52 protein-coding genes and 1 riboswitch (2 of these 53 cut by a window edge) are annotated in these 56,392 nt (G+C 62.1%); of the genes, 16 read left to right on the plus strand and 36 right to left on the minus strand.

Going from position 1 to position 56,392, the window contains the following annotated elements; translation table 11 throughout:
- Together mdtN and CRO23_RS05630 are read right to left on the minus strand one after the other, a co-directional pair.
- On the minus strand, positions 1-52 hold the start of the coding sequence (mdtN, locus tag CRO23_RS05625; protein ID WP_097101545.1) for a multidrug transporter subunit MdtN. The gene continues 986 nt to the left of window position 1, outside the view; only the first 52 of its 1,038 coding nucleotides appear in the window; it begins with the start codon at positions 50-52; its stop codon lies beyond the left edge, outside the window.
- 10 nt (positions 53-62) lie between these two features.
- Complete coding sequence (locus tag CRO23_RS05630) at positions 63-326, minus strand: YtcA family lipoprotein (protein ID WP_004941494.1); 264 nt, start codon at positions 324-326, stop codon at positions 63-65.
- Positions 327-543: 217 nt separating this feature from the next.
- On the opposite strand from CRO23_RS05630, the gene CRO23_RS05635 reads away from it, so the two are divergent.
- The 4 genes from CRO23_RS05635 (at position 544) to CRO23_RS05650 (ending at position 3,516) form a co-directional block, all read left to right on the plus strand.
- Positions 544-1,158: a TetR/AcrR family transcriptional regulator gene (locus CRO23_RS05635; RefSeq protein ID WP_033639635.1), complete on the plus strand. Its 615-nt coding sequence runs from the start codon at positions 544-546 to the stop codon at positions 1,156-1,158.
- A 91-nt stretch (positions 1,159-1,249) separates the two neighbouring features.
- Positions 1,250-1,346, plus strand: a riboswitch (TPP riboswitch).
- A gap of 35 nt (positions 1,347-1,381) precedes the next feature.
- Positions 1,382-2,173, plus strand: coding sequence for a hydroxyethylthiazole kinase (thiM, locus tag CRO23_RS05640; protein WP_028128367.1), 792 nt, complete (start codon positions 1,382-1,384; stop codon positions 2,171-2,173).
- Entirely contained in the window at positions 2,173-2,973 is an 801-nt protein-coding gene (thiD, locus tag CRO23_RS05645) for a bifunctional hydroxymethylpyrimidine kinase/phosphomethylpyrimidine kinase (RefSeq protein ID WP_016926689.1), read from the plus strand. Before thiM ends, thiD begins: the two co-directional genes overlap by 1 nt.
- Before the next feature lie 84 nt (positions 2,974-3,057).
- The gene (locus CRO23_RS05650) at positions 3,058-3,516 is read left to right on the plus strand and encodes an inhibitor of vertebrate lysozyme family protein (RefSeq protein ID WP_016926690.1); all 459 of its coding nucleotides are present in this window, start codon (positions 3,058-3,060) and stop codon (positions 3,514-3,516) included.
- Positions 3,517-3,555: 39 nt separating this feature from the next.
- On the opposite strand, the gene gutQ is transcribed toward CRO23_RS05650, so the two are convergent.
- The 17 genes from gutQ to CRO23_RS05735 all read right to left on the minus strand — a co-directional run bounded on the left by gutQ (position 3,556) and on the right by CRO23_RS05735 (position 20,674).
- Positions 3,556-4,527 (minus strand): arabinose-5-phosphate isomerase GutQ, encoded by a 972-nt coding sequence (gene gutQ / locus CRO23_RS05655; RefSeq protein WP_016926691.1) that lies wholly within the window; start codon positions 4,525-4,527, stop codon positions 3,556-3,558.
- Positions 4,520-5,293: a glucitol operon DNA-binding transcriptional repressor SrlR gene (gene srlR, locus CRO23_RS05660; protein WP_016926692.1), complete on the minus strand. Its 774-nt coding sequence runs from the start codon at positions 5,291-5,293 to the stop codon at positions 4,520-4,522. Before srlR ends, gutQ begins: the two co-directional genes overlap by 8 nt.
- Before the next feature lie 83 nt (positions 5,294-5,376).
- Complete coding sequence (gutM, locus tag CRO23_RS05665) at positions 5,377-5,733, minus strand: transcriptional regulator GutM (RefSeq protein ID WP_016926693.1); 357 nt, start codon at positions 5,731-5,733, stop codon at positions 5,377-5,379.
- A 46-nt stretch (positions 5,734-5,779) separates the two neighbouring features.
- Positions 5,780-6,559, minus strand: a complete 780-nt coding sequence (gene srlD, locus CRO23_RS05670) for a sorbitol-6-phosphate dehydrogenase (protein ID WP_028127783.1) — start codon at positions 6,557-6,559, stop codon at positions 5,780-5,782.
- Between the two features lie 10 nt (positions 6,560-6,569).
- Positions 6,570-6,932 carry a PTS glucitol/sorbitol transporter subunit IIA gene (srlB, locus tag CRO23_RS05675; protein WP_004941520.1) on the minus strand — a complete coding sequence of 121 codons (363 nt, stop codon included), beginning with the start codon at positions 6,930-6,932 and terminating at the stop codon, positions 6,570-6,572.
- A 22-nt stretch (positions 6,933-6,954) separates the two neighbouring features.
- Positions 6,955-7,935: a PTS glucitol/sorbitol transporter subunit IIB gene (gene srlE / locus CRO23_RS05680; RefSeq protein WP_016926695.1), complete on the minus strand. Its 981-nt coding sequence runs from the start codon at positions 7,933-7,935 to the stop codon at positions 6,955-6,957.
- Between the two features lie 15 nt (positions 7,936-7,950).
- Positions 7,951-8,499: a PTS glucitol/sorbitol transporter subunit IIC gene (gene srlA / locus CRO23_RS05685; RefSeq protein ID WP_004941528.1), complete on the minus strand. Its 549-nt coding sequence runs from the start codon at positions 8,497-8,499 to the stop codon at positions 7,951-7,953.
- A 236-nt stretch (positions 8,500-8,735) separates the two neighbouring features.
- Complete coding sequence (gene fbaB, locus CRO23_RS05690) at positions 8,736-9,785, minus strand: class I fructose-bisphosphate aldolase (RefSeq protein ID WP_015378749.1); 1,050 nt, start codon at positions 9,783-9,785, stop codon at positions 8,736-8,738.
- Between the two features lie 205 nt (positions 9,786-9,990).
- Complete coding sequence (locus tag CRO23_RS05695) at positions 9,991-10,677, minus strand: GntR family transcriptional regulator (RefSeq protein ID WP_016926696.1); 687 nt, start codon at positions 10,675-10,677, stop codon at positions 9,991-9,993.
- Positions 10,678-10,775: 98 nt separating this feature from the next.
- Positions 10,776-12,107 carry an MFS transporter gene (locus CRO23_RS05700; protein ID WP_016926697.1) on the minus strand — a complete coding sequence of 444 codons (1,332 nt, stop codon included), beginning with the start codon at positions 12,105-12,107 and terminating at the stop codon, positions 10,776-10,778.
- Positions 12,088-13,593: a mannitol dehydrogenase family protein gene (locus tag CRO23_RS05705; RefSeq protein WP_097101547.1), complete on the minus strand. Its 1,506-nt coding sequence runs from the start codon at positions 13,591-13,593 to the stop codon at positions 12,088-12,090. The genes CRO23_RS05700 and CRO23_RS05705 overlap by 20 nt, the downstream gene beginning before the upstream one ends.
- A 52-nt stretch (positions 13,594-13,645) precedes the next feature.
- Positions 13,646-14,935: an MFS transporter gene (locus CRO23_RS05710; RefSeq protein WP_015378745.1), complete on the minus strand. Its 1,290-nt coding sequence runs from the start codon at positions 14,933-14,935 to the stop codon at positions 13,646-13,648.
- 91 nt (positions 14,936-15,026) lie between these two features.
- Entirely contained in the window at positions 15,027-16,043 is a 1,017-nt protein-coding gene (locus CRO23_RS05715) for a Zn-dependent oxidoreductase (RefSeq protein WP_079452383.1), read from the minus strand.
- 5 nt (positions 16,044-16,048) lie between these two features.
- Entirely contained in the window at positions 16,049-17,263 is a 1,215-nt protein-coding gene (gene manD / locus CRO23_RS05720; protein WP_016926700.1) for a D-mannonate dehydratase ManD, read from the minus strand.
- A gap of 168 nt (positions 17,264-17,431) precedes the next feature.
- Positions 17,432-18,337 carry a lipid kinase YegS gene (gene yegS / locus CRO23_RS05725; RefSeq protein ID WP_016926701.1) on the minus strand — a complete coding sequence of 302 codons (906 nt, stop codon included), beginning with the start codon at positions 18,335-18,337 and terminating at the stop codon, positions 17,432-17,434.
- Positions 18,338-18,804: 467 nt separating this feature from the next.
- Positions 18,805-20,157 carry a prephenate-dependent tRNA uridine(34) hydroxylase TrhP gene (trhP, locus tag CRO23_RS05730; RefSeq protein WP_028127781.1) on the minus strand — a complete coding sequence of 451 codons (1,353 nt, stop codon included), beginning with the start codon at positions 20,155-20,157 and terminating at the stop codon, positions 18,805-18,807.
- 178 nt (positions 20,158-20,335) lie between these two features.
- The gene (locus CRO23_RS05735; RefSeq protein ID WP_016926703.1) at positions 20,336-20,674 is read right to left on the minus strand and encodes a YegP family protein; all 339 of its coding nucleotides are present in this window, start codon (positions 20,672-20,674) and stop codon (positions 20,336-20,338) included.
- Positions 20,675-21,012: 338 nt separating this feature from the next.
- On the opposite strand from CRO23_RS05735, the gene CRO23_RS05740 reads away from it, so the two are divergent.
- A complete protein-coding gene (locus tag CRO23_RS05740) occupies positions 21,013-21,276 on the plus strand; it encodes an antitoxin (RefSeq protein WP_004941563.1) in 264 nt (87 codons plus the stop codon).
- A 3-nt stretch (positions 21,277-21,279) separates the two neighbouring features.
- On the plus strand, positions 21,280-21,669 hold the full coding sequence (locus CRO23_RS05745) for a type II toxin-antitoxin system VapC family toxin (protein WP_097101549.1): 390 nt from the start codon (positions 21,280-21,282) through the stop codon (positions 21,667-21,669).
- A 6-nt stretch (positions 21,670-21,675) separates the two neighbouring features.
- Here CRO23_RS05745 and baeR read toward each other — a convergent pair whose 3' ends face one another.
- Genes baeR through CRO23_RS05775 form a run of 6 tightly spaced genes read right to left on the minus strand, consistent with a single transcriptional unit; the run spans position 21,676 to position 32,661 of the window.
- Entirely contained in the window at positions 21,676-22,392 is a 717-nt protein-coding gene (gene baeR, locus CRO23_RS05750) for a two-component system response regulator BaeR (protein WP_004941568.1), read from the minus strand.
- Positions 22,392-23,774 (minus strand): two-component system sensor histidine kinase BaeS, encoded by a 1,383-nt coding sequence (gene baeS, locus CRO23_RS05755; protein WP_016926705.1) that lies wholly within the window; start codon positions 23,772-23,774, stop codon positions 22,392-22,394. Before baeS ends, baeR begins: the two co-directional genes overlap by 1 nt.
- Positions 23,771-25,201 (minus strand): multidrug transporter subunit MdtD, encoded by a 1,431-nt coding sequence (gene mdtD, locus CRO23_RS05760; RefSeq protein ID WP_016926706.1) that lies wholly within the window; start codon positions 25,199-25,201, stop codon positions 23,771-23,773. The genes baeS and mdtD overlap by 4 nt, the downstream gene beginning before the upstream one ends.
- A 10-nt stretch (positions 25,202-25,211) precedes the next feature.
- Entirely contained in the window at positions 25,212-28,292 is a 3,081-nt protein-coding gene (gene mdtC / locus CRO23_RS05765) for a multidrug efflux RND transporter permease subunit MdtC (RefSeq protein WP_016926707.1), read from the minus strand.
- On the minus strand, positions 28,289-31,408 hold the full coding sequence (locus CRO23_RS05770; protein ID WP_097101551.1) for an MdtB/MuxB family multidrug efflux RND transporter permease subunit: 3,120 nt from the start codon (positions 31,406-31,408) through the stop codon (positions 28,289-28,291). The genes mdtC and CRO23_RS05770 overlap by 4 nt, the downstream gene beginning before the upstream one ends.
- Positions 31,408-32,661, minus strand: a complete 1,254-nt coding sequence (locus CRO23_RS05775; protein ID WP_097101553.1) for an MdtA/MuxA family multidrug efflux RND transporter periplasmic adaptor subunit — start codon at positions 32,659-32,661, stop codon at positions 31,408-31,410. The genes CRO23_RS05770 and CRO23_RS05775 overlap by 1 nt, the downstream gene beginning before the upstream one ends.
- A gap of 272 nt (positions 32,662-32,933) precedes the next feature.
- On the opposite strand from CRO23_RS05775, the gene CRO23_RS05780 reads away from it, so the two are divergent.
- Complete coding sequence (locus tag CRO23_RS05780; RefSeq protein ID WP_033632388.1) at positions 32,934-33,887, plus strand: aldo/keto reductase; 954 nt, start codon at positions 32,934-32,936, stop codon at positions 33,885-33,887.
- 61 nt (positions 33,888-33,948) lie between these two features.
- Positions 33,949-34,566: a pyridoxamine 5'-phosphate oxidase family protein gene (locus CRO23_RS05785; protein WP_016926711.1), complete on the plus strand. Its 618-nt coding sequence runs from the start codon at positions 33,949-33,951 to the stop codon at positions 34,564-34,566.
- On the opposite strand, the gene CRO23_RS05790 is transcribed toward CRO23_RS05785, so the two are convergent.
- Positions 34,563-35,129 carry a GNAT family N-acetyltransferase gene (locus CRO23_RS05790; RefSeq protein WP_097101554.1) on the minus strand — a complete coding sequence of 189 codons (567 nt, stop codon included), beginning with the start codon at positions 35,127-35,129 and terminating at the stop codon, positions 34,563-34,565. The genes CRO23_RS05785 and CRO23_RS05790 overlap by 4 nt on opposite strands.
- Positions 35,130-35,180: 51 nt before the next feature.
- The gene (gene yegD, locus CRO23_RS05795) at positions 35,181-36,533 is read right to left on the minus strand and encodes a molecular chaperone (RefSeq protein ID WP_033639655.1); all 1,353 of its coding nucleotides are present in this window, start codon (positions 36,531-36,533) and stop codon (positions 35,181-35,183) included.
- A gap of 259 nt (positions 36,534-36,792) precedes the next feature.
- Between yegD and CRO23_RS05800 the strand changes: the two genes are divergently transcribed.
- The 3 genes from CRO23_RS05800 (at position 36,793) to alkA (ending at position 40,442) form a co-directional block, all read left to right on the plus strand.
- The gene (locus CRO23_RS05800) at positions 36,793-37,803 is read left to right on the plus strand and encodes an AraC family transcriptional regulator (protein WP_033639656.1); all 1,011 of its coding nucleotides are present in this window, start codon (positions 36,793-36,795) and stop codon (positions 37,801-37,803) included.
- A 147-nt stretch (positions 37,804-37,950) separates the two neighbouring features.
- Positions 37,951-38,790 (plus strand): oxidoreductase, encoded by an 840-nt coding sequence (locus tag CRO23_RS05805; RefSeq protein WP_016926715.1) that lies wholly within the window; start codon positions 37,951-37,953, stop codon positions 38,788-38,790.
- Positions 38,791-38,951: 161 nt separating this feature from the next.
- Entirely contained in the window at positions 38,952-40,442 is a 1,491-nt protein-coding gene (alkA, locus tag CRO23_RS05810) for a DNA-3-methyladenine glycosylase 2 (RefSeq protein ID WP_097101557.1), read from the plus strand.
- An 8-nt stretch (positions 40,443-40,450) separates the two neighbouring features.
- Here the strand turns inward: alkA and CRO23_RS05815 are convergent, their stop codons facing one another.
- From CRO23_RS05815 to ppk1, 5 genes are all read right to left on the minus strand, one after another.
- Positions 40,451-40,804: a DNA-binding protein gene (locus CRO23_RS05815; protein ID WP_028127779.1), complete on the minus strand. Its 354-nt coding sequence runs from the start codon at positions 40,802-40,804 to the stop codon at positions 40,451-40,453.
- A gap of 276 nt (positions 40,805-41,080) precedes the next feature.
- Positions 41,081-42,514, minus strand: a complete 1,434-nt coding sequence (mgtE, locus tag CRO23_RS05820; protein ID WP_016926718.1) for a magnesium transporter — start codon at positions 42,512-42,514, stop codon at positions 41,081-41,083.
- Between the two features lie 103 nt (positions 42,515-42,617).
- Positions 42,618-42,800: a YfgG family protein gene (locus CRO23_RS05825; RefSeq protein ID WP_004941600.1), complete on the minus strand. Its 183-nt coding sequence runs from the start codon at positions 42,798-42,800 to the stop codon at positions 42,618-42,620.
- Positions 42,801-42,981: 181 nt separating this feature from the next.
- The gene (ppx, locus tag CRO23_RS05830) at positions 42,982-44,532 is read right to left on the minus strand and encodes an exopolyphosphatase (protein WP_016926719.1); all 1,551 of its coding nucleotides are present in this window, start codon (positions 44,530-44,532) and stop codon (positions 42,982-42,984) included.
- 10 nt (positions 44,533-44,542) lie between these two features.
- Entirely contained in the window at positions 44,543-46,606 is a 2,064-nt protein-coding gene (gene ppk1 / locus CRO23_RS05835; RefSeq protein WP_016926720.1) for a polyphosphate kinase 1, read from the minus strand.
- A gap of 396 nt (positions 46,607-47,002) precedes the next feature.
- On the opposite strand from ppk1, the gene CRO23_RS05840 reads away from it, so the two are divergent.
- Genes CRO23_RS05840 through pstB form a run of 3 tightly spaced genes read left to right on the plus strand, consistent with a single transcriptional unit; the run spans position 47,003 to position 51,661 of the window.
- Positions 47,003-49,174, plus strand: coding sequence for an ABC transporter permease subunit (locus CRO23_RS05840; protein ID WP_079452373.1), 2,172 nt, complete (start codon positions 47,003-47,005; stop codon positions 49,172-49,174).
- Positions 49,171-50,820 carry a phosphate ABC transporter permease PstA gene (gene pstA / locus CRO23_RS05845; protein ID WP_016926722.1) on the plus strand — a complete coding sequence of 550 codons (1,650 nt, stop codon included), beginning with the start codon at positions 49,171-49,173 and terminating at the stop codon, positions 50,818-50,820. The genes CRO23_RS05840 and pstA overlap by 4 nt, the downstream gene beginning before the upstream one ends.
- 28 nt (positions 50,821-50,848) lie before the next feature.
- A complete protein-coding gene (gene pstB / locus CRO23_RS05850; RefSeq protein ID WP_019452422.1) occupies positions 50,849-51,661 on the plus strand; it encodes a phosphate ABC transporter ATP-binding protein PstB in 813 nt (270 codons plus the stop codon).
- 280 nt (positions 51,662-51,941) lie between these two features.
- On the opposite strand, the gene CRO23_RS05855 is transcribed toward pstB, so the two are convergent.
- From CRO23_RS05855 to purM, 4 genes are all read right to left on the minus strand, one after another.
- Entirely contained in the window at positions 51,942-52,163 is a 222-nt protein-coding gene (locus CRO23_RS05855; protein WP_079450418.1) for a hypothetical protein, read from the minus strand.
- Between the two features lie 187 nt (positions 52,164-52,350).
- Entirely contained in the window at positions 52,351-52,902 is a 552-nt protein-coding gene (gene speG / locus CRO23_RS05860; RefSeq protein ID WP_028127778.1) for a spermidine N1-acetyltransferase, read from the minus strand.
- Positions 52,903-53,015: 113 nt separating this feature from the next.
- The gene (gene purN, locus CRO23_RS05865) at positions 53,016-53,654 is read right to left on the minus strand and encodes a phosphoribosylglycinamide formyltransferase (RefSeq protein ID WP_079452374.1); all 639 of its coding nucleotides are present in this window, start codon (positions 53,652-53,654) and stop codon (positions 53,016-53,018) included.
- Positions 53,654-54,691: a phosphoribosylformylglycinamidine cyclo-ligase gene (gene purM / locus CRO23_RS05870; RefSeq protein WP_016926726.1), complete on the minus strand. Its 1,038-nt coding sequence runs from the start codon at positions 54,689-54,691 to the stop codon at positions 53,654-53,656. The genes purN and purM overlap by 1 nt, the downstream gene beginning before the upstream one ends.
- Positions 54,692-54,946: 255 nt before the next feature.
- Here purM and upp point away from each other — a divergent pair, with 255 nt between their 5' ends.
- Together upp and uraA are read left to right on the plus strand one after the other, a co-directional pair.
- Positions 54,947-55,573 carry a uracil phosphoribosyltransferase gene (gene upp, locus CRO23_RS05875; RefSeq protein ID WP_004941642.1) on the plus strand — a complete coding sequence of 209 codons (627 nt, stop codon included), beginning with the start codon at positions 54,947-54,949 and terminating at the stop codon, positions 55,571-55,573.
- Positions 55,574-55,780: 207 nt separating this feature from the next.
- A protein-coding gene (uraA, locus tag CRO23_RS05880; RefSeq protein WP_004941645.1) for a uracil permease crosses the window boundary here: on the plus strand, positions 55,781-56,392 show its beginning. 678 nt of this gene lie beyond the right edge of the window; 612 of the gene's 1,290 nt are visible here — the first part of the coding sequence; its start codon is at positions 55,781-55,783; its stop codon lies off the right edge, out of view.

Genomic DNA, 56,392 nt, shown 5'->3' on the forward strand with positions numbered 1-56,392 from the left:
GGATGGTAAGCACCAGCAGTCTGCGCTTGTTGGAGGTTTGTGGTTGGGTCATGGCGTCAGTCTCAGTGGGGGAAAACCAGTAACCAGGTCAGCATGGCGATCAGCGCGGTCAGCGCCGGATACGTCAGCAGCTGCGGCGCCAGCCAGGCGCGTTTTTCCGGGGTGCGCAGCAGCAGGTGGATCGCCACCATGCCCGCCACGCCGCCGCACAGGCAAAACAGCCAGTCGGGGAACGAAGCGCCGAACACCACCATGGACGGTGCCGGCGAGCACCCGGTGAGCAACAGCGCGGTCAGGCAGGTGATAAGCAGTTTTTTGTCGGGCATAGGGCGTTCTCTGGCGATTGGCTTGGTCGACGGGCCGAATGAAATGACTCTTTTTCAGTGAGTGAGGTCACTGTTTGTCACCCTCATGCTTGCGCAAGGGTAAACTAGAATAAATACTCTACTCTAAACTAGAGGGATTAATCTAGTTTTTTGTGTCACCCTGCCTTCGCGGCGGCAAATGGGTATAATGCGTTGATGACAGCGGGTAGAAACGAATATGCAAATCGACGAACACATCACCGGGCGAGAGCCGCAGCAGGAAAGAGGGCGGCAACGCGTACAAACCATTCTGGATTCAGCGGCGGCGATCGTGGCGCAGGATGGCCTGGCGGCGCTCAGCATGCAGCGGCTGGCCAAACACGCCAAAACCTCCATCGGCTCGATGTATCACTTTTTCCCCGATCGCCACGCGGTGATCAAGGCGCTGGCGGATCGGCACACTGAATCGATCGAGGCGCTGGTGCGCGACATGGCGTTGGCCAGCGACGACGAGTGGCGGCGCCTCTCCGCTGAAGCGGTGATCCAGCGGCTGTTTTCACCCTATGCGCAGTACCTGCGCGAGCACGCCGACTACCTGCCGGTGATGCGGGAAATGAACCTGCCGGACGAAAAGTCCAGCTTCCTGGCGCTGATCGCCCGAGTGCTGCAGCTGCGCCGCCCCGAGACCGCCGAAGCGGAGATCCTGCAGCAAACCCGGCTGTTGCAAAGCCTGGTGGCCGGCACCTTGCATCACATCTTCAAAACGGCGCCGCAGAGCGTGGCGTTTACGTTGGCGGAGCTGCCCGGCGTGCTGAGCCTGTATCTGGCGGGAAAAGAGGGCAACATCGCTTAGGCGCGAGCGAATTTATTCGCTTGTTTGTCCGCGCCGCCGCTGGCATGATCCCGCTCAGGGATTAACGCAACGTTGATCACAACCTATTGATTTTCATGACTCGGGGTGCCCTTCTGCGTGAAGGCTGAGAAATACCCGTATTACCTGATCTGGATAATGCCAGCGTAGGGAAGTCACGGCCGCCCAGCCGGCGCCGCCTTCTTGAACGCCGGTTGGGAGGAATATGATCGCTCGACCTGATGCACTACCCGGCGCTCGCGCCGCGGCCTGCCTGACTCAATTCCAACAGCGGCCTCCGCTGATCCACTGCCTGACCAACGAAGTGGTGCAATCGCTGACCGCCAACGTGCTGCTGGCGCTCGGCGCCTCCCCGGCGATGGTGGTGGAGCCGCAAGAGGCGGCGCAGTTCAGCGCGCTGGCCGACGGCCTGCTGATCAACGTCGGCACCCTCAACGCGCTGCGCGCCGAATCGATGCGCGCGGCGGTGGCCGCCGCCAATCGGGCCGGCAAGCCCTGGACGCTGGATCCGGTGGCGGTCGGCGCGCTCTCCTACCGCACCGCCTTCGCCAAACAGCTGCTGGACGAGAAACCGGCGGCGATACGCGGCAACGCCTCGGAAATCATGGCGCTCAGCGGGTTGCTGGCCAGCGGCCGCGGCGTGGACAGCGGCGACGATTCCTTGGCGGCATTGCCCGCCGCGCGTGAGCTGGCGCAGCGCAGCGGCGCGGTAGTCGCGGTCACCGGCGCGGTGGATTACGTCACCGACGGCCAACGCGATTGGGCGATCGAAGGCGGCTCCCCGCTGATGACGCGGGTGGTGGGCACCGGCTGCGCGCTGTCGGCGGTGGCGGCGGCGTTTTGCGCCCTGCCGGGCGATCGCCTGGACAACGTGGCGGCCGCCTGCCGGGTGATGTCCCACTGCGGCGGCCTCGCGGCCAGGCAGGCCGCCGGGCCGGGCAGCTTTACGCCGGCGTTCCTCGACGCCCTGTATCAGCTGCGCGGGGAGGATCTGTGATGAAACGCATTAACGCGCTGACCATCGCCGGCACCGATCCCAGCGGGGGCGCCGGCATTCAGGCCGATCTGAAGGCCTTCTCGGCGCTTGGCGCCTACGGCACCTCGGTGATCACCGCGCTGGTGGCGCAGAATACCCGCGGCGTGCAGTCGGTGTATTACATCGATCCGGCGTTTGTCGCCGCGCAGCTGGACTCGGTGTTCAGCGACGTGCGCATCGACAGCGTCAAGATCGGCATGCTGGCCAACGCCGATATCGTGCAGGCGGTGGCCGAACGGCTGCGCCATTACCGGCCGGAATTCGTGGTGCTGGACACCGTGATGCTGGCGAAAAGCGGCGATCCGTTGCTGGCCCCGGAGGCGGTAGAGTCTATCCGGCGCGAGCTGTTGCCGCTGGTGTCGATCATTACGCCAAACCTGCCGGAAGCGGCGGCGCTGCTGGCGTGCGCGCCGGCGGAAGATGAAGCGCAGATGCGCGAGCAGGGGCGGGCGCTGCTGGCGATGGGCTGCCGGGCGGTGCTGATGAAGGGCGGCCACCTGAGCGAAAGCGAGAGCCCGGACTGGCTGTTTACCGCCGAAGGCGAGCAGCGTTTTACCGCGCCGCGCGTCGCCACCCGCCATACCCACGGCACCGGTTGCACGCTCTCGGCCGCGCTGGCGGCGCTGCGTCCGCGCCATGCCGACTGGGCGGCCACGGTGGCCGCCGCCAAGGGTTACCTGCAACAAGCGCTGCAACAGGCGGATACGCTGGAAGTGGGGCACGGCATCGGGCCGGTGCATCATTTTCACGCCTGGTGGTGAGTCAACTTTTTGCCGCAATCGTGGTCTGACTAGTTCAGGCCCGGTTTTATGGGCGAAACCTGATTTAACCTAGGGAGAAGGACTATGACGGGACACCAGGCGCTGCGTTGCGCCCTCTTTGGCGCACTGCTCAGCTTCAGCGCGGGCAGCTTTGCCCAACAAATCGTCACCACATCGGATTTGATTCAGCTGCCGGGGTATCAGGCCAGCTGGCAAAACATGGTGAAAGGCCAGGCGCGGATGCCGGGCTGGGCGCGCAAGGGCGTCGGCACCTCTACGCCGGCGCAGAATCTGAACTGGAAGGGCAAAGAGTATCTGGTCGGCAACCTGTGCAAGCCCCACGACTGCGGCAATAACTTTTTGATCGTGGCGTTCAGCGCGGACAAATCCCAGGCCTGGGGCGTGCGGGTGGAAGTGGAAGATCGGCCGGAAGCCGTCGATCATCCGAAGAAGTATGCCAAGTACCAGTGGCTCGGCAAGCCGAATGACGACATGAAAGCGCTGCTGAAGCAGCAGTTCGAGAACAATCCCGATTGGAAATGATCTGACCGGGGGCGCCGGTGATGGCGCCCCCGGCGTTGATCAGCCGATGCCGGCCTGATGCAGATCGTGCAGGTTGAGCGCCCCCACCAGCACGCCGTCCATATCGACCACCGGAGCCGCGCTGATGTGTTGTTCGTGCAGCGCTTCCAGCGCCTCCCCGGCGCGCCACTGCTCTGGCAGCCGATAGCCGGGGCGGGTGATCGCCGGGCTGAGCGGATCCTGCAGGCTGTTGCCCTTCACCAGCCAGCGGCGCAGGTCGCCGTCGGTAAATACGCCCACCACCCGCTGCTGCGCGTCGCAGACCGCCACCAACCCCAGCCCGGTGCGGCTCAGTTCCAGCATCGCCTCCATCACGTTGGCGCTTTCGCTCACGCGCGGCAGGCGATCGCCGGTGCGCATCAGGTGATGCACGCGGTTCAGCAGACGCGCGCCCAGGCTGCCGCCCGGGTGCGATCGGGCGAAGTCTTCCGCGTTGAAGCCGCGCTGGCGCATCAGCGCCATCGCCAGGGCGTCGCCCATCATCAGGGTGTTGACCGCGCTGGAGGTGGGCGCCAGCCCCATAGGGCAGGCTTCGCGCTCGACGCCGATATCCAGCACGCAGGCCGCGGCCTGCGCCAGCGGCGACTCTTTGCCGCCGGTAACGGCGATCACCGGAATGCCGTTCTCCGCCAGCAGCGGCAGGATCAGATCCAGCTCTTTGGCGCGGCCGGAGTAGGAGATGAACACCACCACGTCGTCGGCGCCGATCATGCCGAGATCGCCGTGCAGCGCCTCCGCCGGATGCACGAAGAATGACGGCGTGCCGGTGCTGGCCAGCGACGCGGCGATTTTTTTGCCGATATGGCCGGACTTGCCGATGCCGGAAATCACCGCTTTGCCGCGGCAGTTCAGCAGCAGCTCGCAGGCGCAGACGAAGTTGTCATCCAGGCGCGCCAGCAGGCGCTGCGCTTCGGTCAACTCGATCTCCAGCGTTTCGCGGGCGAAGGCGAGCAGGGCGTTGGCGTTACTCATCGGGGTCTCCTACCAGAATGATATTGATGCCTTTCGCCTGCAGGGCGGCGAGGTAATCGGGGTTGATGTCTCGGTCGGTGATCAGCGTGTCGACGGCGCTGAGTTCGCACACCACGTTCGGGCTCTTGCGGCCGAATTTCGAGGAGTCAACCAACAGAATAATGCGGCCGGCGGCTTCGCACATCGCTTTGCTGACGTTGTGCACTTCGTTGAAGGTGGTGACGCCGGCGTTGAGATCGACGCCGTCCGCGCCGATAAACAGCTTGTCGAAGCTGAATTGCTGGAACGCCGATTCCGCCAGGCTGCCGTGGAACGAGGCCGATTTTTTGCGGTAGGTGCCGCCGGGCATCAGGATGGTCTGATCGTTGTCCAGTTCCACCAGCGCGTTGACGATGGTCAGGCTGTTGGTCATCACCGTGATGTTATTGAACTGCGCCAGGTGCGGCACCATCTGCAGCACCGTGCTGCCGGCGTCGAAGATCAGCGAGTCGCCGTCGGCGATCAGCGCCACGGCGGCGCTGGCGATGCGGCGCTTTTTCTCGGTGTTGATATGGGTTTTACGGTCGATTGGCTGATCGCCGTCGTCGCGGCTGAGCACCACGCCGCCGTAGGTGCGGATCACCTCGCCTTCTTCTTCCAGCAGGGTGAGATCCTTGCGGATGGTGGTGCCGGTGGTGGAGAAATGCTCGGCCAGGGCGTCCACCGCCGTTTTGCCATGCCGCTGCAGATATTCAAGGATAGCGGCCTGCCGCTGCTTTGGTTTCATCGCGATTCCCGTTCACAAGAGTTGGGCATTTCCCCTCGCTGAATAATTCACTATGAAAGGTAATGTCTTTTAATGTGAAAATATCACGATTTGGGGTCAATCGCTAACGATAGTGCAGACTGGCATGCGCGATCCTCGGGGAAGATCACATCCGGGCGCAAATCCCGCTGATGCAAACCGTGCAAATGAGGCAGCGGGCGGGGCCGGGCGAAAACGGTCAGGCCGCGCAGCAACAGGCTGCCGCACACCCGCCGATCGGCGTCGAAGGCCAGCGCCAGCACCACCCGCGGGCGAAAACGGCCGCCGGAGCGGCCGACGCCGACGGCGCCCAGTCGGCATAAGCCGTCGAAGGCGCGGTTGAAACGTTGCAGTTGCCACCAGCCGAAGGCGATTTGCAGCAGCCAGGCCAGCAGCGCGAAGGCGATCAAAGCTTGTGTCATGGGGTTCTCCTTAGGCCCCCTTCCGTGGAAGGGGGCGTCGATGGCGTCAGAACATCACCTGGCCGCCGGTGATGTTGATCGATTGGCCGGTGCAGTAAGAGGCCTTATCGCTGGCGTAGAACAGCAGGGTGTTCAGTACGTCCTGATAGTCGCAACCGCGCTTCAGCGGCACCTTGTCGATGTAGTACTGCTCCACCTGGTCCGGCGCGATGCCCAGTTTTTGCGCGTACTGCGGCAGCAGCGACTGGAACATCGGCGACTTCAGCAGGTTGCCGAGCATCAGCGAATGCACGGTAATGCCGTATTCCGCCAGATCGAGCGCCAGCGACTGCGTCAGCCCCACGCCGCCGAACTTGGCGGCGCTGTAGCCGGAGTTGTGCTTGCTGCCGACCTTGCCGGACTTGGAGTTGATCTGGATGATGCGCCCGGCGATGCCGTCGCGGATCATCAGGCGCGAGAACTCGCGGGCGCAGAGGAAATAGCCCACCAGGTTCACCTGCAGCGAGCGGTCGAAGTCGCCCAGCGGGAAATCGGTGATTGGCGCCGCCTTGGCGATGCCGGCGCTGTACACCAGCAGGTTGGCCTGGCCGAACGCCCGGTCAACCGCCGTCGCCAGCGCGATCACGCTCTGCTCGTCGGTGGCGTCGGCTTGAAAACCGCAGGCGCTGCCTGTGCCGTACTCTTCGTTGATCTGCTGTGCCACCCGATTGGCGTTGTCGGCGTTCAGATCGGCCACCGCCACCCGATAACCGGCCTGCGCCAGCCCGTGGGACAAAAAGGCGCCTAACGTTTGGCCGCCGCCAATCACTACAGCTACTTCAGACATGGTCTACTCCTTATGCGATAAATGACAGCGTGCTGCCCAACGGGATATCAGTCGGCGTCGGGCCGGAAACGTGGATCGAGCCGGGGAATTCGGCTTCGGCTTCGCCGTCGAAGCGCACGGTGATGTGGCCCAGCTCGCGCAGATTCTGCGTGGCGACGCTGCCGACGGCGGTGATGGCGTAGCGCTGCTGCGCCAGTTCCATCACGCCGCCGACCTGCAGCTCGCCGGCGGTTGCGCCGTGGCGGTGGATGAAGCAGAACTCTTCGATATCCGCCGGGGCGCCTTCACGGAAGGTGATCAGCATGTTGTCCAGCAACGCGTCGCGGGCGCAGCCGCCGATCTGCGTGATGGTGGTGTGAAAAATGGTGTGCATAAACGTCTCCCTGGGGATCACATTATTGATAAATGAAGGCCGAGGCGGCCCAGGCGATTAACACCGTCGGCGCGCCGGTCAGGAAGCGGCCGACCAGCACTGAAGGCACGCCGACCCGCACGGTGTCCTGTTTGGCTTCCGCCAGCGACAGGCCGACCGGAATGAAGTCGCAGGCGGCCTGCGCGTTGATGGCGAACAGCGCGGGCAGCGCCAGCTGCGGCGGAATATGGCCGAGGCCGATCTGTACCCCGACCAGCACGCCGATCACTTGGGCGATGACCGCGCCGGGGCCGAGGAATGGCGACAGCAGCGGGAATGAGCAGATCAGCGCCAGCGTCACCAGGCCGATCGGGCTGTTGGCGAGCGGCGTCAGGCCGTGAGCGATAAAGTCTCCGAGGCCGGAGGCCATGATGATGCCGATCAAGGCCGAGACGAACGCCATAAACGGCAGAATGGTCTTCAGCACGGTGTCGATGGTGTCGCGTCCGGCCTGGAAGAACACCGCCACCACCGATCCCATGCCCATGCCGACCTTCGCCAGCAGCCCGTCGCTTTGTTCGGTGATCTTCTTGCTGGTGTCGTAGTCGCGCGCCTTGGGCGGCGCTGCAACCGCGGCGGCGGGTGGGTTCTCCGTCGCGTCGATTCGGCTGATGTTGTGGTCACGCACGCCGGAGACATAGATGTCTTCGAGGATAAACTGCGCCAGCGGGCCGGACTGGCCGGTGGCATGGATGTTGACCGTCGGAATGCGGCGTTTCGGGTACAGGCCGCAGCGCAGGGTGCCGCCGCAGTCGATCACCGCCACGCCGATCTCTTCCGCCGGCGGTTCGCCCTCTTTGAAACCGTCGACGGCGGGCCAGCCGGTCAATTCGCTGAGGCGATCGACGATGGAAGGCCGGGTGCCGGCGGTGATGTACACCACTTTTTTGCCGGGCTCTATCGGCAGCTCCAGGGGGCCGCCCCAGCCGCTGGCGCCTTTTTCAATACGGATATAAGCACTCATGCTGCACTCCACGAATTAAAGTTGCACCTGGCGATCCAGACGGATGCCCATCTTGCGTTCAAACAGACTGGTGGTGAGATCGGTGACCCAGCCGCGGAAGAAGTTGGTGAACAGCCCCACCAGGAAATAGCTCACCGCCAACGGGCCGAGCGGCAGGCCGAGGGTGGTCAGGCCGCTGGCGATGCCGAGGTAAACGAACAGTTCGCCGGGGTTGATGTGCGGAAACAGGCCGTTCATCGAGTGGCAGCTGTAGGAGGCCGCCGCGTAGTAACTCGGCTTGTATTTCTCCGGCATGAAGCGCCCCAGGCTGAGGGTCATCGGGTTGCAGAAGACAAAGGTGCCGATCAGCGGCAGCAGCAGATAACGCGAAACGGGGTTGCCCGCGCAGCGCTGCGCCAATCGTTCGATACGTTCCTGGCCAACAAATTTGATCAGCGCGTTCATGATAACCAACAGGCTGATCAACAAGGGCAAAATGCCGGTCACCATGCCGACAAACACTTCACCGCCTTTCTGAAACAGGCCGATAAACCACTCGGCGCCGTGGGTGATTAGCTCAATCATTATGTTCTCCTGTAATGGACTGATATGGCCTGGAGCGAACGGCGGCTCTGTCGCCATGGGCCTTACAGTAGTCACTTTGTTGGGTTATTTGTTTTAAATAGATCACAATTTGAAAGATAAATATTTTATTTTGAAAGTTTAAAATGAAAGAAAGAGAAGGTGAACGGCGCGGGAGGCGGGATAACGGGCACAAAAAAGCCCGGCGAACCGGGCTTTGGGACAGGCGGTCCGTCACATCAGGCGATGGTGACCTTCTTGTCCAGATAGGCGTCTTGCACGGCGTTGATCAGCGCCACGCCGTCTTTCATCGATTTCTTGAAGGCTTTACGCCCCAGGATCAGGCCCATGCCGCCGGCGCGTTTGTTGATCACCGCGGTGCGCACCGATTCCTGCAGATCGTTCTCACCGGCGGCGCCGCCGGAGTTGATCAGCCCGGCGCGGCCCATGTAGCAGTTGGCTAACTGGTAACGCACCAGATCGATCGGGTGATCGGTGGTCAGCTTGGTGTAGACGCGGTCGTCGGTGTAGCCGAATTTCACTGCGCGGTAGCCGCCGTTGTTTTCCGCCATTTTCTGTTTGACGATGTCGGCGCCGATGGTGGCGGCGATGTGGTTGGCCTGGCCGGTCAGATCGGCGCTGGAGTGGTAGTCCACGCCGTCCTTGTTGAACGCCGGGTTGCGCAGATAGGCCCACAGCACCGTGACCATGCCCAGCTCATGCGCGCGCTCGAAGGCGATTGAGATCTCTTCGATCTGGCGGCGCGACTGCTCGGAGCCGAAGTAAATGGTGGCGCCGACCGCCACCGCGCCCATGTTGAACGCCTGCTCGACGCTGGCGTACAGGGTCTGGTCGTACTGGGTCGGGTAGCTCAGCGTTTCGTTGTGGTTGAGTTTGACCAGGAACGGGATCTTGTGCGCGTAGCGGCGCGATACCGACGCCAGCACGCCGTAGGTGGAGGCGACGCAGTTACAGCCGGCTTCAATCGCCAGCTCGACGATGTTCTTCGGATCGAAATACAGCGGGTTGGCGGCGAACGAGGCGGCGGCGGAGTGCTCGATGCCCTGATCGACCGGCAGGATAGACAGATAACCGGTGCCGCCCAGACGGCCGTGGTTGAACAGGGTTTGCATCGAACGCAGCACGCTGTTGGGGCGGTTGTTATCGATCATTACGCGGTCGACGAAGTCGGCGCCCGGCAGGTAGAGATTCTCGGCGGGGATAGTGGTACAGCGGTGTTGCAGCAGATCTTCCGCTTCCTTTCCTAGCAACTGCACAATATCAGTCATGATTCACTCCCGATTAAGCTTCTTCATACACCGGCAATGCAAGGGTTTTTGACCACCGGCGCAGTAAAAAGCGGTGATTGAAGCTGTAAAGCGATGCTACCGAACTTGCTCCGGCAAGGACAAACAATAGATGCGATTGAGAGGAAATGCCATTTGCGTGGCCAAATACGCGGGGGCGATCGCCCCCGGCTTGCTAAGCGGTTGATTATTCGATCTCGAACCACTCGGTGTTCTGCAGGGCGATCGGGGTGATGGAGTAGATCATCTCCTGCAGATGATCGTGGATGGCGCGCTCCGCCGCCTCGGCATCGCGCGCTTTCAGCGCTTCATAGATGCGGTAGTGCTGCTTGATCAGGCTCTCCGGCGGCGAGACTTCGCTCAGGCTGAGGAAACGCACCCGATCCATGGTGGCCTTGATGGTTTCGATGGTCTCCCACGCCAGCGGGCAGTCGGCAAACTGGGTCAGCAGCTGGTGGAACTCGTCGTCCAGCGCCAAAAATTCGCGCGTTTGCCCGTTCTGCGCCGCCAGCTCTTGACGGTGCAGGTTATGCTCCAGCGTCATCAGCTGCGCCGGAGTGGCGCGCTCAGCCGCGCGGCGCACGATGGCGCATTCCACCGCTTGACGGATAAAGCGCCCGTCGGCCACGCGCTTGGCGGAAATCTTCATCACGAAGGTGCCGCGCTGCGGCAGGATCTGCACCAGGCCGGCCTCCGCCAGCTTGATGAAGGCTTCGCGCACCGGCTGGCGCGAAACGCAAAAGCGGGTGGAGATCTCTTTCTCGGACAGCAGGGTGCCGGGGGGGATGGTGCAGTCGACGATATCTTTGCGCAGGAAGCGATAGATCTGCTGGTTGACCGGGACGTTGTTGGTGAGACTGTACGTTTCAGACATGGCGACAATCAGGCATCTGGCTGGAATTCGAATGCCACCATACTAGCAGATTATTGGGTGAGGGCGGGGGGATAAATCCACCCGCCGGGCAGGGTAACTCAGTGATGCCAATCCTGATACTCCTGCTTGCGCCGCGCTGGCGCGGTTTCCGGCATCAGGCTCAGGCCGAGGGCCGACACCACGCCCAGCACCATCATGTAGCCGGCCAGCCCGTAGTAATGGCCGCCGGTCACCTGCAGGATCTTCACCGCCAGCAGCCCGAGAATGCCGCTGCCGATCAGCGAGCCGATCTGCCAGATCAGCGCGATGCCGCTGCAGCGCACGCGGGTGGGGAACAGTTCCGGGAAGTAGGAGGCCTGCGGCGCGTAGCACATGCTGTGGCCGAAGGTCAGCACTACAATCATGGCGATCTGCGTCACCCAGAAATTATCGAGGTTGATCGCCATAAAGAACGGCACGATGCACACCACCTGCAGCAGCGCGCCGGCGATGTAAACCGGTTTGCGCCCCAGCCGATCGGAGAGGCGGCCCATCAGCGGAATGGCGAAAATCTCCAGCAGCACCGCCACGATCATCGCCTCCAGCAGAATGCTTTCGTTGAGGTGGTTGGCCTTACCGTAGGCCAGCACGATCACCGTGAACATGGCGAAGGCGCAGGCTTCGATCAGCTTGGCGCACACTCCTTTGGCGATAAGGCCGGGATAGCGGCGGGCCACTTCCACCACCGGCCGGCTCTCCACCGCTTTGGTGGCGCGGATCTGGGTAAACACCGGCGATTCGTCGATCTTCAGGCGAATAAACAGCCCGACCAGCACCAGCAGCAGGCTGAGCAGGAACGGAATGCGCCAGCCCCAGTCCAGCATCTGCGCCGGCGACAGCACGGCGGTCAGCAGCGCGAACAGCCCGGACGGCAGCAAGAAACCGGCAGGCGCGCCGATCTGCACCCAGCTGGCGTAGAAGCCGCGCCGCGGCGGCGGCGCATATTCGGCGGTCATCAGCACCGCGCCGGCCTGTTCGCCGCCGACGCCGAAGCCCTGCAGCACGCGGATAAAGATCAACGCGATCGGCGCCCAGATGCCGATCTGCTCATAGGTGGGCAGCAGGCCGATGCAAAAGGTGCCGAGGCCGACGATCAGGATGGTGATCACCAGCGCCTTCTTGCGGCCGACTTTGTCGCCGATGTGGCCGAACACGATGCCGCCCAGCGGACGCGCCAGGAAACCGACCGCGTAGGTGGCGAAGGCCGCCAGCGTGCTGATCAGCGGATCGGCGCTGGGGAAAAACAGCTGGCCGAAGAACAGCACCGCGGCGGTGCCGTAGGCGAAGAAATCATAGTATTCGGCGGCGGTGCCGATGGCCGAAGCGCTGGCGACGCGCCGCAACAGCGGTTGATTGCCGGTATTGACGGCATTATGCGTGGTGACGGTCATCGGAAACCTCCCGGTCGGTAAGCGGCAGAGCGGCGACGGCGGCTTTGGCCCCCAGGCTCAGCAGTTGGTGATAAGCGTGGCTGACGGCGTGGACGAAGTCAGGCGAATCGGGCAGATCGCGGCCGAAGACGCTGTCGAGTTGCAGCAGCGCCAGGACGCGGGGCCGGCCTTCCTCGCTGCCGGCGACCAACGCGGCGAGGCGTTCGCGCAGCGGATCGCTGATGGCGATCGGCTCGCCTTGTTCATCGCGGCCGCCGACGTAGCGCATCCAGCCGGCGACGCCCAGCGCCAGGCAGTCGAAGCGGCTGCCGCGCGCCAGATGCCAGCGGATCGCGTCCAGCAGCCGTTGCGGCAACTTCTGCGTGCCGTCCATGGCGATCTGCGCGGTGCGGTGCTTCAACGCGCGGTTGCGGTAACGCTGCAGCAGCGAGTCGGCATACTGCGCCAAATCGACGTTCGGCACCTGCAGGGTCGGCGCCTGTTCCGACAGCATCAGGTGACGGGCGGCGCGGACAAAATCCGCATCCTGCATGCAATCGCCGACGTGCTGATAACCGGCCAAATAGCCGAGGTAGGCGAGAAACGAATGGCTGCCGTTCAGCATGCGCAGCTTCATCTCCTCGTACGGCAGCACGTCGCTCACCAGTTCGGCGCCGACCTTTTCCCAGGCCGGGCGCCCCTGGGGAAATCGGTCCTCAATGACCCACTGGCTGAACGGCTCGCAGGCTACGCCGACCTCATCTTCGACGCCGCCCAGCCAGGTGCGCAACTGCCGGCGGGCCTCTGGCGTTACCGCCGGCACGATGCGATCCACCATGGTGGAAGGGAAGGCGACCTCTTGACGCACCCAGTCGGCCAGCGCCGGATCCTGCCGCTGCGCCAGTTCGACCAGCACCTGGCGCGTGACCCGGCCGTTGGCCGGCATGTTATCGCAGGACATCACGGCGAACGGCGGCAGCCCGCGTTCACGGCGCAGGCGCAGCGCCGCCAGCAGCAGCCCCGGCGCCGACTGCGGCTGTGCCGGGTGGGCGATATCATGCGCGATCGCCGGGTGTTCCGCCATCAGCCGGCCGCTGGCGGGGTGGTGGCAATAGCCCTTTTCGCTGATGGTCAGCGAGACGATGGCGATCTCGGGCTGCGTCAGGGCCGCCAGCACCGCCGCCAGCCCGTCGGTTTGCAGGTGCAGCGCCTGGCGCACCACGCCGATGACCCGGCCCCGCCAGCCGTCGTCGTCCATCTCCGCCACCGAGAACAGCAGGTCCTGTTGCCGTAGATCGGCGATCTTTTGCCGGCCGTGCTGCATGCTGATTTCGCAGTAGCCCCAGTCACTGCCGTGCTCGCTGGCCAGCCTGTCGGCGTACATCGCCTGGTGCGCGCGGTGAAACGCGCCGAAGCCGATATGCGCCATGCGCGGTTTCACGCGCTCACGTGCGTAGCCGGGCCGGATAACGGCGGCCGGCAGCGCGCTGTGGTCGGAAAGTCTCATGTTCAATGTCCCTGGAGAGGTAAGCAAAGGGGCGAAGCCGCCCCGTCTGGCGTTAGGGTTTTAAGATTTGCACGCCCGCCGTTGCGCGCGGCGCCTTGATCACCAGCAGCACCAGCAGCGCACCCAGCGCGGCGACGCCGCCCGCCAGCATAAAGGCGCTGTCGAATTTGCCGGTGTTCTGCACGATGTAGCCGGTGGCGATCGGCCCGATGATGCCGGAGACGCTGCCGATCAAATGAATGAACCCGCTGGCGCCGCCGACCCGGGATTTATGCACCACGTCCTGGATGATCGCCCAGTAGAGAGCGCCGGTAATGTAGAGGAAGAAGATCGACACCGACATCAGCATCACCGCCGGCACCACGCTGCTGACGGTGCCCGCCAACGCCACGCACACCGCCGCCGCCAGCAGGCTGGTGACCAGCACGATCTTGCGTGACAGCAGCAATTTTCCGGTGATGTTGAAGATCTTGTCGGAAATATAGCCGCCGAGCGCTAGCCCGACGAAGCCGACGATCCACGGGATCATCGTGGTCAGGCTCATCTCTTTGATGTTCAGGTTGTGCGCCTGCACCAGATACGAGGGGAACCAGCTCAGGAAGAAGAACAGGATGTAGTTGTAGCAGAAGAAGGCGAAGGCGGTGACCAGAATGATCGGCTGCTTCAGGTAGTAACCCAGCCCGTGCGGAGCGTCGCTCAAGGCGCTTTCCTCGCCGAGATTTTCCTGTTTCAACCGTGCGATCAGCGCCCGTTCTTCGTTGCTGACGCGTTGGCTTTTCGCCGGGTTATCCGCCACCACGAAGAACCACACCAGCATCCAGACGATGCCGATGGCGCAGATGATCATAAACGCCGGCCGCCAGCCGAACGCCAGCGCCAGATAGCCGACGATCGGCCCGGCCACCGCGCCGCCCAACGGCGAACCGGCGCTGAGCAGGCCCACGGCGGTCGCCGCCTGTTTCTTCGGGAACCAGCCGTTAATCATCTTGTTGGCCGAGGCGCAGATCGGCCCTTCGGCCATGCCGAACAGGACGCGCAGGATCAGCATTGAGTAAAAACCGGTGGCGATCGCCGTCATGCCGCAGAAGATGGACCACAGGCCGACCGCCACGCCCAGCACCAGCGTCGGGCCGAAGCGGTCGACCGCCAGCCCGCCGACGAAGTTGAAAATGGCGTAGCCGAAGAAGAAGCTGCCGAAGATCAGACCGAACTGTTCGGCGTTCAGCATCAGATCCTGTTCGATCATCGGCACGGTGATCGACAGCGCCACGCGATCGAGGTAGTTGATCATGTAGACCATGAACAGCAGGAACACGATGGTCCAACGCAGGTTTTTAAACATAAAGCACTCCACTGGGTGTCGTTTTAATCGTGATGCTTCGTTGTTTGCACGGGCGGCGGGCGCCGCCCCATGCCCCGATGCCGCCTTGGCGTTACTCGAACTGCAGCAGCACCTTGCAGCAGGTGCGCTGATCCCGCTCGAACATCTGCATCGCCCGTTCGACGTCGTCGGCGGGCACGCAGTGGGTGAGCAGCCGCTGCGGCTCCAGCTTGCCGTCCGCCATCCAGGCGATCACCTGCGGGAAGCGCGCGCTGTTCAGGCGCGAAGAGAAGATCGACAGCTCCTTGCTGGTGATGCTCTGCTGGGTCAGGGTGCAGGCGTCGCCGGAAAAGCCCATGATGCCGATACGCGCCGCCGGCGAAGCCAGCGCGATCGCCTCCGGTAAAATGGCGGGGTGGCAAGCGGCATCGACGATCAGCGTCGGCTGAACGCCGCGCTGCTGCAGCGCCTGCGGCAATGCGGCCTCGGCGTTGTTGAATGTTTCGTCGGCGCCGTTGGCGCGCGCCATGTCCAGCCGCTCGGCGATGCGATCGACGACCCATACCTGCTTGACGCCATACACCCCTTTCAGCGTCTGGATCACCGTGAGCCCCATCGGCCCGGCGCCGTAGATCAGCGCGATGTCGTCGGGGCGCGGTTGCAGATGGGCGGTAATGTTGGCGGCGATGCTGAAGGGTTCGATCATCGCGGCGTGGCGATCGCTGATGGCCGACGGAACCGGGTAGGCATTGCGCGCCGGTACGCAGGCGTAGTCGCTGAAGCCGCCGTCGCAGTGCACGCCGATCACCTGCAGCGAGGTGCAGACGTTGGGGCGGCCGACCGAACAGGGATAGCAGTGGCCGCAGCTCACCACCGGGTCTACCGAGACGCGTTCGCCGAGGCGCGCCGGATCGACGCCTTCGCCCAGCGCATCGATCAGGCCGAAGAACTCGTGGCCGATCACCCGCGGGTAGCGGGCGAACGGGTTATGGCCGTGATAGATATGGACGTCGGAGCCGCAGATGCCGGCGAATTTCACCTTGACCCGCACTTCGCCGGCCGCCGGTAACGGCAGCGCGCGCGTCTGGATCGCCAGGCGCCCGGGCTGTTCGATCACGACGCTGCGCATGGTGTTTACCAGTTCCATAAGGTGCCATCCTCCAGACGCGCGACCGGCAGGTAGGCCGGTTCATACGGGTAACGGGCCGCCAGCTTCTCATCGAACTCGATGCCGATGCCCGGCTTGTCGCCCGGATGCATATAGCCGTCGTCGAACGTCCAGCTGTGCGGGAACACTTCGAGCATTTGCTCGGAATAGCCCATGTATTCCTGCACGCCGAAGTTTGGCACCCACAGATCGAAGTGCAGCGCCGCCGCCATGCAGATCGGCGACAGATCGGAAGGGCCATGTGAACCGGTACGCACCTGATACAGTGAGGCGAAGTCGGCGATGCGCCGCATGCCGGTAATGCCGCCCGCGTGCGTCAGGGTGGTGCGGATGTAGTCGATCAGCTGTTCTTCGATCAGCTGTTTGCAGTCCCAGATGCTGTTGAACACCTCGCCGACGGCGATCGGCGTGACGGTATGCTGGCGGATGAGGCGGAAGCAGGCCTGATTTTCCGCCGGCGTCGGATCTTCCATCCAGAACAGGCGATACGGCTCGGCGCTTTTACCGAAGCGCGCCGCTTCGATCGGCGTCAGGCGGTGGTGCATGTCGTGCAGCAGGTGCTCGTTGAAACCGAACTTGGTGCGCACCGCGTCGAACAGTTTGGGGGTGAAATCGAGGTATTTTTCCGTCGACCACAGCTGCTCTTCCGGCCAGTCGCCCTTGGTGGCCGGCTCATAAGCCTGGCCTTTGCCCTTGGCCATGCCGTAAGTGGTTTTCATGCCCGGCACGCCGCATTGAACGCGGATCGCCTTGAAGCCTTGCTCTTTATGTTTGGCGTAGTCGTCGAGCACCTCGTCGATCGAGTGGCCGGTGGTGTGGCAATACACCATCACTCCCGAGCGCGAGGCGCCGCCCAACAGCTGATACAGCGGCATATTGGCGGCCTTGGCCTTGATGTCCCATAGCGCCATGTCGACGGCGGAAATGGCGGACATGGTCACCGGGCCGCGCCGCCAGTAAGCGCCTTTGTAGAAGAATTGCCAGAGGTCTTCGATCCGCTGCGCGTCGCGGCCGATCAACTGCGGGCAGAGGTGATCTTTCAGGTAAGAGGCCACCGGCAATTCGCGCCCGTTCAGCGTGGCGTCACCGAGGCCGATGATGCCGTCATCGGTGGTGATTTTCAGCGTGACAAAGTTGCGCCCCGGGCAGGTGACGAACACCTCGGCGTTGACGATTTTCATAACCTTCACATCCTGTAGCTGCGGAGAGATAGCGCGAAAATACGCCATGAACTAACTACCATACAAGTATGAATTAATGAATTTGCCGGAGAGGATCACATTTGATCGCGAGTGTAAGCGGATGAGCGGAGGGGAAGAAGCGGGGCGCAGCGGCTGCGCCCGACAAGGTCAGCCCAGCAGGGCGCAGTTAGGCGGCAGGCGGCATTCGATGGCCTGTGGCAACACTTCGATGCGAAAATGGCGGCCTTTGAGCGGTTCGCCGTCGAGGTTGAAAGTCATCTCATGCGGCGCGTCGATCTCGAGCCACGGCAGCGCCGCGCTGAGGATGCTGTTGCTCTCTTCGTCGTTGAACAGGGCGGCGACCAGCGCCGGCAGCAGTTCATCGGCGATCAGCAGGCGCAGCTGCAGCAGGCCGTCGTTGATCAGCGCGCTGGGGCACAGTTCCTGGCCGCCGCCGGCCTGTTTGCCGTTGCCGATGCCGATCACCAGCGCCTCGCCGGCCCAGCGGAAGTCCGGCCCGCGGATTTCACAGCGGTCGGCCTGCAGCGTATCCATGCGCAGCAGGCCGTGCACAAAGTAGGACACGCCGCCCAGCGCCGCCTTCAGCTTCTCCGGCGTTTCGGTGGTGATGCGGGTGCCGAAGCCGCCGGTGGCCATGTTGATGAAGTAGCGCTCGCCGTTGACCTTCGCCAGATCGATCGGCACTGAACGGCCCTTGATCGCCAGCTGCAGCGCCAGTTCGGGGGACGGAGGGATATTGCACGCCATGGCGAAGTCGTTGGCGGTGCCGAGCGGCAGGATGCCCAGCGCCGGCCGGTTGTGCGCCGGCAGCTGCACCAGCGCGGCGGCCACTTCGTTGATGGTGCCGTCACCGCCGCCGGCGACGACGGTGCCGACGCCGAGCTGCGCGGCTTCCGCGACATAGCGCGCGGCATCGCCGTGCTCCCAGGTGACGCGCACATGCAACGTTATCTGTTCTTCGCGCAGCCGGTTGACCGCCTGACGCAGCTCTTCGTTACCGGCGCCTTTGCCGTTGATGATAAGCAGGGCGGACGCATGTGAGTGTTGAGGCATTGCCGATATCCTCCGGCGGAAAACCAAGAATGCCTCAAGATAAACCAGCTGCCGCCACCAGGCCATCAGAATATTCAGCTAATTCCGGTTATTTCCCGGCGCTCAGTGAATATGAAGCAATGCGAATTTATCTGAATTTTACGCGGAAATAAGCAAAGTGTTAAAGAAGCGAGGATTAATCGCTGTAGCGTTATTTATATATCGAAGCGGCGTGATTATTATTATTAAAACGGATAATGGGAATAAGTTATGGAAATAGGCGTGGTGGAAAAAAATAGGCGCACCCATAAAGAAAAAGCCAGCCCAAGGGAGATTGGGCCGGCTAAGGAGGTGGTTCCTAGTATTGCTATGCAAATATTTTCGTTGTTCGTTTTAAGCAGCGTGATAGTAACCAAGCTGCGCGCACATTGATGTGATCCAATTCTAATATTTGCTAAAAATCGCCGCCGAATGACGGCGATTCATTTTTATGCCCCGGCGCTATTTTCTTCCGCCAAATTGCGGATCAGCAACGCATAATTGAGATCGATATCCTGCGGGATCGGCAAATAAACGATATGGCCGTTGCCCGGCGCCACCTCAATCGATTCGCCTTTCTTATTTTTCATGCTCTCGAGGGTGAACACCACGTTGCCGCCCGGTGTCATCATTTCGACGCTGTCGCCGAGCGCGAACTTATTCTTCACGTCGACTTCCGCCCAGCCATCACGGCGCACGCCGGTGAATTCGCCGACGAACTGCTGGCGCTCGGAGAGCGAGGAGCCGTAGTCGTAATTCTGCTGCGCTTCGTGCACGTGGCGGCGCAGGAAGCCTTCGGTATAGCCGCGGTGCGCCAGGCCTTCCAGCGTGGTGAGCAGGGTCGGATCGAACGGTTTGCCGGCGGCCGCGTCGTCGATGGCGCGGCGATAGACCTGAGCGGTGCGGGCGCAGTAGTAGAAGGACTTGGTGCGCCCTTCGATCTTCAGCGAATGCACGCCGAGCTGCGTCAGACGCTCCACGTGCTGGATGGCGCGCAGATCCTTGGAGTTCATGATATAGGTGCCGTGTTCGTCCTCGAAGGCGCTCATATATTCGCCTGGCTTTTGCGCTTCAGACAGCATGAACACCTTGTCGGTGGGCGCGCCGATGCCCAGCGTCGGCTCGACGGTTTGCACCGGGATCGGTTCGTGCAGGTGCACGATATTGCCGGTGTCGTCCTCTTTGCCTTCTTCCGCTTTGTACTGCCAGCGGCAGGCATTGGTGCAGGTGCCCTGATTGGGATCGCGCTTGTTGATGTAGCCGGACAGCAGGCAGCGGCCGGAGTAGGCCATGCACAGCGCGCCGTGGACGAAGATCTCCAGCTCCATGTCCGGCACTTCGGCGCGGATCTCGGCGATCTCTTCCAGCGACAGTTCGCGCGACAGGATCACGCGGGTCAGGCCCATTTGCTTCCAGAACTTCACCGTCGCCCAGTTAACGGCGTTGGCCTGCACCGACAGGTGGATGTCCATCTGCGGGAAGGCTTCGCGCACCATCATGATCAGGCCAGGATCGGACATGATCAGCGCATCCGGGCCCATATCGATAACCGGCTTCAGATCGCGCAGGAAGGTCTTCAACTTGGCGTTGTGCGGGGCGATGTTGACCACCACGTAGAATTTTTTGCCCAGCGCATGCGCTTCGTTGATGCCCTGCGCCAGATTCTCATGGTTGAACTCGTTGTTGCGCACCCGAAGGCTGTAGCGCGGCTGGCCGGCGTAAACCGCATCGGCGCCGTAGGCGAAGGCGTAACGCATATTTTTCAGCGTGCCGGCCGGGGAGAGAAGTTCCGGTGTAAACATAGTGTGTCTCGGTCTGATTTCAGGTCAGCACCACGCCACCTGATGGCGCAGTAAAAGCGGGGGATTGTAGCCGCAGCGCGGCAAGAAATCAGTAGTTAACCGGATTTATTCAAGGGAGATTGATCCCGGTCAAACGGAAAACGCGCGGTGGCGGCCACCGCGCGGGCGAAACGGGGGATCAGGCGCTCAAATCGCGGATGTCGGTGGTCGGGCCATTTTTCGTCACCGACTGGATACCGTTTTTGGCCGCGCTTTCGGAGCTGTACATTTCGCTGACGCCGATCACCTGATGGTTCTTGGCCTTCAGCACAAAATAGGGCTGATTGCTGGCGCTGTGCTTCAGTTCGTACTGCGCTTCGTGCGGTGAATTGGTCTGCACCGAGGCGATGCCGTTCTCCGCCGAGGCTTTGCTGGCATACATCTCGCTGGCCAGAATGATCTCGCCGTTACTGGCTTTCAGGTTGAAGTGGTACTGTCCGTTCTTTGCTTTTTTCAGCTCGTAATGACCGATTGCCATGGTTCTTCTCCTGTAGGTTCCGATTCGTGATGTAAGTGTAGCCAATCGCTTGAAAATCGGCGGCTAAACCTCACAGCAGCTTAGTCGAAAAAATGCGCAGTTTTTTTGCGCCGGCGCGGAGTTTTCGTCCGAGAAGCACAGCGCCGCACGGGAAGCTAAGGGAGCGGACGGCGATTGCGCAGTGGGCAGCATAACAAGGGGAACAGGGTTTCACCCCGTGAGATTGTGCGTTACTGTTTGGCCGTTTCGTCAATGTGGATGAAAAATGAGCGATATATCTTGGCATCGAAACGCTACAGGCATATGCTTTGGCCTATGCCTGCTGTGGAGGTGTCAAGATGGAAAGAATCGCAAAGCTGTTTAAAAACGGCAGAAATCAGGCGGTGAGGTTACCGGTGGAATTTGAATTTGATACGGATCGTGTCTATATCCGTCGCGATCGGGAGGGCAACGTGATTTTATCCAAATATCCGGCAAAGCCGGACAGCTGGGCACCGCTGCTGAGTATTATCGCCCAAACGCCGGTGCCGCAAGAATTTCTTGGCGCGGAAGATCGTCAGCAAGGGGTGGCAGACCGCGATCCGTTCTCAGAGGAAGAGTAGGCGATGTACATGTTTGATACCAACACCGTCAGCCACTTGTTTCGGCAGCATCCGCAGGTGCTTAACGTCATGGAAAAGCTCCCGCCTTCTGCCGTATGTATTTCCAGCGTCACGGAGGCGGAACTGCTTTACGGTGTGGCTAAACGGCGGAACAAGGCGTTGCAAAGCATGGTCGAGGCCTTTCTTGCTGCAGTGACGGTCTATGCATGGGATAGCGAGGCCGCCCGTTGCTACGGTGAAATGCGGGCAACCATGGAGAGAAAGGGCAAAATCATGGGCGCGATGGATCAACTGATCGCCGCTCACGCGCAGAGCCGTGGCGCGACGCTGGTGACCAACGATCGCGCATTCGCCATGATGCCCGGGTTGGCGGTTGAAGACTGGACGCGCTGATTTCCCCTAAACCCCATTCATCAGCCGGCAGGGCTCGGCTTCCCAGCGGTAGCCCACGCCGTATACCGAGCGGATGAAGGATTTTTCCCCGTCGATCAGTTCCAGTTTGCGGCGCAGGTTTTTGATGTGGCTGTCGATGGTGCGGTCGGTGACCACCCGGTAGTCGTCGTACAGGTTGTTCAGCAGCTGCTCGCGTGAAAACACGTTGCCCGGCTGGCTGGCCAGCGTTTTCAGCAGGCGGAACTCCGCCGGTGTCAGATCCAATAACTGCCCCTGATAGCTGGCCTGGAAGCGCGGTTCATCGATGTGCAGCAGGTCATCTTCCCGCGCGTTCTCCTGCGGCCGATAGCTGCGGCGCAGGATGGTTTTCACCCGCGCCACCACTTCGCGCGGGCTGTAGGGTTTGCAGATGTAATCGTCGGCGCCGATCTCCAGCCCCAACAGGCGGTCAATCTCTTCAATTTTCGCCGTCACCATCACGATGGGCACGTCGCTGAAGCGGCGCAGCTCGCGGCACACCGTCAGGCCGTCGGCCCCCGGCAACATCAGGTCGAGCAAGATCAGCGCCGGCGGATGCTGGTGCACGGTCGGCACCACCTCATTGCCGTTGGTCAGCCAGCGGGTGGCGTAGCCCGCCGCCTGGAGATAATCCACCAGCAGTTGGCCCAGCTTGGGCTCATCTTCAACAATCATGATCTGCACGGGTTGATTCTGAATGTCCATCAGGGCGCCTTATTTTTTATCGGGGTAGCAAATTCTACTGTAATGCGCACGCCGCCTAAAGGCGAATGCTCGGCGCGGATTTTCCCGTCGTGCGCTTCCACGATGTTGTGGCAGATCGCCAACCCCAGCCCGGAACCGCCGCTGGCGCGGTTGCGTGAACCTTCCGCCCGGTAGAAACGTTCGAAAATGCGCGTCAGTTGCTGATCGCTGATGCCCGGCGCGCTGTCCTGCCAGTAAAGGAGCAACCGCCCCGGCTGCTGCTCGACGCCGATCTCCAACCGGCCGCCGGCGTCGGTGTAACGCAGGCTGTTTTCCAGCAGGTTATTGAACAGTTGGTTCAGGCGATCGGGATCGCCGAACAGCGGCGCTTGCGCCGGCAGATGGGTGACGATCTCCAGCCCTTTGGCGCGGAAGCGTTCGCGGAAGGCGGCGACGGCGATCTGCACCAGGTGCACGCAGTCCACCGACGCCTTGCGATAGGCCAGCGCGCCGAGATCGGAGAGCGACAGCTGGTGCAGATCGTCGACCAGTTTGGTCAGGGTGGATACCTCGGCCTGCAGCGAGCTGAGCGACGCCGGCGTCGGCTGGCGCACGCCGTCCTGCAGCGCCTCCAGCTCGCCGCGCAGCACCGCCAGCGGCGTGCGCAGCTCGTGCGACACGTCGGCCATAAAGGCGCGACGCATCTGCTCGTTTTTTTCCAGCGAGGTGGCCAACTGATTGAAGTCGTGCGCCAGCCTGCCCAGTTCATCCTGGCTGCTGACCGCCACGCGGGTGGTGAAATCGCCGGCCGCCAGGCGGTGGGTGCCCGCCACCAGGCGCTTGACCGGGGCCAGCATGCCGCGCGACAGCAGCCAGGTCACCGCCGCCGCCAACAGGGTGGAGAGCGCGACGATAATCCAGCTGGTGCGCCGCTGCTGGCGATCGAAGTTGATGTCGGTATTGCGCGTCAGGCGCTCGACCGGGGTGGTGAGCACCCAGCCGACGATCTCGTTGTTGTAGCGGATCGGGTGGCGAGGCCCTTCCTTCGGCAACGGGCCGGAATGCCCGACCAGCCGATTGAACTGGCTGTCCACCACCCAAAACTGGGTGCGCCACCCCTTGGGCGGCAGATTGTGGCTGCTGTCGCTATTCTGCTCGAACGAACGCATGATTTGGTAGACCACCTGATCGTTGTTGCGCAGGAATATCCAGTTGCCATGATGGCTGTACTGTTCCTCCAGCGCTTCGCTCAGCATGTTGATGCGCTGCTCGTTGCTGCTCTTGATGTAATCGATAAAGCCGCGCTCAAAGCTGACACGGACCCCCCAATGCATGGTGATCAACACCAGCATGCAGGTAGCGAAAATGGCCAGGAACAGTTTTCCGGTAATGCCTATCCTCATTGCAACCTCGTTGAGCCGGTACCCGGCTCTTTGGTCAGCGTGCGGTTGGGCGCGCTATCGGCCGGCACGCGCGCGAAGGCGAGCGCGGGCAGAGCGATAATCAACGCCATACAGCAGTAGCTGTAAATGAATGCGCTGTGGATGGCCGGGCTATCGGCCACCACCTGGTGATGGGCGAAGCTGCCGATCAAGATGCCGGCGACGCTGACGCCGAGGCTCATCGACAGCTGCATGACCATCGACAGCAGGCTGTTGCCGCTGCTGGCCAGCCGGTCCGGCAGATCTTTCAGCGTCAGAGTGTTCATCGCCGAGAAGCGCAGTGAGTTGATCATCCCCTGGAAGAACAGCACCACCGGCAGCAGCCACAGCCAGCCGAGCATCGCCGCCAGCAGGAAGCTCAGGCTGACCAGCGCCAGCAGCAGCGTGGCGGCCACCAGCACGTTGCGGTAGCCAAAGCGGTTGACTACCTGCACCACGATGCGCTTCATGCCCATGCTGCCGATGATCATCGGGATCATCATCAGCCCGGCGTGGAACGGCGTGAAACCCATGCCCACCTGCAGGAACAGCGGCGTCATGAACGGCAGCATGCCGCTGCCGATGCGCCCCAGCAGGCTGGCCAGCAGCCCGATTTTGTAGGTCGGGGTGCGAAGCAGCCGCAGCGAGAACAGGGCGCGGCTATTGCCGTAGGCATGCCAAACATACCCCAACAGCGCCGCTGCGCCCAGCGCCACCAGGCCGGCGATGGCGCCGCCGGACAGCCCCATGCCTTTATGGCCGTCGAGCGCCAGCGTCAGCGACGCCATGCCGATCGCCAGCAGGATAAAGCCGCTGAGATCGAAGCGGCGGGTCTGCATTTGGTAGTTGGGCATCAGCAGCAGCGTGGCGATGGCGCCCACGATGCCCACCGGAATATTGATCAGGAAAATCCAGTGCCAGCTGGCGTATTGCACCAGGAAACCGCCCAGCGCCGGCCCCATCAGCGGGCCGATCTGGCCCGGCAGCGTCACGAAGGTCATCGCCGCCATGTACTGCTCGCGCGGCACGATCTTCATCACCGTCAGGCGCCCGACCGGCACCATCATCGCGCCGCCGACGCCCTGAAGCACGCGCGAGGCGATCAGCTCGTTCAGGGTTTCCGAACGGGCGCAGAGGAGGGAGCCGAGGGTGAACAGCACGATGGCGCTGAAAAACACCCGCTGTACGCCGACTTTGTCCGCCAGCCAGCCGCTGGCCGGCAGCGTCACCGCCACCGTCAGCACATAGGAGACGATCACCGACTGCATGCGCAGCGGGTTCTCTCCCAGGCTGGCGGCCATTGAGGGCAGGGCGGTGTTGACGATAGTGGTATCCAGCGTCTGCATAAAGAAGCCGAATGCCACTATCCAGAGTTGCCAGCGTACCGTGGCGGCGTGTTTCATCAGCATCAGTCGGCCATTAATGGGGCAGCGGAGCCAGTTGCTTGTTGCGGCGGAACTTCGCCTGCAGCCGGTCGAAGTAAAGGTAGACCACCGGGGTGGTGTACAGCGTCAGCAACTGGCTCATCACCAGGCCGCCGGCGATGGTGATGCCGAGCGGTTGGCGCAGCTCCGCGCCGTCGCCGCTGGTCAGCACCAACGGCAGCGCGCCGAACAACGCCGCCAGCGTGGTCATCATGATCGGCCGGAAACGCAGCAGGCTGGCCTGGAAAATCGCCTCGCGGGCGCTGATGCCGCCGTTGCGCTGCGCTTCGAGCGCGAAGTCGACCATCATGATGGCATTTTTCTTCACGATGCCGATCAACAGCATGATGCCGATCAGCGCGATCAGGCTGAACGGCGCGCCGAACAGCTCGAGCGCCAGCAGCGCCCCCACGCCGGCGGAAGGCAGCGTGGAAAGGATGGTCAGCGGATGGATATAGCTCTCATACAGCACGCCGAGCACGATATACACCGTGGCGATCGCCGCCAGGATCAGGATCAGCTGCGACTTCAGGGTGTCCTGGAACACCTGGGCGGTGCCGGCGAACGCGCCGCGCACCGTGGACGGCACGCCGAGCTGAGTCATGGTGCGCTCTATCGCCGCGGTGGCGTCCGACAGGCTGCCGCCGTCCGGCAGGTTAAAGGAGACGGTCGAGGCGGCGGACAGCCCCTGATGGTTGACCGACAGCGGCGCGTTGGCCGGCCGCCAACTGGCGAAGTAGGAGAGCGGTATCGCTTTGCCTTCGTTGTTGATGATGAACATTTTGTCCAGCGAGCTCACGTCCTGGGTGTAGGGCGGCGCCACTTCCATCACGACTTTGTATTGGTTGAGCGGTTGGTAGATGGTCGAAATCTGTCGCTGGCCGAAGGCGTTGTTCAACAGGTTGTTGGCGTCGGACACCGAAATGCCGAGGCGCGCCATGGTTTCGCGATCGTAGACCAGATCCATCTCCGAGCCTTTATCCTGCTGATCCGAGTTGACGTCCGCCAGCTCGGGCAATGCGGCCAGCGCGGTGCGGATCTTCGGCTCCCATTCGCGCAGCGCGGCGAGATCGTCCGCCAGCAACGTATATTGGTAGCTGGCGTTGGCCTGCCGGCCGCCGACGCGGATATCCTGCACCGCCATCAAAAAGAGGCTGGCGCCCGGTTCTTTGGCCAGGCGGGCGCGCAGGCGGGCGATCACTTTCTGCGCGTCGTCGCTGCGTACCGACAGGGGTTTCAGTGAGATGAACATCGAACCGCTGTTGGTGCGCGAACCGCCGGTAAAACCGGTGACGTTTTCCACGTCCGGATCTTCGCGCACGATTTTCATGAAGTCTTCCAGTTTGCCGCGCATTGCCTGGAACGAAATGCTTTGGTCGGCCTGAATAAAGCCCATCAGACGCCCGGTATCCTGTTCCGGGAAGAAGGTTTTCGGGATGCTGATATACAGCCAGACGTTGAGCGCAACGGTGGCGAGGAACACCGCCAGCACCCAGCGAGAGTGGCCGAGCACCCAGTTCAGCGAGCGCCCGTAGCCCTGCTGCAGCGCCAGCAGCATTTTGCCGAAGCCGCGCGCCCGCCGCTGCGAACGCGGCGGCTGGTGGCGCAACAGGTAGGCGCACATCATCGGCGTGAGCGTCAGCGAGACGATCAGCGACAGCCCGATCGACACCGACAGGGTGACGGCGAACTCGCGGAATAGCCGGCCGGGCAGGCCTTCCATCAGCAGCAGCGGGATAAACACCGCCACCAGCGAAACGCTCATCGACAGCACGGTGAAACCGACCTCCCGCGCGCCCAGCAGCGCGGCGTTGATCGGTTTCATGCCGGCCTCGACGTGGCGGGAAATGTTTTCCAGCACTACGATGGCGTCGTCCACCACAAAGCCGGTGGCGATGGTCAGCGCCATCAGCGACAGGTTGTTGAGGCTGAACCCGCACAGATACATGGCGGCGAACGAGCCGATCAGCGACACCGGTACGGCGACCGCCGGGATCAGCGTGGCGCGCCCGGAGCGCAGGAAGATGAACACCACCAGGATCACCAGCCCGATGGCGATCGCCAGCGACTGTTCCACCTCGGCCAGCGACGCGCGGATGGTCGGCGAACGATCCTGCGCGACGTTGAGTTGAATCGAGGCCGGGATATTCTCCTGCAGGGCGGGCAGCTCGGCGCGAATGCGATCGACGGTTTCGATGATGTTGGCGTCCGGCGCGCGGCTGATGGCCAGAATGATCGCCGGTTTGGCGTCGGTCATCCCGGCGTTGCGCACGTCTTGCACCGAGTCTTTGACCTCGGCCACGTCGGCTAAACGCACCGCCGAGCCGTTGTTGTAATGAACGATCAGCGGGCGGTAGGCGTCGGCGGTTTTCAGCGCGTCATTGGCCTGGATCTGCCAGCGCTGCTGCGGGTTTTCCACGGCGCCCTGCGGGCGGCGCACGTTGGCGTTGGCGATGGCCTGCCGTACGGTGTCCAGCGACACGCCCTGATTGAACAGCGCCGAAGGGTTCAGCTCCACCCGCACCGCCGGCAGCGAGCTGCCGCCTACGGAAACGTCGCCGACGCCCTCAGTCTGGCTGATCTTCTGCGCCAGCTGGGTGGAGGCGAAATCGTAAAGCTGCCCCTGGCTGTAGGTGTCCGAGGTCAGCGTCAGGATCATGATCGGCGCGTCGGAAGGGTTGACCTTGCGGTAGCTGGGGCGGCTCGGCATGCCGGTCGGCAGCAGGCTTTGCGCGGCGTTAATCGCCGCCTGCACGTCGCGCGCGGCGCCGTTGATGTCGCGATCGAGATCGAACTGCAAAATGACCCGGGTACTGCCGAGCGAGCTCATCGACGTCATTTCGTTAACCCCGGCGATGCGGCCCAGCGCGCGCTCCAGCGGCGTCGCCACCGAAGACGCCATGGTTTCCGGCGAGGCGCCCGGCAGCGACGCGCTGATCGAAATCACCGGAAAATCCACCTGCGGCAGTGGCGATACCGGCAACAGGCGAAAGCCGATCGCGCCGCTGATGGCGATGGCCAGCGTCAGCAGGGTGGTGGCCACCGGCCGGTGAATGAACAGGGCGAAGAATCTCACGGCAACTCCTGCGTATCCGGCTGGCGATGCGTGTTGCGCGCCAGTTTGTCAAACAGCAGGTAGATCACCGGGGTGGTGAACAGCGTCAGGATCTGGCTCATGATCAAACCGCCGACCATACAGACGCCGAGCGGATGCCGCAGCTCCGCGCCGACGCCGGTGCTCAGCATCAGCGGCAGCGCGCCGAGCAGGGCCGCCAGCGTGGTCATCAGGATCGGCCGGAAACGCAGCAGGCAGGCCTGATAGATGGCGTCGCGCGGCGATAAGCCCTGCTCGCGTTCCGCCGCCAGCGCGAAGTCGATCATCATGATGGCGTTCTTCTTCACGATGCCGATCAGCAGGATGATGCCGATGATGGCGATCACGTCCAGCTCGCTGCCGGCCATCATCAGCGCGAGCAGCGCGCCGACCCCGGCGGTCGGCAGGGTGGAGAGAATGGTGACCGGATGAATGAAGCTTTCATACAGCACGCCCAGCACGATGTACATCGCCACCACCGCCGCCAAAATCAGCCACAGCGTGCTGCCGAGCGCCGCCTGGAAGGCCAGGGTCGCCCCCTGGAATTGGGTAGTGATGTCCCTTGGCATGTTGAGATTTTTTTCCGCCTGGGTGACCGCGTCCACCGCCTCGCCGAGCGAGTAGCCGTCGGCGACGTTGAACGAAACGGTGGCCGACGGGAACTGGTCGAGATGGTTGACCGACAGCGGGCCGAAGCGCTCTTCGATTTTGGCGATGGCGCTCAGCGGCACCACGGCGCCATCGTTGCCGCTCAGACGGATCTCATTGAGCGCCGCCAACCCCGGTGTCGCGCTGACGTCGTGCTCCAGCACCACGCGGTATTGGTTGGCCTGGGTGTAGATGGTGGAGATCAGGCGCTGGCCGAACGCGTTGTACAGCGCATTGTCCACGTCGCTCATGGTGACGCCGAGGCGGGAGGCCGAATCGCGATCGACGTTGACGTAGGCCACCAACCCCTGATCCTGCCAGTCGCTGGTGACGTCCGCCAACTGCGGGGTTTGTTTCAGCTCATCCATCAGCTGCGGCACCCACAGGCTGAGATCGTCCAGCGACATCGCCTGCAGGGTGAACTGGTACTGGGTGCGGCTGACCTGGGTATCGATGGTCAGATCCTGCACCGGCTGCAGGTACAGCTTCACGCCGGGAAACTGCGCCGTTTGCTGCTGCAGGCGGCTGATGATCGCCGGAATGCGGTCGCTGCGTTCGCTCAGCGGCTTCAGGTTGATCTGCAACCGGCCGCTGTTGAGCGTGGCGTTGCTGCCGTCGACGCCGACGAACGAGGTCAGGCTTTCCACCGCCGGATCCTTGAGGATCTGCGCTGCGACCTGCTGCTGGCGCTCGGCCATGTTGCTGAACGAGACGCTCTGCGGCGCTTCCAGCGTGCCCTGAATGATGCCGTTGTCCTGCACCGGGAAGAAACCTTTCGGGATCAGCAGATACAGCAATACCGTCAGCGCCAGGGTGCCCACGGCCACGCCGAGCGTCAGCCAGGGATGGTTAAGCACCGTTTTCAGCCACTGGCCGTATCGCGCGATCACCCGCTCGAAAAAGCGTTCGGAGGCGGCGGAAAAACGGTTCTGCTTGCGCAGCGATTCGTGGCTGAGCATGCGCGCGCACATCATTGGCGTCAGCGTCAGCGACACCACGGCGGAGATCAAAATCGCCACCGCCAGCGTGACGGCGAACTCGCGGAACAGGCGGCCGACGATGTCGCCCATGAACAGCAGCGGGATCAGCACCGCCACCAGCGAGAAGGTCAGCGAGATGATGGTGAAGCCGATCTCGCCGGCCCCTTTCAGCGCGGCGTCGAGCGGTTTTTCCCCTTTCTCGATGTAGCGCGAGATGTTCTCGATCACCACGATGGCGTCGTCCACCACGAAGCCGGTGGCGATGGTCAGCGCCATCAGCGTCAGGTTGTTGATGGAGAAGCCGAGGAAGTACATGGCGGCGAAGGTGCCCACCAGCGACAGCGGCACCGCCACGCTGGGGATAATGGTCGCCGGCACGTTGCGCAGGAACACGTAGATCACCATCACCACCAGCGCGATCGCCAGCAGCAGCTCGAACTGCACGTCGCTGACCGAGGCGCGGATGGTGGTGGTGCGATCGGTCAACACCTTGACGTCGACCGATTTGGGCAGGCTTTTAATCAGCGTCGGCAGCATTTCGCGGATGCTGTCGGCGGTGGTGATGACGTTGACGCCGGGCTGGCGCTGAATGTTCAGCACGATCGCCTGCTGCTTGTTGGCCCAGGCCGCCAGCCGGGTGTTTTCCGCCCCTTGTTCGATGGTGGCGATATCCTGCAGGCGGATCGCCGCGCCGTTCTGATAGGCGACGATCAGCTGGCGATAGTCGTCGGCAGATTTCATTTGGTCGTTGGCGGACAGGGTGACCGATCGGGTCGGGCCGTCAAGGCTGCCTTTCGCCGAGTTGACGTTGGCGTTGCTGATGGCGGCGCGGATGGTTTCGCTGTTCAGGCCATAGGCGGCGACCGCCGCAGCGTTCAATTTTACGCGCACCGCCGGGCGTTGGCCGCCGGCCAGGGTCACCAGGCCGACGCCGGTCACCTGAGAAATTTTTTGCGCCACGCGGGTTTCCACCATGTCTTCCACCTGCGTCATCGGCATGGCGGTGGAGGTCACGGCCAGCGTCAGGATCGGCGGATCGGCGGGGTTAACCTTGCTGTAGATCGGCGGGTAGGGCAGATCGTTCGGCAGCAGGTTGGTGGCGGCGTTGATCGCCGCCTGCACTTCCTGCTCCGCGACGTCGAGCGGCAGCGCCAGCTGGAACTGCAGCGTCACCACCGAGGCGCCGCCGGCGCTTTGCGACGCCATTTGCTTCAGGCCGGACATCTGGCCGAACTGGCGTTCCAGCGGCGCGGTAATGGCGGAGGTCACCACGTCCGGGCTGGCGCCGGGGTATAGCGTCACCACCTGGATGGTGGGGTAATCCACCTCCGGCAGGGCGGACACCGGCAGCGCGCGATAGCCGATAATCCCCGCCAGCAATATCGCCACCATCAGCAGCGTGGTGGCGACCGGGCGCAGAATAAACAGGCGGGACGGACCGCCGCCGGCGTTGGGAGGCATCACCTGCATCAGGACTTCCTCTGAACGTCAGGTTCGCGCTTGGGGTTGGCCGCCGCAGGCGCTTCGCTCGGCGCGAGCACTTCCACCTGCATGCCTTCGGTCAGGCGATCGATGCCGTCGGTCACCACCCGATCGCCGGCGTTGAGGCCGGCGCTGATCACCACCTGCCGGCTGTCCTGCACGCCGGCGGTGACCCGATGTTTGCTGACCTTGTTGTCTTCGCCGAGCGTCCAGACGAAGTTGCCCTCGTTGCCCATCTGCAGCGCGGCGGTCGGGATCACCACCGCGTCGTGCAGGGTATCCACCTGCAGTCGCGCGTTGACGAACTGGTTGGGGAACAGCGCGTCATCTTCGTTGGCGAAACGCGCTTTCAGCTTGATGGTGCCGGTGGCGGTATCAATTTGGTTGTCCAGGCTCAGCAGCGAACCGGTCGTCAGCTTGTTCTGGTTGGTGCGATCCCAGGCTTCGACGCTCACCGGCCCGGCTTTTTGCGCCTTGAGCAGATCGGCGATGTTGCCTTCAGGCAGCGTGAACACTACGTCGATCGGGTGCGTCTGCGTGATCACCACCAGACCGGTGGTGCTGCCGCTGGTGACATAGTTGCCGACGTCGACCAGTTTCAGGCCGACGCGGCCGTCGATTGGCGCAGTGATGCGGCTGTAGGTGATCTGCAGTTTGGCGCTGTCGACCGCGCCCTGATCGGCCTTGATCGCGCCTTCGGTCTGCTGCACCAGCGAGGCCTGCGTATCCAGCTCCTGACGGGAAACCAGATTGGTTTTCACCAACTGCTGATAGCGCGCCAGATCGCGCCGGGCGTTGGCCAGCGTGGCCTGATCTTTTGCCAACTGCCCCTGAGCCTGGGTCAGCTGCACCTGAAACGGCCGGGGATCGATCTCCGCCAGCAGATCGCCGGCTTTGACCTGCTGGCCTTCGGTAAAGTGGATCGCCATCAGTTGGCCATCGACCCGGCTGGTGACGGTCACGGTATTGGCGGCGGTGGCGGTGCCCAAGCCGGAAAGATAGCGCGGCACGGTTTGTTGCGTGGCTGTCGCCGCCTGCACCGGCGACATCGGCGCGCCGCGTCTGCCGCCCGCCGCGCGGCCCGCTCCCGTTTTACCGGCGGCCTGGTGCGCGCCCGGCGTCGTCCCGGCGGTCGGTTGAACGGCGCTGAAATGGCGCCAGGCCAGAACGGCGACGATGATCGCAATCGCCGCAGCCAGCAGGCGCAGCAGCAGGGAACGACGTTGGGGTTTTGCATTCATGGTGGTGAAAATTCTCTCCAAAAGGCAGGGGCGCGGGCACTCATTGCCACAAAAATGACACTCCTTACAGGATACTAGTTTAGCCAGCGAAGACGGCATAAAAATGAAGGAAATATGGAGGAACCGTCAGCATTGTCTTAATAAGTGGGTGATTTGCGCGTGCTATGTTTATAAGTGATTTATTCCGGCTTATAGCCAATACGTTTTAACGATTTCCTGCATTTGGCGCTAATAATTAACAGGAAAATCATTTAACCCATGGAGCCTTTGTGATGAGCAAGAAACAACTGGGCCGTTCGGGCATTCAGGTGCCGGCGTTGACCTTTGGCGGCAACGTGTTCGGCTGGACGGCGGATCAAGCGACCTCGTTCAGTCTGCTGGATGCGCTGGTGGACAATCAGCTCAACTTTATCGATACCGCCGATGTCTATTCCAGCTGGGCGCCGGGCAACCGGGGCGGCGAATCGGAAACCGTCATCGGCGAATGGCTGAAGAAGAGCGGCAAGCGCGACCAGGTGATCATCGCCACCAAGGTGGGCAAACCGATGGGCGAAGGCAAACAGGGGCTGTCGCCGCGCTATATTCAGCAGGCGGTGGAAGATTCGCTGCGCCGTCTGCAAACCGATTATATCGATCTCTACCAGTCGCACGACGATGACCGCGATACGCCGCTGGAAGAGACGCTGGCGGCGTTCGATGCGCTGATCAAAGCCGGCAAGGTGCGGGCGATCGGCGCCTCCAACTATCAGGCGGATCGCCTGGAAGAAGCGCTGCGGGTGAGCGAGAACAACGGATTGGCGCGCTACGAAACCCTGCAGCCGGAGTACAATCTGTATGCGCGCGAAGGGTATGAAGCCGAGCTGGAAGGCGTGGCGCAGCGCCACGGGCTCGGGGTGATCAATTTCTTCGCGCTGGCCAGTGGTTTTCTGACCGGCAAATACCGCAGCAAAGCGGACGAGGGCAAAAGCCAGCGCGGCGATCGCATCGTCGAACGCTACCTGAACCCGCGCGGTTTCCGCATTCTGGCGGCGCTGGATCAGGTGGCGGGCAAACACGGCAGCTCCCCGGCGCAGGTCTCGCTGGCCTGGCTGATTGCGCGCCCGAGCATCACCGCGCCGATCGTCAGCGCCACCTCGTTGCCGCAGTTGGATGAGTTGGTCAGCGCCACCCGCCTGACGCTGGATGCGGACGACATTCAGACGCTGAACCACGCCAGCGCTGAGTAAAAGCCGCCGGCGATTTTGCTCTATGCTGAAGGGGTCAATATGACTTATTCAGGAAACTGCAATGTCTGGCGATATCATCAACGACCTCGCGGCGCTGGAACAGCTTTACGGCAAACCCGCCGCGCCCTCGGTTTTTAAAGAAGTCAGCTATATCCACCCGGCGTACCGTCCGTTTATCGAGGCGGCGCCGTTTGCCGCCCTCTCGACCGTCGGGCCGGACGGCATGGATGTCTCCCCGCGCGGCGATCCGGCCGGTTTTATCCAGATCGAAGACGAGAAAACCCTGCTGCTGCCGGACCGGCGCGGCAATAATCGCATCGATAGCCTGCGCAATATCCTGCACGATAACCGGGTGGCGCTGCTGTTGCTGATCCCCGGCATCGGCGAAACGCTGCGGATTAACGGGCGGGCGGAGATCGTGGTGGCGCCGGCGGTGCTGCAGCGCTTCGCTCACCGCAACCAGTTGCCGCGTTCGGTGCTGCGCATTCGGGTGGAGGCGGTGTTCTTCCAGTGCAGCCGGGCGATCTTGCGTTCGGGATTGTGGGAAGAGGGCAGCCGCCTCGAACGTTCGGCGCTGCCCAGCCCCGGCCATATTTTGGCCGCGGTGAGCCAAACGCGCTTCGACGGTGAGGAGTACGACAGCGCGCTGCCGCAGCGACTGAAGGATACGCTGTATTAATCGCCGTGGCGTTCGCGCCACGTTTGCCGGTTCAGCCGGTACAAGACGTGCTGTTGCAGCGGATGGCCCGCCGGCAGACGCGGGTGCAGGAAGGTTTCGCCGTCGAAGCGCATACCGATGCGCGTCATCACCCGGCGCGACGGCTGGTTATCTTCGGCGGTGAAGGACACCACTTCCGGCAAATGCAGCGTGTCGAAGGCGCACGCCAGCGCGGCGCGCGCCGCCTCAGCGGCGTAGCCGTTGCCCCAGTGGGCCGCCGCCAACCGCCAGCCAATCTCCACGCAGGGGGCGCAAGGCAGGTCGTCGCCCGGCCGCGCCAGCCCGACAAAACCGATAAAGGGCGCGCCGCTTTTCACTTCCACCGCCCACAGCCCCCAGCCGTGCTGTTGCAGGAAGGCGCGGATGCGTTCGGCCTGCGCGCGGCTTTCCTCGGCCGTCATCGGCGCCGGGAAATAGCGCATGACCTGCGGATCGGCGTTGAGCGCGGCGAAGGCCGGCAGGTCGTCGTCGCGCCAGGGGCGCAGCCGCAGTCTGGCGCTGTCGAGGGTAAGGATGGTCGACATGATGCATAGCCTCCAATGAACAAGGGCGCGGCGAGCCGCGCCCGTGGGCAGTCAACGGAACAGCGTTTGCGCCCAGCGCGCCAGCCCGGCGGTGACCGAGCCGAAGTCGTTGCCGCCGACGATCGGAATGCCCGGCAGCTGCTGTTGCAGCGCGGCGCGCAGCAGGGGGGAGCGCGCGCTGCCGCCGGTCAGGTAGATCACCTGCGGCGCGGTCTGGCTGCTGGCCAGCGCGGCGCTGACCTGCTCCTGAATGCGCATCAACGGCTGCGAGATGGCGTCGGCGAGCTGAGCCTGGCTGATGTTCTCCGCCAGATCGGCCTGCACGAAATTGAGCGGCGCGCTGATGGCCGTTTGGCCGGACAGGGCGATCTTACTCTCTTCTGCCGCCCGCACCAATCGGTAGCTCAGGCGCTGCTGGTACACTTTCAGCAGGCGCTTGACCTTTTCCGGCTCCGCCGCGTCGAGGATCAGATCGCGCAGCACGCGGCCATTGGCGGCGCTGTAGAAATCGTTTTGCGCCGGCACGTCGTTGGTCGCCACCGCATTCCAGTAAGGCAGCGCCGGCAGGGCGATGCCTTTCGCGGTTTCGCCGCCCAGGCCGAACAGCGGCATCAGCTGTTTGAAGGCCAGCATGATGTCCAGATCGTTACCGCCGACCCGGCAGCCGCTGTGGCCCAGCAGGCTCTGCTGGCGATCGGCGCGGTCGCGCCACTGCGGCCCCATCAGCAGCACCGAGCAGTCGGTGGTGCCGCCGCCGATGTCCACCACCAGCACGGTTTGCTCTTCGCTCAGCGTCGCTTCGAAGTCCAGCCCCGCCGCCACCGGCTCGAACTGGAATTCAATGTCCTTGAAACCGGCGCGTTCGGCGGCGCGCTGCAAAATGCCCTGCGCCTGCCGGTTGGCTTCGTCGCCGCCGATGCCCTGGAAGTTGATCGGCCGGCCGATCACCGCCTGATCGATGCCGGTCTGCAGCACGTTTTCCGCCTGGCGTTTGATGTGGAACATCATGGCGCACACCAGGTCTTCGAACAGCGCGATCTGCTGCGGTTTCAGGCCGTTGGCCCCGAGGAAGGATTTCGGCGAGCGCACGAAGTACACCTCTTCCGGATCTTCCATGTAGTGCGCCAGCGCCTGCAGACCGAACAGCACGCTGTCGCCGTTGACCGGAATGTCTTCTTCGCGGTTGTAACTGATGGCGCGGCGCAGCAACTGCTGGTTTTCTTCGCTGCCGGTCGGGATCTGCCAATGGCGGTGCAGGCATTCGCTCACCGCTTCGCGGGTCGGCGCGCACAGCATCGAAGGCAGATAGGGCGCGTTGTTTTCCAGCGTCAACAGCTCGGGGCCGTGGTCGCGCATCACTGCAACGGAACAGTTGGCTGTCCCGTAGTCGAATCCAATAAACATCTCTTTTTTGTCCCCATGCCAATGAAGGGGGGCGACTTTACCCGAGACGGGGCCGGCGGGCAATGCGCCAATGCGCGAGTGTCGAAAAATTTAGCGTGCGCGAACTTTCTCAGTGTGAATAACGCTCAAGCCGCAGCAATGGCACAGTCGGCTATGAAAATGGCGTGCTTCGCCCATCAAGACGCACGCCATTTCTTTATACTCAACAGGTATTCCGAGCGGGGAATGCCTTTCCCTATGACTCTGCGATGAGGATTCCATGACGCGCAACTCTACCTTTCTCATGAATATCGGCTGGCGAACCCTGCTGAAAGATCTGGGACTCCAGCCGACGGATGTTTTACGCCGGGCTGCATTGCCTGAAGATCTGTTGTCACGCACCGCTGAAGGGATCACAACGGAAGAATATTTCCGCTTCTGGCGCGCGATGGAGGAAGGAACGGGCGACCCGTTGTTTCCGTTGAAAATCGTTGCGCTGATGTCAACGGAATCGTTTGACCCTCCGATATTCGCCGCCCTGTGCAGCGCCAATCTGGCGCAAGCTGTCCAGCGGTTAGCGAAATACAAGCAACTTACGGCGCCGATGAGCCTGGAGCTCGCCATCGGCCCTGAAGGCGAAATGACGATTTCACCCCGCTGGCTGTTGGCGGAGGAGGCAGTACCGGCGTCTTTGCTGGTGGCTGAGCTGGCATTTTATGTTCGGCTGGCGCAGCTTGCCACGCGCGAACCGGTAAAAGCGCGCCGTATCACCTTGCCTGAACTGCCGCCTGCAGCGCTTTCACGCCCCTTGGCAGCCTTCTTCGGCTGCGCGGTAACGCCTGGGGCAGGGCCGGGCATTACTTTCTCCTCCGCAGATGCCTTGCGTCCCTTTTTGACAGTGAATGAGGGCATGTGGCGCGTTTTCGAACCCGAGCTGCGTCGTCGCCTCAGTGAACTGGGCGCCACGGCAACCACCGGAGAGCGCGTTTGTGCGGTGCTGCTGGAGTTGATTCCCAGCAATACCGCCGGCATCGATGCGGTGGCGGCAAGATTGGGCATGAGCCGCCGGACGCTGCAGCGGCGTCTGGAAGATGAGGGCGAGAGTTTTCGTTCGCTGAGCAACGGCACCCGGGAAAAATTGGCGCGCCACTATCTTAAGCATTCGACCCTTACCAGCGGAGAGATTGCCTTTTTGCTCGGTTTTGAAGAGCCGAACTCTTTCTTTCGCGCCTTTCACGAATGGACAGGGCAAACGCCGGAAGCGGCTCGCCAGGCGATGCGGCTGAATTAGCCGAGAGGCGCTGTTCACGTTGGCGCATTCTGCGAGTTGATTGGCGCGGTTCGACATGGTTGCGGCAGGGCCCGTCGCTTAAAGTGGACAACATACAGACTGCGCAGGCAGTCGCCAACGCAATCATCCTAATAAGGAGCAGTCAGTATGAAGTCCAAAGTGATCCTGGTGACCGGCGCTTCGTCCGGTATTGGTGAAGCCACCGCCGTCACGTTAAAGCAGCGCGGGCACACCGTTTATGCGGCCGCCCGCCGGGTTGAGCGCATGCAGGCTCTGGTTGCCGCTGGCATTCGCGTTTTGCCGTTGGACGTCACCGACGATGCTTCCATGGCGCAGGCGGTAAAGACCATCATCGCCGAAACGGGGCGTATCGATGTGCTGGTCAATAACGCCGGCTACGGCTCCTATGGCGCTATTGAAGACGTTTCTGCGGATGAGGCTCGCGCTCAATTTGATGTGAATGTGTTCGGTGCGGTTCGGCTGACGCAGCTGATTTTGCCGCACATGCGAGCGCAGCGCTCCGGCACCGTCATCAATATTACGTCGATGGGCGGAAAAATACATACGCCGCTGGGCGGTTGGTATCACGGCACCAAATTCGCCTTGGAGGCCATCAGCGACTGTCTGCGCATGGAGGTGCAACCTTTCGGCATCGACGTCGTGGTGATCGAACCCGGCGGCATCCAGAGTGAATGGGCGGATATCGCCGCGGAAAAACTGATCGGCGTTTCCGGCCAGAGCGAGTACGCCGCTCAGGCTCATGCTGTCGCCCACGCCATGGTCAGCGACGCCAGCAAGAAACGGCAATCGCCGCCGAGCGTGATTGCCGATACGATCGCCAAAGCCGTCGCCGCCCATCGTCCGAAAACGCGCTATGCGGTGGGGTTTGGCGCGAAACCGTTGATTTTTCTGCGGCGCTTGTTGTCCGATCGCGCCTTCGATGGGCTGATGCGTCGGGCATTGGGGGTACCGCGCCAGGGGCAATAAATCGTCGGGCTGCGGGGCTTTATGTCGGTGGCGGTAAAAATGGTGCGTCTGAACGCTGTTAAGACGCATAATCATTAAAGACAATCGCTAATCTGGACGGCGGGAAGGCGCGTAACTTAATGTCCGAATTCCGCACGTCAGCGCGCCAGCCGAGCCCCATAATGCCGAAAAAACCGACCCCGAGCGTTGCCATGAATACTCAACAGCAAGCGTTGTACGACGCGCTGCGCGCGCGTGACCGCAAATTCGACGGACGCTTTTTCGTCGGCGTCTCTTCAACCGGTATCTATTGCCGTCCGGTGTGCAGCGCCCGCACGCCGAAGCGGGAAAATTGCACCTTTTATCCGAGCGCGGCGGCGGCTGAACTGGCGGGGTTTCGCCCCTGCCTCAAATGCCGGCCGGAGCTGGCGCCCGGTCTGGCGCTGATCGATCTGGGCAACCGTTATGCGCAGGTGGCGGTGCAGCTCATCGAGCAGGGATATCTGTCCGAACACAGCTGCGAAGCGCTGGCGGCGCGGCTGGGCATTTCCGATCGCCATCTGCGGCGCATCTTCGCCGAACAGTTTGGCGCTTCGCCGATCGATTACGCGCAGTCGCACCGGCTGCTGCAAGCCAAGCGCCTGTTGGCGGATACCGATCTGCCGCTCAGCGAGGTGGCGTTCGCCGCCGGCTTCGGCAGCCTGCGGCGTTTCAACGAGCTGTTCAAGGCGCGCTACCGCCTGATCCCGTCAGCGCTGCGCAGCGGCGGCGCGCGCGGTGAACGGGCCGCCGCCAGCGGGCTGGTGTTTCACCTGGGCTATCGGCCGCCCTATGACTGGGAGCGCATGCTGAATTTCTTGCAGGCGCGCGCCGTGCAGGGCGTGGAACGGGTCGACGGACGCCGTTACCTGCGCTCGATCGCCGTCAGCCAGGGCGGCACGGAACACTGCGGCTGGGTCAGCGTGCAGCCGGAAGAGGCGCGCAATCGGGTTCGGGTCGAGATCGCGCCTGCGCTCAGTCTGGTGACGACGGAGGTGTTGCGCCGGGTGCGCCTGCTGTTTGATCTGGACGCCGCGCCGGATCGCATCAATGAGGCGCTGGGCTCGCTGGCGGCCGATGCGCCGGGGCTGCGCCTGCCGGGCTGCGTGAACAGTTTCGAGCAGGCGGCGCGGGCGGTGCTGGGCCAGTTGGTCAGCGTAAAAATGGCGGCGATCTTCGCCGGGCGGATGGCCGAACGCTGGGGGGAAGCCCTGGCGACGCCGCATGAGGGCATCACCCATGTCTTCCCCACCGCAGAACGGGTGGCGCGGCTGCAGCCCGAAGAACTGCGCCCGCTCGGGGTGCAGCTGAAGCGCGCGGCGGCGCTGATCGAGATCGCCCGCGCGCTGGGCGAAGGGCGGCTGCAGCTCGACAACGTGCTGGATATCGAGCGGGGCATCAAGGCGCTGACCGCGCTGCCGGGCATCGGCAGCTGGACCGCCAGCTATATCGCGATGCGCGCCTGGTCGTGGCCGGACGTGTTCCTGGCCGGCGATTATCTGATCAAACAGCGTTTTCCCGGCATGACGCCGCGCCAGATAGAACGCTACGCCGAACGTTGGCGCCCGTGGCGTTCTTACGCCACGCTGCATCTGTGGCACAACGACGGCTGGGCGCCGGAAGGGGAGAGTTGAACGCAGAGCTAGCGAGGGGCGTCGATCAGCTGCAGCAGGCGGCTCATGCCCTCGCGCATCAGGAACGCCAGCAGCTTTTCCCGCTCGGCCGGCGTCAGGTGGTAGTAATGCTCGATCCAGACCCGTATCGGATCCTGACGTTTGACGTCGTAGTCCGGATGATCGGCCTCGCGCAAGGCCGACAGGCTGCGCGCGCCGAACGGCAGGCTATCGATATGGTATTCCAGCGCTTTGCCCTGTACGCCGCTGCGGCGGCGGCTGACCCAGCCTTCACGCCGGGCCATCAAATTGACCCCTTGCGGAGTTGAAGGCAAGCCCGCCTTACCCATCAGTTCCCTGGCGGAAAACCATTTCTTTTCCATAGTCCCTTATCCCTGAGCCATCACATGTCGAGGAAAATCAACGGATACGCTGATACTCGCATGGGCGCTTCATCTTACTTAATCGTTTAAGCCTCAGGTGTTATTTATATCACTAATCTTGTCTTGGTTAACATAATGTGACGGATGAGGGAATACGGCGTGGTTTGAACGCGGCAAATGGCGGCGGGGGCTCTGTTATTCTGGCGAATCATCAGGGCACGTTTTCAACGATGTCATCCGGTGGAAAGGGCCGGCACAGGGCCGGCTTTTGGCGTATTACAGCAGGAACAGAGTGGCGAGGCCGAGGAAGATGAAAAAGCCGCCGGTATCGGTCAGCGCGGTGATGAGCACGCTGGAGCCGACCGCCGGATCGCGGCCCAGTTTGAGCATAGTCATCGGGATCACCACGCCCATCAGCGCCGCCAGCAGCAGGTTGAGCAGCATCGCCAGCGTCATTACGCCGCCCATCGCCGCGTCGCCGTAAAGCAGCCAGGTGACCACGCCCATGATGCCGCCCCACACCACGCCGTTGATGATGGCGACGCCCAGCTCCCTGAGCATCAGGCGCGAGATGTTGCCGACTTCGATCTGGTGCAGCGCCAGCGCGCGCACGATCATGGTGATGGTCTGGTTGCCGGTGTTGCCGCCGATACCGGCGACGATCGGCATCAGCGCCGCCAGCGCCACCAACTGGGAAATGGTGTGTTCGAACAGACCGATCACGCGAGAGGCGACGAACGCGGTGCAGAGGTTGATCGCCAGCCAGGCCCAGCGGGTCTTGACCGCCTTGCTGACCGGGGCAAACACGTCTTCTTCCGGGCTCAAACCGCCCATGCGGCGCAGGTTGGTGTCGCTCTCTTCGTTGACGGCGTCGACGATCTCTTCGATGGTCAGGCGGCCCATCAGTTTGCCCTTGGCGTCAACCACCGGGGCGCTGATCAGGTCGTAACGTTCGAACGCGCCGGCCGCTTCATCGGCCTTGTCTTCGGGCTGGAAGGTGGCGGGATCGCTGTCCATCACCTCGCGCACCGGGATCTCCGGGTCGTTCAGCAGCACTGCGGTCAGCGGCAGTTCGCCCAGCAGGGTGTTTTTGCGGTCGGTGACGAACAGTTTATCGGTGGCGTCGGGAATGGTTTTGCGCATGCGCAAAAAGCGGTGCACCGCGCCGAGCGTGACGTCCGGCCGCACCGTCACCAGTTCGAAATCCATCATCCAGCCGACGCTGTCTTTGGCGTACTGGCTCATCTCGCGCACCTGGGCGCGCTGTTCCGGCTCCAGCGAGGTCAGCAACCGGCCCATCAGGTTACGCGGCAGGTATTGCGCCAGATAGGCCTGTTCGTCCACGTCCAGCGTTTTGATCGCTTTGAGCAGGTCTTTATCGCTCATTTCTTCGATCAGGCTGTCCCAGACCGGTTCGGCGACTTCCACCAGCGTCTGGCCGCGCTTGCTGTTGCCCACCAGCCGCCACAGCGCCATGCGTTCGTCCTGCGGCAGCGCTTCCAGCAGGTCCGCCAGGTCGGCGGCGTGCATGTCGTCAAGCAGGCCGGTAATTTCCGCCGTTTGGTTCAGCAGTTCGCTTTGGCTGAGGGCGTGTTCATCCCCTGGCCGGCCGAGAATGCCGTCGACCAATTCCTTATTGTTCAACAACAGAGTGAGAATGCGCTGGCGGTGTTCAGCGACTTTTTTGACGTTATGGGTTGCGGCTGACATGGTGTTCCTTAACGGGCGCTCGGCGTTCCTGACGCAGGCTCATTAAAAGATAGAGCATAGCGAGTGCCGGCGTCATTTTTATGAAACGGACGGGGCGCGGCGGTTATTCAGAGGAGGCGTCCTGTTGCGGCGCGCTGACTTCGGCGGCGTTTTGCGCAGCGGCCTGCTTTTTTTCCTGATGATGAGGCACCGCCACCACGGCGGCGTACAGCAGTCGGCCGACTAAAATGATAAAGCTGATAAACAACACTATCTTCGTCATCTGTCCGGTGGTTTTCTTGCGCATATATCACCCGGTATGCCGGTGTCCTGTGTTATTCGCTCGAGAATTTGTAACCGGATTTTAGGCGCTGATGACAAAAGTTGTCCATTTTTTTCCGGCGAGCGGCGCGCCGTATTAGGGTTTCGTTTAGGTTGGCGGAGCGGGGGCGGAAAGAAAAACCCCCTGGCTGGCAGGGGGCGGAGGATCAGGCGGAGCGCTGTTCGTCTTGCGAACCTTCTTCGTCGATCAGCAGCTTCCAGCCGACGACGTCGTTCCAGTAGGCCTGCTCGCGCTCGAAGTCCAGCTGCACCAGGTTGTTTTGCGCCAGGTAGCCGGCCGGGAAGCGCAGCGTCCAGTGGTTGTCGTCGGTGGTCAGGCGCAGCGTTTCCGGCGTGGTGGTCGACTGCCGCTGGTTGTTGAGCAGGGTGCTCAGACGCAGCAGCTGGATCAGCGGCAGGTAGTGTTTCTTCTTGAACAGATTGAGGCGCGGCAGCTCTTCCAGCTTGATCGCTTTGCGGTGGAAACGCACCAGCGCCGCCAGCAGCAGCTGCTGTTCCTGGTTGAAGCCGGGCAGGTTGGAGTTTTGCAGAATGTAGGCCGAATGGCGGTGCATGCCGCTGTGGTTGATGCTCAGCCCCACCTCGTGCAGCATGGCGGCCCATTTCAGCAGGGCCTCCAGCTGCGGATGCACCAGCTTGGTGTTTTGCGCCATCCACTGCGAGTAGAGCAGCTCGGTGGTTTCCAGCACCCGCTTGGCCTGTTCGCGGTCGATGTTGTAGTGATCGGCCAGACTTTTGGCGGTGCGGCTGCGGATGTCCTGGTGGCGGAAGCGGCCTTCCATTTCATACAGCACGCCTTCGCGCAGCGCGCCGTCGGACAGGCGCAGATCGCGGATCGCCAGCGCGTCGAACACGCCGCACAGGATAGCCAGCCCCGGCACGAACACCGATTGGCGATCCTCCGACAGCCCCGGCAGGCTCAACGAGCCGAAGCTTTTGAACTGCAGCACCTGTTCGGCGAGCATTTCCAGACGATCCAGGGTGATGAGACCGTCTTTTTCGCCCATCGCCACCAGCACTTCGTGGGCGGCCTTGATGGTGCCCGAGGCGCCCAGCGCGTACTGCCAGCCCTGAATGCGGTACTGCCAGGCCAGCGTTTCCAGCTTCTGCGCCGCCGCCAGCCGCGCGCGGCGGAAGTTGTTTTTGCTGATCTCGCCGCCCGGGAAGAACAGCTGGGCGAAGCTGACGCAGCCCATGCGGCGGCTTTCCGCCAGCAGCGGCTCGAAGTCTTCGCCGATCACCAGCTCGGTCGAGCCGCCGCCGATGTCGATCACCAGCTTGCGGCCCTTCTCCGGTTGGGTGTGTTCCACGCCCATGAAGATCAGACGCGCCTCTTCCTGGCCGGCGATGATTTCGATCGGGTAGGGGATCACTTTGGCGGCGCGCTTGAGGAACACTTCAGCGTTCACCGCCTGACGCAGGGTGTGGGTCCCGACGATGGTGACGTTATCCGCCGGGAAGCCCTGCAGCCGTTCGGCAAACAGCGCCAGGCAGGCCAGGCCGCGTTCTATCGCCTCTTCACTGAGTACGTTGTTGCTGTCCAATCCGTCGGCGAGATGCACCCGCTGTTTTAAACGGCCCAATACCTGTAAGGCGCCGTTGACGACGCGGGCGATCACCATGTGGAAACTGTTCGACCCAAGGTCGATGGCGGCGATTTCCTGCGGTTTGTTCGTTGCAGTGTTTTTTAGCGGCATAGTTGCTGGCCTACTGTCCTGGTTGTTCCAGAGCTTTTAAATACTCGTAAATAGCCACCTGGGCGCGCACTTTGCGGCGGTTGCCGCGCGGCACGTACTGGTTGCTCAGTTCTTTATCCACATAACGGGCCTTGACCGTATCGCTGAACAGGATCTCCAGAATGTCCAGAACGCGCTGTTTCAGCGCCGGATCCAGCAGCGATACCGCCACTTCGATACGGTAATCTATGTTGCGGGTCATCCAGTCGGCGGAGGACAGATACACCCGTTTGTCACCTTTGTTGTCGAAAACGTAAACCCGATCGTGTTCCAAAAAGCGATCGACGATGCTGATCACCTGAATATTGTCGCTGATCCCCGGCAGGTTGGGAATCAGGGAACACATGCCCCGCACCAGCAGACGGATCTTCACGCCGGCGCCGGACGCGGTATATAACCGATCTACCAGCCCTTTATCCACCAGATTATTTATTTTCAACATAATGCCGGCCTGTTCCCCGGCCTGGGCGTTGGCGATTTCGTTGTCAATCAGCTCATACAACTTCAGGCGCGAGTTCTGCGGCGACACCATCAGGTTGTCGAAGGTGACCGGCCGGTAGGGGTTCTCGATAAAGTTGAACACCCGGCGCACCTCGTTGGTGATGCGCGAGTCGGCGGTCAACAGCGAATAGTCGGTGTAGATGCGCGCGGTTTTTTCGTTAAAGTTGCCGGTGCCGATATGAGCATAGCGCACAATTTCATCGCCTTCACGGCGCGAAATCAGGAACAGTTTGGCGTGGATTTTCAGCCCCGGCGCCGAGAAGATCACGTGTACGCCGGCCTCGGTCAGGCGCTTCGCCCAGTGAATGTTGGCCTCTTCGTCGAAGCGCGCCTGCAGCTCGACCACCACCGTGACTTTCTTGCCGTTGTGCGCGGCGTGGATCATCGATTCGATGATGCGCGAATCTTTCGCCACCCGGTAGATGTTGATTTTGATCGCCAGCACGCTCGGATCGAACGACGCCTGGCGCAGCAGCTCCAGCACGTGCTCAAAGGTGTGGTACGGGTAGTAGAGCAGCACGTCCTTTTCGCGAATGGCGTCGAAGCCGTTGCGGAAACCGTCGAACCAGATGTGGCGCAGGCGCGGCAGCGGCTTGTTGACCAGGTTGGCTTTGCCGACGTTCGGGAAGCTGATGAAATCTTTAAAGTTGTGGTAGCGGCCGCCGGCGATCACCGAATCGTAGTTGGAGATGCCCAGCTTGCCGCGCAGCAGCTCCACCATTTCGTTCGGCATGTCGCGCTGATAAACGAAGCGCACCGGCTCGGCGGTGAGGCGCTGTTTCAGGCTGGAGGACATCAGTTCCAGCAGGCTGGATTCCATTTCGGTCACCAGATCGTACTCGGCGTCACGGGTCATCTTCATCGAATAGGCGTTGAGCGCGTCGTAGTCGAAGAAGCCCTTGAAGATATCGTCCAGGCAGTAGCGCAGGATGTTGTCGAGCAGGATCATCGGCTTGCGGCGGCGCGGCGCTTCCGGCGGCAGATTGACGAAGCGCGGCACCTTGTCCGACGGGATCTCCAGCAGCGCATAGTCGGTGCGCGCGCCGCGGATAATCTCCACCGCCAGATAGGTGTAATCGTCTTTCAGGAACTGCACCAGGTTGGTGTCGTGGTTGATCAGGATCGGCGTGATGTGCTGGCGCAGGTGCTGTTTGAAATATTGCCGCAGCCAGATTTGCTGGTTCTCGGACACCTGGCGTTCGTTGATCAGGAAGATCTGGTTGCGCGCCATTTCCAGCAGCAGATCGTTGTACAGACCGTCGAACTCCTGATCGGTTTTCAGCACCTTGGCCTGGATCTTTTTCAGCAGATGGCGTGAAGAACCGGCGGAGCCTTGCTCTTCGCTGATCAGGATGCGCCGTTTGAGATCGGCGAAGCGGACTTTATAGAACTCGTCGAGGTTGTTGGAGTAAATGCCCAGAAAACGCATACGTTCAATCAGGGGATTGCTCTTATCTGCGGCTTCCTGCAACACGCGCTCATTAAAGGATAACCAGCTTAGTTCTTTTTCGATGTAGAGCTTTTCCTGACCCATTGCCACTCCAGTTCAAATTTAGAATAGGATCCGGGACGCAGCGCCCGAATGCCGCTCTAGTGTCCTTCATCATTATTGCGAGAGATTGACAGGAAAGTCCAACATATCCATTGCGTTGGCGCGCGGCGTTTTTCGGCGGCAATAAATTTTCTCAGAGGTGGGGCGCCAGGTGGCGAAATGAACAGCAGGAAATGACGATTAGCAGACTTATTCTTGGTGATATTAAGCGTGTTTACGTTCATTTTTCAGCAATATATCAAAGCCATATTGTCTTTTTGCAGTGTAAAAAACCTGGGTTATGGTGGGTAACTTTGTCATGCAAACGTCATAAAACTGACATAAGATGCCCGGTTATCTTACGGCGCAAGCCCGATTACATCAGCGACAGCGAGACACATGATACAGACGACGGCCAATCAACATCCCCGAGATCGCATGCGCGGGCGCATCGACCGCGGCGTGCAGGCGGCAGTGACCGCCAGCGGGCTGATGGTGCTGATGACGTTGATGCTGATCTTCGTTTATCTGCTGTTTGCGGTGCTGCCGTTGTTCAAACCGGCCTCGCTCGGCCAGGCGCAGCCGCTGCCGCTCACGGTATCGGCCCCGGCGCTGGCGCTGGGCATGGACGTGCAGCAGCGCGTCGGTTATCGCATCGACGCGCAGGGCTCGGGGCAATTTTATCGCCTGACGCCGGCGCCGAGCGGCCAGGCTCAGACGCCGCTGGCGCAGCAGACGCTGTTGGCCAAACCGACGCTGCTCGCGCAGGCCGCCGGCGAGCGCGATCTGTTTGCGTTGGCGCAGGCTGACGGCCGGTTGGTGGTGGCGCGCGCGGATTTCGCCACGGCGGAAAACGGCCGGCCGCAGTGGCAGTTCCCGCTCGGGCAGCAGCCATTGGCGCTGGATCCACAGCGCAAGCCGCTGAAACTGCTGTCGCTGGCGGATGCGCATCGCGGGCAGTATCTGCTGGCCGGAGTGACCGACGATCGGCGGCTGGTGTTCGGCCGCTTCAGCCCCGACCGGCCGCCACAGTTTAGCGAGCGGCCGCTGGAGCACGACGGGGAGCAGCTGGTGCTGACGCCGGATGGCCGCCAGCTTTATCTGCTGACCGGCAACCGGCTGGCGCGTTATCAGATCGACGGCGCACAGGTGCAGCTGCGTGAAACGCGTACCCTTGGCGAACATGCACCGTATCAGATGACGGCGCTGCCCGGCGGCAGCGCGCTGCTGATCAAGGGCGCCGACGGCAACCTGCGCGAGTGGTTCGAGGTGGAAAAAGATCGGCGCTGGCGCCTGACGCCGGTGCAGCATTTCGACCACGGCGCCGACGGGCAGGAGCTGACGGTGGCTGAACCTTATCGCCGGGTGTTCGCCACCCTGCGGCCCGATGGCGGCTTCTCGCTGTTCTCCGCCATTCAACCGCAGCCGCTGCTGAATACCCGTTTGGGCGCCGAGGTGCGGCAGATGGCGTTCGCGCCGCGCGGCGATGGCCTGCTGTTGGAGAGCGCGCAGGGCTGGCAGCGCTATGCGCTCGACAACCCGTATCCGGACGTCACCTGGCGTTCGTTGTGGGGCAAGGTGTGGTATGAGAACTACCCGCAGCCGGCCTATGTCTGGCAGTCCACCTCCGGCGAAGACAGTTACCAACCTAAATTCAGCCTGATGCCGGTGATCTTCGGCACCTTTAAGGCGGCGGCTTACGCGATGCTGTTCGCCATCCCGCTGGCCTTGGCCGGCGCCATCTATACCGCTTACTTTATGACGCCGGGGCTGCGGCGGGTGATCAAACCGGCTATCGAAGTGATGGGCGCGCTGCCGACGGTGGTGATCGGGCTGGTGGCCGGCATTTGGCTGGCGCCGATCATCGAGCAGTATCTGTTGGCGGTGCTGGCGTTGCCGCTGCTGTTGGCGGCGGCGGTGTTGCTGTGCGGCGCGTTGACCCATCGCTTTATGCCGCGCTGCCGGCCGGGCGTCGATCTGCTGTTGCTATTACCGCTGCTGGTGTTGACGGTGTGGCTGGCGCTCAGCCTGGGGCCGCGGCTGGAGGTGGCGTTGTTCGGTGAGCCGCTGCATTTCTGGCTGGGGGATAATTATGATCAGCGCAATGCGCTGGTGGTGGGCGTGGCGATGGGCTTCGCGCTGGTACCGATCATCTTCTCGCTGGCGGAGGACGCGCTGTTCAGCGTGCCGGCGACCCTGAGCCAGGGCTCTTTGGCGCTGGGCGCCACCCAGTGGCAGACGGTGATCAAGGTGGTGCTGCCATCCGCCAGCGCCGGCATTTTCTCCGCGCTGATGATCGGCTTTGGCCGCGCGGTGGGGGAAACCATGATCGTGCTGATGGCCACCGGCAACACGCCGATTATCGACGGCAGCCTGTTCCAGGGGCTGCGCGCGCTGGCGGCCAACATCGCCATTGAAATGCCGGAGGCGGTCTCCGGCAGCAGCCATTACCGCGTGCTGTTCCTGACCGCGCTGGTGCTGTTTGTCTTCACCTTCGTGTTCAACACGCTGGCGGAGGCGGTGCGCCTGCGGTTGCGCAAGCGTTACACGCCGAATCAGGAGGCGCCATGAAGAGCTGGGTGAAGAGCGGGTCGCCGTGGATATGGCTGACCGCCGGTTCGGTGGCCGTCAGCCTGCTGGCGCTGATCGGCATTCTGTTGCTGCTGGCTGGGCAGGGGATGCGCTATTTCTGGCCGAGCCCGGTTTATCAGTTCGAACTGAATCAGAACGGCGCCGGGCCGGTGACGGTGATCGGTGAGTTGTACCAGCAACAAAGTATTTCCCGGCGCCAGCTGGCCGAGGCGGGCGTCACGCCGCCGGGCGAGGCGCAGAGCGTCGAACGCTATCTGATTAAGGTCGGCAACCGCGAGCGCGAGGGGCAGGATTTCCGCACACTGCTGGCCAGAGACATCCGCAGCCAAAGCACGCCGCGCAGCCTGCTGGTGCTGGAGCGTGATAGCCACGGCACCGCCTACGGCTATCTGGCAGGGCTGCTGGAGGATGGGCAACCGCTGACCGGCCGCAATCTGGGGCAGGCGCTGCAGCAGCGGCTGCCGCAAATCGCCGCGCTCTCGCGCCAGGCGCACGACATTCAATTCCGCGACATGGCGCGCATCAATCAGCAGTTTGACGCGCTGCGGCTGCGGGAAAAGCGCCTGCAGCGCGACGATAAGCTGGACGCCCGCGCGCAGGACGCCATCAAGGCCGAACGGCTGGAGCTGCAGCGGCAGTATCAGCTGCTGTCCGAACGTCTGGCGGGGCTGAACCGCGATCGCCAGCGCGACGCGCTGCTGCTGCGCGACATGCACGGGCAGACGTTGACCATTCCGCTCAGTCAGGTGCGCGATGCCTGGTACCCGAACGCCATGAACACCGCCGAGAAGCTGGCGCACTGGGGCGAGCAGGTGAAGAAGTTCCTCACCGACAGCCCGCGCGAAGCGAATACAGAAGGCGGGGTGTTCCCGGCCATTTTCGGCACGGTGTTGATGGTGATCCTGATGTCGATCGTGGTGATGCCGTTTGGCGTGATCGCGGCGGTATATCTGCACGAGTATGCCGGCAACAATCTGCTGACGCGGGTGATCCGCATCGCGGTGGTCAACCTGGCCGGCGTGCCCTCGATCGTCTACGGCGTCTTCGGCCTCGGCTTCTTCGTTTATATGATCGGCGGCACGCTCGATCAGCTGTTCTATCCTGAATCCTTGCCCAACCCGACTTTCGGCACGCCCGGCGTGCTGTGGGCGGCGCTGACGCTGGCGCTGCTGACGCTGCCGGTGGTGATCGTCGCCACCGAGGAAGGGCTGTCGCGCATTCCCACCTCGCTGCGGCAGGGCTCGATGGCGTTGGGCGCCAGCCGGGCCGAGACGCTGTGGCGCATCGTGCTGCCGATGGCGGCGCCGGCGATGATGACCGGCCTGATCCTGGCGGTGGCGCGCGCCGCCGGGGAGACCGCGCCGCTGATGTTGGTGGGGGTCGTGAAATCGGTGCCGGTGCTGCCGGTGGACGAGATTTTCCCGTATTTGCACCTGGAGCGGAAGTTCATGCATTTGAGCTTCCAGATCTACGATATGGCATTCCAGAGCCCGAGCGTAGAGGCGGCGCGGCCGCTGGTGTTCGCCACCGCCTTCCTGCTGGTGACGATCGTGGTGAGTTTGAATCTGGCGGCGATGGGTATCCGCCATTCGTTGAGGGAGCGGTACCGAGCATGGTCGCAGTAACAATGACGCTATTTTTGGGGAGTGCGTAATGGGTTTGATGACGCCAGGCAGTTTGCCCCGGCTGGATGTCCAGCATCTCGACGATGAACAGACCGCGCTGGCGGTCAACGGCCTGAACCTGTTTTATGGTGACAAGCAGGTGTTGCACGATATCTCGTTACGTATCCCGAAGCACCGGGTGACGGCTTTGATTGGTCCCTCGGGCTGCGGCAAATCGACGCTGCTGCGCTGTTTCAACCGCATGAACGATCTGGTGGACAACTGCCGCATCGAGGGCGATCTGCAGCTGAACGGCGCGGCGATCTCCGGCGCGCAGATCGACGTGGCGGCGCTGCGGCGGCGGGTGGGCATGGTGTTCCAGCGGCCGAACCCGTTCCCGAAATCGATCTATGAAAACGTGGTGTACGGCCTGCGGCTGCAGGGCGTGCGCGACCGGCGCTTGCTGGATGAAGCGGTGGAGCGTTCGCTGCGCGCCGCCGCGCTGTGGCATGAGGTGAAGGACCGGCTGCGCGAAAATGCGTTCCGCTTGTCCAGCGGCCAGCAGCAGCGCCTGGTGATCGCGCGCGCCATCGCCATCGAGCCGGAAGTATTGCTGCTCGACGAGCCGACCTCGGCGCTCGATCCGATCTCCACGCTGACCATCGAAGAGCTGATTTCCGCACTCAAGCAGCGCTATAGCGTGGTGCTGGTGACGCACAACATGCAGCAGGCGGCGCGGGTCTCCGACTACACCGCCTTTATTCATCAGGGCCGGCTGGTGGAGTACAACGACACCGACGCCATTTTCACCTCGCCGCGCCAGCGCCGCACCGAGGATTATATTACCGGGCGATATGGGTGAGGGATGAGCGACGGAGGTTTTCGCTCCGTCGCCGGCAATGGCCGTTGCAGTCGGCCTGCGTCTGCTGTTTTATTTTACCCGCGCATTAAGCCGGCATGAATTAAGGCATGGCATAAGTCTGATTGCCGGCGAGTTTGTTTTATTCATTTTTCATCATGTGGAATTCAATCCATTCTCTGCAATTTATTATCAACCACAATTATGTTGTCGGTGATGATCAATATAATTGTTCATGTCGATAATGGCTGTGGCGGGCTCGGCGGTGCTGAAATGGTAATCCTTAATGCGCGCGGCCTTTAGCCGTAACCCGCAATACCAACCCCACCACCAACAACGCAGCGCCCGAGGCATAGAGCGGGAACCAGCGCGTCCACCAGAGCGGGGAAAATAGCGGGGTGCTATTGGGATCTGCAGGCGCGTAGCCGCTATAGGTATTCAGGCCGGCGGCGATGGCGAGCATCGCCAGGCCGATAAAAAGCAGCAGGTTTGAGACGGTTGTCATGGCATTTTTCCTTTGTAGAGGCAGAGGGTAACTCTTACTATCACTATTAATTATATTGGAGAATATTATTTATTTTCGTATTCATCAGGCTATTTCCTGACGATAAAATAACATGCCTTAATACTAGCCACTTATTTCCCAATAAAAAACCCGCCTTGGCGGGTTTTCTCTTTTTTCTCGCGAATTGTCACTTCACCAGCGGCTTATCGCTTGGCGTTTTGAACTTCGCCAGATATTGCGGCTGGAAAATGCACATGCGCAGCACGGTGCGGTATTCGCCGTTGACGAAGAACTCGTCGATCAGCTCGCCTTCCACGTTGAAGCCCAGCTTGCTGTAGATGTGGATCGCCTTCGGGTTCTCCTTATCGACGATCAGGTACAGCTTGTACAGGTTCAGCACCGAGAAACCGTAGTCCATCGCCAGACGGGCGGCGGTGCTGGCATAGCCTTTGCCCTGGTGGGCGGGATCGATGATGATCTGGAACTCAGCGCGGCGGTGGATGTGATCGATCTCCACCAGCTCTACCAGGCCGACCTTGGCGCCTTCGTGCTCGATGATAAAGCGGCGCTCGCTCTGATCGTGGATGTGTTTGTCGTAGAGATCGGAAAGCTCGACAAAGGCTTCGTAGGGTTCTTCAAACCAATAGCGCATGACGCTGGCGTTGTTGTCCATCTGGTGGACGAACGACAGATCGTCCCGTTCCAATGGGCGTAACCTGACGCTGGCAGTGCTGGACATGTGGGCTCCTCTGTGCCGTGAAATTGTGCAAAGTATAACTTCACAGAATGGATGAAGGCGAAAAAAAACGGCGCCGCGCGGGCGCCGTTTAGGCAAGGTTCAGGCTGCGCGCATCAGTCGGCGGCGTGACCCTGTTCAGGCAGGCGTTCGCCGTCCAGCCAGGCGGCGCCGTCGCGCATCGCCAGGCGGCCGTCGACGAACCAGCTCACCACCAGCGGATAGATCGTGTGTTCCTGGGTTTGCACCCGTTCAACCACGTCATCCTCTTCGTCGTCAGCGAAAATCGGCACCTTGGCCTGCAAGATCACCGGGCCGCCGTCGAGCTGTTCGGTCACGAAGTGCACCGAGGTGCCGTGTTCGCTGTCGCCGTTGTCAATGGCCTGACGGTGGGTATGCAGCCCCGGGTATTTCGGCAGCAGGGAAGGGTGGATGTTCAGCATGCGGCCGGCATAGCGCTGCACGAACTGCGGGCTGAGGATGCGCATGTAGCCGGCCAGCACCACCAGATCGGGCTGGTACTGGTCGATGGCGTCCGCCAACGCGGCGTCGAACGCCGTGCGATCGGCGTAGGCCTTGGCATCCAGCGTTTGGGCGGGGATGCCCGCCGCTTCGGCGCGTTGCAGGCCATAAGCCTGCGCCTTGTTGCTGAACACCGCCACGATTTCGGCGGCGATGCGGCCCTGCTGGCAGGCGTCAATCAGCGCCTGGAGATTGCTCCCCTGGCCGGAGACCAACACCACGATCTTTTTCATCAGTTGATGACCACTTGTTGTTCGTCGGAAGAGGCGGTCAGTTTACCGATTTTCCACGCTTTTTCACCTGCCGCGGTCAGCAGCGCGATGGCCGCTTCCACTTCGGCTTCCGGCAGGGCGATGACCATGCCTACGCCGCAGTTGAAGGTGCGGTACATTTCATGACGGCTGACGTTGCCGGCCTGCTGCAGCCAGGTGAACACCGCCGGCCACTGCCAGCTGGCTTCGTCGATCACCGCCTGCATGCCTTCCGGCAGCACGCGCGGAATGTTTTCCCAGAAGCCACCGCCGGTGAGGTGAGCGATGGCGTGTACGTCAACCTTCTCGATCAGCTCCAGCACGGACTTCACGTAAATTTTGGTCGGCGCCAGCAGGTGGTCGGCCAGCGGCTTGCCTTCCAGCTGAGTGGCGGTCGGATCGGTGTTGCTCACTTCCAGGATCTTGCGCACCAGCGAGTAGCCGTTGGAGTGCGGGCCGGAAGCGCCCAGGGCGATCAGCGCATCGCCGGACTGCACTTTGCTGCCGTCGATGATCTCGGATTTTTCGACCACGCCGACGCAGAAACCGGCCACGTCGTAGTCTTCGCCGTGGTACATGCCCGGCATTTCAGCGGTTTCGCCGCCGACCAGCGCACAGCCGGACTGCTTGCAGCCTTCGGCGATGCCGGTGATCACGCTGGCCGCGGTGTCCACATCCAGCTTGCCGGTGGCGTAGTAGTCGAGGAAGAACAGCGGCTCGGCGCCCTGAACCACCAGATCGTTGACGCACATCGCCACCAGATCGATGCCGATGGTGTCGTGGCGTTTCAAATCCATCGCCAGACGCAGCTTGGTGCCCACGCCGTCGGTACCGGAAACCAGCACCGGCTCGCGGTATTTCTGCGGCAACGCACACAGGGCGCCAAACCCGCCCAGACCGCCCATCACTTCCGGGCGACGGGTCTGTTTAACTACACCTTTGATGCGATCTACCAATGCGTTGCCTGCATCGATATCGACACCTGCGTCTTTATAGCTGAGAGAGGTTTTGTCGGTCACTGCGCGATTCCCCACGACGGTTTGCGGTTTGAAAACTGTGCTTCCGATGTTGATTCCGGAATAAGGCGCGGCAATTCTAACAGCGTAGGCAAACGTTTGCGAGCGGCTTGTGAACCGGCTCCGCTTTTTCGTCATCTATACTGATATTCAAACTTTTGTTGATCCCGATCGGGCTATTGTGGGTGGCGCGGCGAAAAAAAGGAGGTATAATCCCGCGATTTTTTTGGCCGCAACCACCTTAATAGGAGAAAAATGATGAAGATCGTTGAGGTGAAACACCCGCTGGTAAAACACAAGCTTGGCCTGATGCGCGAAAATGACATCAGCACCAAACGCTTCCGTGAGCTGGCCTCAGAAGTGGGTAGTTTACTGACCTATGAAGCGACCGCCGATCTGGAGACGGAAAAAGTCACCATCGAAGGCTGGTGCGGGCCAGTTGAAGTGGATCAGATCAAAGGGAAAAAGATTACCGTAGTGCCAATCCTGCGCGCAGGTCTGGGCATGATGGAAGGGGTGCTGGAGCACGTGCCGAGCGCGCGCATCAGCGTGGTGGGCGTATACCGCGACGAAGAAACCCTGGAGCCGGTGCCGTACTTCCAGAAACTGGTTTCCAACATCGAAGAGCGCATGGCGCTGGTCGTCGACCCGATGCTGGCCACCGGCGGTTCGATGATCGCCACTATCGATCTGCTGAAGAAAGCCGGCTGCCACAGCATCAAGGTGCTGGTCCTGGTCGCGGCGCCGGAAGGCATCGCCGCGCTGGAGAAAGCGCATCCGGACGTTGAGCTGTACACTGCCTCCATCGATCAGTGTCTGAACGACAAGGGCTACATCGTGCCGGGCCTGGGCGATGCGGGCGACAAGATATTTGGTACCAAGTAAACATTTGAGCCGACTTAACGAGTCGGCTTTTTTATGCTCTTCGTCTTTCAAGCTACAGCGTTGTTGGCTGCAGGCAATAACCCCAGTCACTTATTTGATATAAGCTCCTGGGGATTATTGCCCTGGCCGCCTGGCTGTAACTTGAAATCCATTGAGCATAGACAATTCAGCTTGCATAACGATTAATGACTCAGAGGAAAAGCACACATGACCCGTCGCGCCATCGGCGTCAGCGAGCGCCCGCCGCTGCTCCAGACCATTCCGCTCAGCTTCCAGCACCTGTTCGCCATGTTCGGCGCCACCGTGCTGGTGCCTATCCTGTTCAAGATCAACCCGGCGACCGTGCTGTTGTTCAACGGCATCGGCACGCTGCTGTATCTGTTCATCTGTAAAGGCAAGATCCCGGCCTACCTCGGTTCCAGTTTCGCGTTTATCTCGCCGGTGTTGCTGCTGTTGCCGCTCGGTTACGAAGTGGCGTTGGGCGGTTTCATCATGTGCGGCGTGCTGTTCTGCCTGGTGGCGCTGATCGTGAAAAAGGCCGGCACCGGTTGGCTGGACGTGATGTTCCCGCCGGCGGCGATGGGGGCGATCGTCGCCGTCATCGGCCTGGAGCTGGCGGGCGTGGCGGCCAACATGGCGGGGCTGCTGCCGGCGGAAGGCGCCAGCGCCGACTCGACCACCATCACCATTTCGCTGGTGACGCTGGCGGTCACGGTGCTCGGCTCGGTGCTGTTCCGCGGCTTCCTGGCGATTATCCCGATCCTGATCGGCGTGCTGGTGGGCTATGCGCTGTCGTTCTTCATGGGAGTGGTGGATTTG

This window comes from Serratia sp. JKS296 (assembly GCF_900215445.1).
GTDB classification, from domain to species: domain Bacteria; phylum Pseudomonadota; class Gammaproteobacteria; order Enterobacterales; family Enterobacteriaceae; genus Serratia; species Serratia marcescens.

Excerpts from the sequence above, each read along its gene's own strand:
- CRO23_RS05790 (WP_097101554.1), bottom strand. The coding sequence starts at position 35,129 with ATGTCGACCATCCTTACCCTCGACAGCGCCAGACTGCGGCTGCGCCCC.
- CRO23_RS05825 (WP_004941600.1), bottom strand. The coding sequence starts at position 42,800 with ATGCGCAAGAAAACCACCGGACAGATGACGAAGATAGTGTTGTTTATC.
- trhP (WP_028127781.1), bottom strand. The coding sequence starts at position 20,157 with ATGTTTACACCGGAACTTCTCTCCCCGGCCGGCACGCTGAAAAATATG.
- ppk1 (WP_016926720.1), bottom strand. The coding sequence starts at position 46,606 with ATGGGTCAGGAAAAGCTCTACATCGAAAAAGAACTAAGCTGGTTATCC.
- thiD (WP_016926689.1), top strand. The coding sequence starts at position 2,173 with ATGAAACGCATTAACGCGCTGACCATCGCCGGCACCGATCCCAGCGGG.
- srlA (WP_004941528.1), bottom strand. The coding sequence starts at position 8,499 with ATGATTGAGCTAATCACCCACGGCGCCGAGTGGTTTATCGGCCTGTTT.
- CRO23_RS05780 (WP_033632388.1), top strand. The coding sequence starts at position 32,934 with ATGAGCAAGAAACAACTGGGCCGTTCGGGCATTCAGGTGCCGGCGTTG.
- baeS (WP_016926705.1), bottom strand. The coding sequence starts at position 23,774 with ATGAGGATAGGCATTACCGGAAAACTGTTCCTGGCCATTTTCGCTACC.
- CRO23_RS05770 (WP_097101551.1), bottom strand. The coding sequence starts at position 31,408 with ATGCAGGTGATGCCTCCCAACGCCGGCGGCGGTCCGTCCCGCCTGTTT.
- purN (WP_079452374.1), bottom strand. The coding sequence starts at position 53,654 with ATGAAAAAGATCGTGGTGTTGGTCTCCGGCCAGGGGAGCAATCTCCAG.
- yegS (WP_016926701.1), bottom strand. The coding sequence starts at position 18,337 with ATGCCTCAACACTCACATGCGTCCGCCCTGCTTATCATCAACGGCAAA.
- CRO23_RS05715 (WP_079452383.1), bottom strand. The coding sequence starts at position 16,043 with ATGCGCAGCGTCGTGATCGAACAGCCCGGGCGCCTGGCGATCCAGACG.
- upp (WP_004941642.1), top strand. The coding sequence starts at position 54,947 with ATGAAGATCGTTGAGGTGAAACACCCGCTGGTAAAACACAAGCTTGGC.
- CRO23_RS05735 (WP_016926703.1), bottom strand. The coding sequence starts at position 20,674 with ATGGCAATCGGTCATTACGAGCTGAAAAAAGCAAAGAACGGACAGTAC.
- CRO23_RS05855 (WP_079450418.1), bottom strand. The coding sequence starts at position 52,163 with ATGACAACCGTCTCAAACCTGCTGCTTTTTATCGGCCTGGCGATGCTC.
- thiM (WP_028128367.1), top strand. The coding sequence starts at position 1,382 with ATGATCGCTCGACCTGATGCACTACCCGGCGCTCGCGCCGCGGCCTGC.
- pstA (WP_016926722.1), top strand. The coding sequence starts at position 49,171 with ATGAAGAGCTGGGTGAAGAGCGGGTCGCCGTGGATATGGCTGACCGCC.
- CRO23_RS05740 (WP_004941563.1), top strand. The coding sequence starts at position 21,013 with ATGGAAAGAATCGCAAAGCTGTTTAAAAACGGCAGAAATCAGGCGGTG.
- CRO23_RS05800 (WP_033639656.1), top strand. The coding sequence starts at position 36,793 with ATGACGCGCAACTCTACCTTTCTCATGAATATCGGCTGGCGAACCCTG.
- CRO23_RS05635 (WP_033639635.1), top strand. The coding sequence starts at position 544 with ATGCAAATCGACGAACACATCACCGGGCGAGAGCCGCAGCAGGAAAGA.
- ppx (WP_016926719.1), bottom strand. The coding sequence starts at position 44,532 with ATGCCGCTAAAAAACACTGCAACGAACAAACCGCAGGAAATCGCCGCC.
- CRO23_RS05695 (WP_016926696.1), bottom strand. The coding sequence starts at position 10,677 with ATGTCTGAAACGTACAGTCTCACCAACAACGTCCCGGTCAACCAGCAG.
- srlB (WP_004941520.1), bottom strand. The coding sequence starts at position 6,932 with ATGCACACCATTTTTCACACCACCATCACGCAGATCGGCGGCTGCGCC.
- CRO23_RS05700 (WP_016926697.1), bottom strand. The coding sequence starts at position 12,107 with ATGACCGTCACCACGCATAATGCCGTCAATACCGGCAATCAACCGCTG.
- CRO23_RS05805 (WP_016926715.1), top strand. The coding sequence starts at position 37,951 with ATGAAGTCCAAAGTGATCCTGGTGACCGGCGCTTCGTCCGGTATTGGT.
- CRO23_RS05775 (WP_097101553.1), bottom strand. The coding sequence starts at position 32,661 with ATGAATGCAAAACCCCAACGTCGTTCCCTGCTGCTGCGCCTGCTGGCT.
- mdtD (WP_016926706.1), bottom strand. The coding sequence starts at position 25,201 with ATGCTGATGAAACACGCCGCCACGGTACGCTGGCAACTCTGGATAGTG.
- srlR (WP_016926692.1), bottom strand. The coding sequence starts at position 5,293 with ATGAAACCAAAGCAGCGGCAGGCCGCTATCCTTGAATATCTGCAGCGG.
- alkA (WP_097101557.1), top strand. The coding sequence starts at position 38,952 with ATGCCGAAAAAACCGACCCCGAGCGTTGCCATGAATACTCAACAGCAA.
- CRO23_RS05815 (WP_028127779.1), bottom strand. The coding sequence starts at position 40,804 with ATGGAAAAGAAATGGTTTTCCGCCAGGGAACTGATGGGTAAGGCGGGC.
- CRO23_RS05650 (WP_016926690.1), top strand. The coding sequence starts at position 3,058 with ATGACGGGACACCAGGCGCTGCGTTGCGCCCTCTTTGGCGCACTGCTC.
- CRO23_RS05840 (WP_079452373.1), top strand. The coding sequence starts at position 47,003 with ATGATACAGACGACGGCCAATCAACATCCCCGAGATCGCATGCGCGGG.
- pstB (WP_019452422.1), top strand. The coding sequence starts at position 50,849 with ATGGGTTTGATGACGCCAGGCAGTTTGCCCCGGCTGGATGTCCAGCAT.
- CRO23_RS05745 (WP_097101549.1), top strand. The coding sequence starts at position 21,280 with ATGTACATGTTTGATACCAACACCGTCAGCCACTTGTTTCGGCAGCAT.
- srlD (WP_028127783.1), bottom strand. The coding sequence starts at position 6,559 with ATGTCTGAAGTAGCTGTAGTGATTGGCGGCGGCCAAACGTTAGGCGCC.
- srlE (WP_016926695.1), bottom strand. The coding sequence starts at position 7,935 with ATGAGTGCTTATATCCGTATTGAAAAAGGCGCCAGCGGCTGGGGCGGC.
- yegD (WP_033639655.1), bottom strand. The coding sequence starts at position 36,533 with ATGTTTATTGGATTCGACTACGGGACAGCCAACTGTTCCGTTGCAGTG.
- baeR (WP_004941568.1), bottom strand. The coding sequence starts at position 22,392 with ATGGACATTCAGAATCAACCCGTGCAGATCATGATTGTTGAAGATGAG.
- CRO23_RS05705 (WP_097101547.1), bottom strand. The coding sequence starts at position 13,593 with ATGAGACTTTCCGACCACAGCGCGCTGCCGGCCGCCGTTATCCGGCCC.
- gutM (WP_016926693.1), bottom strand. The coding sequence starts at position 5,733 with ATGACACAAGCTTTGATCGCCTTCGCGCTGCTGGCCTGGCTGCTGCAA.
- fbaB (WP_015378749.1), bottom strand. The coding sequence starts at position 9,785 with ATGACTGATATTGTGCAGTTGCTAGGAAAGGAAGCGGAAGATCTGCTG.
- CRO23_RS05710 (WP_015378745.1), bottom strand. The coding sequence starts at position 14,935 with ATGTTTAAAAACCTGCGTTGGACCATCGTGTTCCTGCTGTTCATGGTC.
- manD (WP_016926700.1), bottom strand. The coding sequence starts at position 17,263 with ATGAAAATCGTCAACGCCGAGGTGTTCGTCACCTGCCCGGGGCGCAAC.
- speG (WP_028127778.1), bottom strand. The coding sequence starts at position 52,902 with ATGTCCAGCACTGCCAGCGTCAGGTTACGCCCATTGGAACGGGACGAT.
- gutQ (WP_016926691.1), bottom strand. The coding sequence starts at position 4,527 with ATGAGTAACGCCAACGCCCTGCTCGCCTTCGCCCGCGAAACGCTGGAG.
- CRO23_RS05785 (WP_016926711.1), top strand. The coding sequence starts at position 33,949 with ATGTCTGGCGATATCATCAACGACCTCGCGGCGCTGGAACAGCTTTAC.
- mgtE (WP_016926718.1), bottom strand. The coding sequence starts at position 42,514 with ATGTCAGCCGCAACCCATAACGTCAAAAAAGTCGCTGAACACCGCCAG.
- CRO23_RS05630 (WP_004941494.1), bottom strand. The coding sequence starts at position 326 with ATGCCCGACAAAAAACTGCTTATCACCTGCCTGACCGCGCTGTTGCTC.